Consider the following 57,671-nt stretch of genomic DNA (forward strand, 5'->3'; position numbering starts at 1 on the left):
AATAAGCCCACATAATTAACGATAAACCGCATAAGCAAACCGCGAGCAGCGTAAACATAAACGCTGTTTGCCCATGATGTTGGTATACCACACCGGGTAATAACGACCCTAATGCCCCACCACTGTAATAAAACGATACATATCCGCCATTGGTTACGCTTGGCGGGGCTTTACTTATTTTATTAACGAGCGGTGCGGCAGTTGAATGAATCACAAACATAGCACCACAAAACAAAGTAAATGCGATTAAAAATAAGCTAAGCTGGTGGCTCATTAATAAAATAATACTCACACTATAAAAACTAAATACCGCAGTTAATAAATGCCAAGGCGAAGGGACTTTTTTAAGTAACCAAGGTGCAGCAATAGAGGCGAGGGCACCAACTAAATAACCACTGTAAACTAAACCTATGTCACGAGTATTGGTAATTAAAAACGTGTTTTGTAATATAAACGGTAAGTAATTAAGTAATGCAGCAAAACAAAAAAACATACAAAAGACGGCACCGTACACTTTAAGGATAGCGCCTTCTTTAAGTTGTTTAATGTAATCCAGAGGGGAGAGCTGCGACGGTGTAGCTGGGTTTGTAAAGCGAGAATGCTTAATTGTCAAAGCTAAGCAAATAAGCATAAAAGCAATTACGTAATAAAAGCTCTGCCAATTCCATAAGTCGCTAAACAAAGCTGCGAGCACACGACCAAAGTAACCACCAACTATACTGCTACCAATATATAGGGTCATATTTTTTTGAAGTGTATCAGCGCTATAGCTCATACCTATATAGCTAGTCATTGCTGTTAAAGCTGCAGGGAGTGTTAAACCTTGTAAAAATCTGACTAATAATAAAAGCTCAAAGCTAGGTACATAAATAAAAAGTAAGCAGCTAAGGCCTAAAAGCACCATTGCAATACGTAATATAAGTAGTGGATTTATTTTTGCTAAAAATAAACCATAAACGAGCGGGGCAATGGCTAAGGGCAGCATAGTTGCAGTCATTAAGCTGCCAGCTACCGCAGGTGCTACATTAAATTCGCTCGCAAAAAGGCTAAGTAGGGGTTGCGGTGCATAAAGCACAAAAAATATAAATACCGAGCAAACGAGTAGATGAGGTAAACGCATTATATGGCTTGTGCATTTGCTGATTGGTTGCGTGGTATTGTATTAAAAATTGCTTTTAATTCATAATTAAAACCATAGTCATTGCGCTATATCATGGTTTGTTTTAACTAGTTTGCTAGATTAATGTCGATAGCGCTGTTATTTGAACTCGTTGGTGATTAAAATAGCGATAATATTAGTTTTTAGTGGAACAAAGCCATGGGTTCATTACAAGACCAATTGCTTCAAGCAGGATTAACAACATCGCATAATGCTAAAGTTGCTAAATCAGAAAAGCGTAAGCAACAAAAAAAGCAAAAGAAAGGGGCTACTAGCAACCCAAGTGATCTGCAAAAGCATATTCAACAAACCAAGCTAGAGCAGCAAAAAAAAGCTGAAGAGCTTAACCAAACACGCCAAGTGAGCTTAAAGCAGCGCGAACAAGAAGCGCGTGTTAAACAAATTTTAGAGCACCACAACCAAGACGCTATTCGTGGTGAGCGCACATTTAATTTTACTTATCAAAACAAAGTAAAAAATATCGATGTGAACGAGAAAACGCAAAAAGCGTTATCGGGCGGTCGTTTAGCTATTTGTGTACTAGAAGGGCAATTTTACGTATTAGACGACGAACCAGCACGCAAAGTGGCCGAAGTTGACGAAAAGTATATTGTTTTTCATGTAGAGCCAGAAAACAAACCAAAAGATGAAGATGACCCGTACGCAGACTTTGAAGTACCAGATGATATAGTGTGGTAATAGTCCATTAAGGGTAAGCTCATTTTTATTTGATAAAGTATATAAAAGTGAGACAGAAACGAGTTAGCGGTTTTTGGTTAAGTTGATCGTCTAGCGTCGTTTCGTACGTATGCTTTTTATTTGATTGTTTACTACAATCAATAGAACAGTTTTTCTAACCGTCAAAAAAGAAGAGTAAATACAATGAGCAAGATGAAAACACTACTATTAGGCGCGGGCATTACTTTAGCCGCAAGCTTCTCGTTTAATGCAGCTGCTGCCGATGGCGCTGCACTTTATACCGCTAAAAATTGTCAAACTTGTCATGGCGCTGAAGGTAAAGCACCAATTATGGGTATGTACCCTAAACTAAACGGTCAAAACAAAGACTATTTAGTAGCGCAAATGAAAGATATTAAGTCAGGTGCACGTAATAACGGTATGACCATGGCTATGAAAGCAATGGTTGCAACGGTAACTGATGAAGAGTTTGAAGCAATTGCAGATTACCTAGCTAACGTAAAATAATTTACGCAGTTATACCATTTTAATGCAATTGGTATTTTAGTTTTATAAACAGCCACACAATAGTGTGGCTGTTTTGTTTGGTGTTTGCTATAAAATAGAGACTGCTTTAGACTTCTAAACATCTGTTCGTACAGGTTAATAATGTACGTTTTTATAAGGCTTATTATGTTTGATTTACCCAAACTCGATTTAAAAAATAAAGTATCGGCACAAGAGTGGCAACTGCGTATTGATTTAGCTGCGTGTTACAGACTGGTAGAGCACTTTCGTTGGGGGGATTTGATCTATACGCATTTATCAGCACGTTTGCCTGGCACTGACCACTACTTAGTGAATGCCTTTGGTTTAACCTTTGATGAAGTAACTGCCTCTAATTTAGTAAAGGTCGACTTAAACGGCAATATTATTGACGATACGCCATTTAGTATTAACCCAGCTGGTTTTACTATTCACAGTGCGATTCATGAGGTACGCGAAGACGCTCATTGTGTTATTCACCTTCATACTAAAGAAACAATCGCAGTCGCTACACAAAAAAATGGTTTATTACCGCTTAGCCAGTATTCAATGTTTTCACTGCCATCGCTTTCTTATCATGGCTACGAAGGGCTTGCAGTAAACGACGACGAGCGAAAAGTGCTGCAAGATGATTTGGGCAGCACTAACCATATGTTATTGGTAAATCATGGTGGCTTAACAGTAGGCCCAACGGTAGGCGATGCGTTTATGCGCTTTTATGATTTACAGCGAGCGTGTGAAATTCAATTAGCACTACAATCAAGCTCGCAAGAGGTGATTGAAGTACCGCAACCTATAATTGACAATATTTATAATCAAGCAAACGTAGTACACAGTGGCAGCACTGGCGGGCAACTTGCGTGGCCTGCGATGTTACGTAAAGCGTATCGACTTGACCCTAGTTTTGCAAAATAACCCATAGCGGTTAATAAGGAATTTTAATGAAAGTAAATCGCGTTGAAGTATTTGATATTCACTGTCCTGATAGACCTTCTTGGACACCTGTGTTTGTACGTATTCATACTGACGAAGGTATTAGTGGTGTTGGCGAAGCGGGCCTTGCATACGATTTAGGTCACAGTGCTGCAGCGGCTATGATTAAAGAAATGGCCGACGCCTTTTTAATCGGCCACGACCCTTTTCAAACAGAAAAACTATGGTCACGTATGTTACGTGAGAGCTTTTGGGGCTTAGGCGGCGGACCTGTTGTATATGCTGCAATGAGCGCAATTGATACCGCGCTTTGGGATATTAAAGGTAAAGCGCTTGGTTTACCTGTATATCAATTATTAGGCGGTAAAGTTAACGACAAACTACGTACGTACGCATCGCAATTACAGTTTGACTGGGATAGCGAATTTAAAGCGCTAGTACAGCCGCAAGAATACGCAGAAGCTGCTTTAAAAGCGATAGCTGAAGGTTACGACGCAGTAAAAGTAGACCCAATTCAGTACGATAAAGACGGCAATACTTATTACGACCGTACAAAAATAATTTCACGCACTGAAATGAAGCTATACCGTGCACGCATGCAAGCTATTCGCGAAGCGGTAGGCGACGAAGTAGATATTATTTTTGAATGCCACAGTTTACCGGGTGTTACAACAGCCATTCAGTTGGGTGAAATTGCAGAAGAATTTGACTGTATGTACTTTGAAGAGCCAGTTAACTATTTAAACCATTCATTACATGCAAAAGTAGCAGATAAAGTTAATGTGCCAATTGCTGGTGGTGAACGTTTGTATAATCGCTGGGGTGTGCGCCCGTACTTAGAAGATCAAAGTATTGATGTTCTACAACCTGATATTGGTTTATGTGGTGGTTTTACCGAAACCAAAAAAGTGTGTGATTACGCTGATATTTTTGATGTGCGTATTCAAGCTCACGTATGTGGCGGGCCTGTTGCAACGGCAGCATCACTGCACTTAGAAACGGCTATCCCTAACTTTTTGATTCATGAGCACCACACTTATGCGATTAAAAAGTGGAACCGCGAGTTATGTTTACAAGACCCACAACCTAAAAATGGTTTCTTTGAAGTGTCAGAAGAGCCTGGATTGGGTATTGAATTAAACGATGAGATTGTTATGCGTTCTCAACGCGTAGAAATAAAATAATAGCCTTTTAACCTAACTTTAGGTCATACATTAAAAAGCCGGTAAGTGATTAGTCACTTACCGGCTTTTACTCGTTTTGGGGGAGGTAAAGCTTGTTATAACTCGTTGATTTTACATTCCACGTCTTTAAGTTCAATAGTTGCTTTACTATCAAGGTGGCGTATATAGCATTGCTTGCCTTTAATCATCAATTCAAACTGATCGGGTGTATTGCGACTTTGCGTGTCGATAATATTATTACCATCTACATTGCTAAGGGTTACTGTGCTGCTGGTAGTAAATACATCATCAGCTAATTGAGTCTCTTGCATATGTACAAGTGTTTTAATTGCTTTGCTAACCGCTGTTTTATTTGGCTTTGCCAGTAGAGCATGTTGCAGCTTAGGTGTCGGGTCTGGATTTTGAGATATGCAGCCATTGAGAAGAAGCGCTGAAAATACAACGATTAGTAAAAAGTACATTTTCATAAATTGGCCGTATTATCATAAAAAGAGAGTTTAATATAACTAGTTTTACTTACACTTGGTAGTAGTGCTTAGCGTTTGTATAGCTAAGGTCATGCCATGTTTTATCGTTTGAGCATAACGCCTTATGGCAGTGCCATAGATTGTTGTAGCTTGTATTTATTTGGCACACAGGGAAGTTGCTAGCAAACATAATACGCTGCTGGCCAAAGTGATTAAAAAGAAAACTAAAACACGCTGCTTGTTGCTCGCTGGTGAGTTGTAGTAATTCAAAACCAGAGAATTTAATTGCTATGTTGTCATGCTGAGCAAGTAACTCAACACCTTGTCGCCAATCATTTAAATTACTTGGCAGTCCTGCATGATTAATTATAATTTGAAGCTGCGGTAGCTGCTTAGCGTAGTAAGCTATTTGTTTGGTTATTTCGCTATTTTCAATATCAAACTGAGCTTCAAAATGCAGTTGGGTATCTGATAACGTTGTTAGGTTTTTAAAGCTATTAGCATCTAATAAACGCTTTGCGTCAGTGCCTTCGGTTATATCCCTAATTCCACATAAATTTGAATGAGCTAAAGCTTCCAACGAGTTTATAAACTGATCAGCCGATGAGTCAATTTGGGTGTAACTAATAGCCTTAAATGAAAGGCTTTTTAAATGCGAGCTTAGCCAGTTTAGCTCGTTAATAGGGGAGGTGTTATCAAACCCTGCTTCTATATGAACAAGCCCTACTAGCTCAAAGTCAGTACTTTTAACAAGTTGCTGTGCACTTACTGGCTGTTTTATTTTTTCTAAATTTGGCCACGCTGGTGGGTTAGCGCCTTGTAGCCATGAGTATTGACCTTCTACTAAATTAAAAAAGTGTACGTGTGGGTCAATAATTTTTAGGCTCATTGCACATTACTCATTGGGCAGTGTAGCCACCGTCAATGCTTTGTAGGCTGCCAGTAATAAAGCTGGCATCGTCGCTTACTAAAAAGCTCACAAGGGCAGCAACCTCATCGGCTTGACCTAATCGGTTAAGCGGTTGAAGACTTGCTTCCTCGGCAACTATTTCAGCTTTGTTTACGCCACTTTTTGCGCAGTACGCATCTATCGCGTTATGAAATAGCGGGGTTTCTATTGTGCCAGGGCATACCGCATTTGCTCTAATATTAAAACCCGCGTAATCAAGCGCTGTTGTTTTAGCCATTGAGGCAAGGGCATGTTTTGTTAGGTTATACGCAAAAGAGTTTTGCTTACCTATAATTGCCTGATCGGAAGCGACTAATATAATAGCGCCGCCATTTTGCGCTTTCATGCTTGGCAATACGCTTTGTATTGCGGCATAAGCGCCTTTAACATTAAGCGCAAAAAGTGCATCGAGAGTTTGCTCGTCGGTGCTTTCTATATTTGCGCTTAAGTGTTTTCCAGCATTAGAAACAAGTACATCAATACGTTTGCTTTGTTCACAGATAGCGTTGATACAGCTTTTTACCGCCGATACATCACTTACATCACACTGATGAAATATACCGATTTCGCTCAGCTCTATATCAAGGTTATGTACTTCATAGCCATTGTTTAGCAAACGCTTTACTACGGCTAAGCCAATACCTTTTGTACCACCTGTAACGACTGCAACTTTAGACATACTTACTTCCTTTATTGCTAACTAGTGAGAGTGACCACAGCCGCCTTCAGCGTGCACATGTCCGTGAGAAACTTCTTCACTTGTTGCTTCACGTACCGATATAACTTCAACGTCAAACGTTAGCGTTTTACCAGCAAATGGGTGGTTTAAATCACAATCTGCGTTAAAACGACCAACCTTAACAATAGTAACCTGATGACGACCTTGGTTAGAGCTAACCATTGCTGTCATACCAGGTTTCCATACTTTAACATCGCCTTGTAGATGCTTAAGCGGAATACGCTGAATTAAGTCATCAACACGCTCGCCGTATGATTCACTTGGCTCTAGAGTTACACTAAATTTTTCGCCAGCTTCTTTGCCTTCAAGTGCTTTTTCTAAACCAGGAAGCATGCCTTCGCTGCCATGAATGTAAGTAAGTGGCGCTTCGTTTGTGCTACTTTCAATTTGCTCGCCCGCTTCGCTAAGGGTGTAATGAAATTCAACTGCTGAATTTTTGCTAATTTGCATGCTTGTCTCTTAAAATAATAACTATGTTAGGGCGCAATTTTACGCGAAATATACTTGTTTATAAACTTAACGTGGCTGATTTAGCGTTTTTTGTAAATTTAGCAGAAAATCTTTTTTTGTTGGGGCTGCTTTTTGCTTTTCAGCCTGTGGTATAAACAGTACTAATTGAGTACCAGGCTTTAAAATGCTCGATGCAGAGAGTTTGTTCCATTTTGCCAAGTCGCTATGGGGTACATCGTAAAGCTGACTTATACTCCAAAGGCTATCGCCCGACTTAACTTCGTAATCTATTTCAATGGTGGGAATCGCAATCTCTTGGTGTTCTAAATAAGGGCTAATTTTGTAATCAACTGTTAATGTGCTTGGCAGGGTTTTAGGTTGTCCAACTAATAACTTTTCTCCAACGCCTATTAAATTATTATTTTTGTTATTAAGTTGTTTTAAAGCTTTTACCGACATACTAAAACGTCTAGCAATACCGTAAAGCGTGTCGTTTTGTTTAACGATGTACTCTCCAGCAAAGTTTGATTTAAAAAACTGACTTTTTAATAAGGCCTCTTGCCCTATAGGCAGCAGTAAAGTATGCGGCCCGTTAGGTGAGCTTTGATTTTTTAAATATCCCTGATTAATCGCGTGTAACTGCTTTGAACCTATACCAGAGAGCTTAGCGATGACTGAAAAGTCGAACTGCTGGCCTATATTCATCTGTGTTGTAAATGGCTTATATGCAAGCTTTGGGCGTTTAATGCCCTTTTGTGGGTGCTTAACTAAATAGCTTAAAGCGAGTAACTTGGGTACGTAGTCGGCGGTTTCTTTTGGCAGACTGAGTGACCAGTAATCGGTGCTTTTACCGCGCTTTTTGTTTTTTTCGATTGCGCGTTTAACGCGGCCCTCACCACTGTTATAAGCAGCCAAAGCATGTAGCCAATTACCATCAAAGCGTTTATGTAAGTAGCTTAAGTAATCAAGCGCTGCATCGGTTGAAGCAAGTACGTCTTGGCGACCGTCGTACCATTGGTCTGACTTAACTCCAAAGTGATGCGCTGTTGCGCCAACTAATTGCCAAACACCAACAGCTTGCTGTGATGAGGCTATCGTTGGTCTAAAATCGCTTTCTACAAATGGTAGTAAAGCGAGCTCCATAGGTAATTGCTTTTGCTCAATTTTTTTTACGATATGATACAGGTAAGGCGCTGCGCGCTTACTCACAGTTTGTAAGTAGTTAGGTTGCTTTGCGTACCAGCTGATACGCTTTTTTAACGCGCGATTTTGATAAACCGTAAAGTGTAGATTGTTGGCTATATGAACCCACAAATCGGTGGTTTTTGGTGGGCGCTTTTTTACGATTGTTTTTTTGAATTGAAGTGGCGTAACGTGCTCACTAACTTGGGGCGTTTGAGCTACTTCATCATCAATATCATAAGTATAGTCAGGCTCAAAATGAGTAAATATTTGTGGAGCTTCTTGTGGTTCTTGCTCCGTTGATTGACAACCAAATAACAAAATAACCAAACAACATAAAACCAAACTGCGCATAGTGATCACTTTTGTAAATTCCTTTTATTATTTTAACACAATCCGTTGTGTTGAGTTATTCTGCGCTTTTTGCGCGATTTAGGCCAGCTTGTAAAAAGAAGTTGCTCGATTTTATATTAAGCGTTTCTTGTTTATAAGGCTCAATAACTGATTCAGGAAACGATAGCATTAACTGCTCAATACTTTGATCTTTATTATTTTTAACGTGCTCTGTTATAGCTGTTAAAAATGATAGTGGCTGTTTCAGCTGCTCTTTTGTTAATGTGCCGCCGTGCCCAGGTAAAATAATAGTGAGCTTTTCGTCGTTAATATATTGCTTAAGCAACGCTTGCCAACTTTTAAGTTCACCGTGTCCAGGGTAAGGAAGCCAGTCAACGATATCGCCACCAATAAGCACACTGCCATTATTAGTAGTAATAGTTAAATCGCCGTTAGTATGGGCTTGTTGCGGCTCAAGCGTTACCTCAAAATCACCAAGGTCGATAACTCTACGACTATCAATTACTATTTCGGGTTTGCTAAGCTGATACTCCTGCCAGCGAAAAAGTCGTTTTTTTGCAAGCTCTAACTTATTTCGCCATTTAGCTTGCTCTTCTTTGGGCACATTCGCTAATCGTTGGTAGCTCAGCTCAATGCTCTTTTCATACGTGTCTAGTTTGTCGGTATATGCTGTTTGATAAAGGTTAAAATTTTTATTTACCTGCTGATGAACAATGAGCTTAGCATCAGGGTAAAAATTTTGCATAACCGCCATACCTAGCAAGTGATCGTCATGGTAGTGGGTAGCCACTAAATAGCATAAAGGTGTTTTAAGGCGTTTCTTTAAATCTTCAGCAAGTTGTTCAACTGCAGCGAAATTGGCGCTCGTATCAACAAGTAAGGTACATTTCTCGCCTTCAATTAATACTTGGTTAGAGTCGTAAAAGCGAAGCTTGTCTTGTTGCTTTAAAAACTGAATATGAGGGTTTATTGTATTCCAAGTGACGGCAGCATAGGTGCTAGGTACTATTGATAATAAAGTGCATGCTAATAGTAAGTGCTTACATGAAGAGGCTATGTTTGAAAGTTTTAACTTCATTTATTATCTCTACGCTGATGTTTAATTACTTTAATAATAAACAAAAAGCGCAGTATGCGCTTTTTATTTTTGGTGTTTGGGGTCATTTGCCAAATGCTGACTGAGTTTATCAATCAATTGGTCTTGATGCTGTTGTTCAACTGTAGCCTGTGTTTTTGCTTCTAGCAATTCGTGGCTTAAGTTTAATGCTGCCATTAGTAGGGCTTTTTGATCGTTTCTAACGGTTGAGCGTTGCTTCATTTGCTCAACTAAGTCATTTAGATTTTTAGCTGCTGCTATTAATGCATCTTCCTGCCCTTCAGGGCAAGCAAATTGCTGCTCTTTACCTAGCAACTCAACAGTGACCCGCTGGTTTTGCAGCTCAGACATTAGCTAGCCTGTTGTGCGCTTTGTAACTTATCAAGAAGACCAGATAAAGTAGTGCTGGCATCTTTTTGCTTTTCTTCATTTTCTAAAGCTTCAAGTTGTAGCAATTCGTTGTCATCGCTTAGTTTAGTGTTCTGTTCTTTTAAAGTAACAACATCTGTTTGTAATTGGTTATTACGTTCGATTAAAGAATCGATCAGTTGTTCGAGTTGTTGAAGAGTAGTGTTATTCATAAAGGCGCTCATATAACTGTAATTAATGTCATGCAAATGTAAAGCAAAGTGTGTTGATTTGCCAGCATTTACGGTGGTTTTAGCTGATTTTTCTTTTGCGTTAAGGGATAATTCAGCATATGGGCTTTTTCATTCAGAAATGGTTCACTTAAACACTCTCTTATCTTGGTGTAAGTTGCCAAAGCCTAGTGCTTATGGTTCACTTACGATATTAAATTGCGTATGGCGAAAATAAATAATGCTTAGTTACAGACACTCATTTCATGCGGGTAATCCTGCCGATGTACTTAAACACTTAGTACTGGCACAAGTGCTAAATTATCAAACAATTAAAGATAAACCGCTTGATTATATAGACACACATTCAGGTGCTGGCTTTTTTGAACTTGCAGCTGCCGATGCGCAAAAAACGCAAGAGTATCAAGATGGTATTGAAAAACTTTGGCATCATAAAAGTGAGCATGCTGAGCTTAATGAATACATTGAATTAATTAAGTCATTTAACGACACTGACGAACTTGCGTTTTATCCAGGTTCACCAAAAATTGCAGAGCACTACTTACGCCGCCAAGATAAGGGTTGGTTTTTTGAACTGCACCCGCGCGATTTATTATTACTTGAAGAAAACATGCAAGGTAAGCGATCTATTCGTGTACGTGGAGAGGATGGTTTTGCAGGTTTAGTTGGTTTGTTACCACCAGCATCTCGCAGAGCGTGTGTGTTAATTGATCCTCCATACGAAATTAAAGATGACTACGAAACGGTTGTAAAAACCTTAGTTAAAGCTCATCAGCGTTTTGCTACAGGTACTTACATGATTTGGTATCCGGTTGTAGATAGAGAGCGCATTGATAATATGGAGCAGGGCTTAATTGATTCAGGAATGCGCAACATTCAGTTATTTGAATTAGGCACTGAAGCCGATACTGACGTACACGGTATGACAGCATCGGGCATGATTGTAATTAATCCTCCATGGAAGCTAAAGCAAACAATAGATGCAATAATGCCTGAACTTGTTAGTTTGTTAAGTGAGCCAAGTGGTTTTTACAGAAGTGAACAACTCGTTGATGAGTAACTTTAAATAGCGCTTATAACGAATAATAAAATGCCCAGCTTTGCTGGGCATTTTATTTAAAATCAATACGAATGTGTTAGGTAATATATATAAGGGAGCTAAATATTAATTAAAATAAACCGCACTAAAAGTAGCAAGCGTATTACCGCGACTGTTTTTAAGTTTTAGTGATTCACCTGTTATTTCCCACTTTGAAGTTTTGCTAAGTACGTCAGACATAGCCGCTTCTTGGCTCATATTATCCGAGCACATCTTTTTTGTACTTGCTAGCTGACTAAGTGTAATTGTTTGCTGCTCGGTGCTATAGCTTCCGCTAAAATTATTACAGCCTAAAAAGCCATTAACGCGGTGGTCTTTATTGAACTGAATGAATGGTTCTTTAGTTGTAACATTCACAGTTTGAGCATTTATTGTTATTGCTTTCCAGTAAGTATTTGTGAGTGTTACATCGGGTTTTTGAGTCGACACTTTTGAAAGCTCAATTTTATAGGGGGTAGTTAACTGTGATTCTGCAAACGGGTCATGATTTGTTGTACTTGTGTAAAGCACTTTGTCTTTATTTATAATTCTGGCGCTTAGGCTATAGCGATGTTTATCGCTAATTTTGCTGGCATCATAAATTAGCTCAACGGTAAATGGCGGGGCTTGGGTTACATCAATCACTTCTTGTGTGATTATATCGGCTTTTACATCCATTTTAGATACATTGGAAAGCGTAACTATTAATTGCGAGCCAGGGCGAAGCATACTGCGATCTTTGTAGCTAGCTTGGATAGTTAGGCTGGTTATTGCTTCTGCAATTTCTGTGTTTTCAGTCGATTTAGTTTGCTCACCGCAGCCAGTTACTGCAAAAGCGCTAAGCGCCAATAAGCCAATCCCTGCAACTGCCTTTTTACGCGAAGATACTGCTTGATGCTTTTCCATGTTGGTTATCCTTACTCAATATTATGTCCTTAGTGTATTACCTAGTTACTTAATCATTCCTTAACTTATTTTAAACATAAAAAAAGGCGCATTAGCGCCTTTAATAATTAAAAACAAACGATTATTTTTTAACAAACTTAGTTAAAATAACAATGCGCTGGCCGTCAACTCGCCCTTCAATATGTTCAGGGTTGCTGGTTAGGCCAATATTACGAACAGCTGTTCCACGTTTAGCGGTAAGGCTACTGCCTTTAACGTCTAAGTCTTTAATTAGGGTAACAGTATCGCCTGCTTGAAGTACTACACCGTTACTATCTACATGCTTTAAATCGTCATCTTCGGCAAGTGCTTTTTTAGCCCAGGTTAGCGTGTCTTCTTCAAGGTAAATCATGTCTAGCGCATCTTGTGCCCAGCCATTATCAGGCGCTAAACGCGAAAGCATTCTGTAAGCTACAACTTGTACTGCAGGAGTTTGGCTCCACATGCTATCGTTTAAACAGTGCCAATGTGTAGGCATTATTTCGCTGTTATTCTCGATTTGATTTTTACATGTTTGACACGTGTAAATACATTTATCTGAGTGGGTTTCAGTTACCGGTGGTACTTCATAAACAGATAAGTTCTCGGTGGCTGCACACAATTCACATTGATTATTACTACGTTCGATTAAGGCTTTTTCAATACTCATGGGGCTCTTTCTGATTCTGGTCGAGTTAACATTTGCTGCTATTATACTCCAAAACACGAGCTCTGCGCCATTAGTCCCTTAATTTTGTGTGGGTATATTACTCATACACTTATCTTTAATACTTTTTATATAGCCTTGAGTGCTTTTTTGATTATTCCGGGGGGAATGCCTGGTTTGGCTGAATCGTTTGTATAAAATGGATAATGGTTGCCAGATGCACCCACATTATATTTTAAGGGCGTGGTGTTAGGCTTTGCTAAAGTTGAAAATATAAATAGCAAAAGACAAACTTTTAATATCTGAAAAAAGTTGGTCAAAGCTCCACCTTTTATATTAAAGTTATTATATGAGTATTGTGTAGTTTTAGCTGTTTTGTAATGGTTACTATGTTTATCTTATGCGAGTTGCATTAAAGTACACGTATTATTGGCTGTTTTGCCATCTCTTATTTATAGGTTTAGAGCCAAGTGAAATTAAATAACATACCTGATGAGGTACAAAAAATAACTCAGTTTGTCGCCCGGCAACCTATTTTTGATATAGATCAGAATGTTTTCTCATACGAACTACTCTATCGAGATTCAGCCAATAATGCGTTTCCTGTGGGCACTTCTGATGTGCATGCGACAAGCCGCCTGTTTTTTAATGCATTAATGTTGGTAGGTTTAGATAGACTTACCGCGCATCATTTAGCTTTTATAAACTTGTCATCAGAAACTATTCTCGATAACTTTCCCAAACTTTTATTGCCAGAAAATAGTGTTATTGAAATAGTAGAGCGCACGGGTAATATTCCTGCGGTTGCTGAGCGTGTGCAAGAACTTAAAAAAGAAGGGTATGTTTTTGCACTTGATGATTACGATGGCGATCCAAAATGGGAGCCACTATTAGCACATGTTGATTACATAAAAATTGAGATAGATGATCCGGTTATTAAAACCAATATGCGCATTAAAAAAATAAAACGCGCAAATCCACATGCAAAAATAATTGTTGAACGAATAGAGACGCATGAACAATTTAATATATTAAAATTGGCAGGCTGTGATTTATTTCAGGGGTTCTTTTTTTCTCGCCCAGAAATGATTACGTATAAAGGTGTAGAGCCTTCAAAGTTAACTGTTTTTGATCTATTGCGTTTTACAGCAAAACAAACACTTTGCTTTAAAGAAGTTCATCAACGAGTGGCCAGAGATGTAGCCATAACAGCCAGGGTTTTAAAGCTAGCTAACGCGCGTTCAGGCAAAGCAAATTTAGTTATTACTTCTATTTCACAAGCGGTTATTTATTTAGGTGAAGATACAATAAGGCAATTTGTTCGTGTATTAGCAATTAGTGAGTTGGGGGTCGAAAAACCAACTGAGTTAACTAAGCTTGCTTTAACTCGGGCACAATTTATGTCGCTTATTTTAGAGCAAAATAATAAAGAACTGACTGAGCAAGGCTATCTAGTGGGTTTGTTTTCTGTGCTTGATGCCATTTTAGATGGCGATTTAAAAGACATAGTTAAAGAGTTTACTTTAGATGCTGCAATATCTGATGCGTTACTACTTGAAAAAGGCACTTTAGGTGAGTGTTTATCGCTAATAAAAGAGTTTGAAGTAGATAATATTGATAAGGCGATGGTTCAACTAGCTAAAATAAATCCCGAACAACATGTTGGGCATATATTTAATTTTTTACTGGATGCTGTTTTATACAGTGACGACATTATTGAGGCAATAGCAGAATAAATATGCGTAATTGGTTGTCGGTTATAAGTGTAGTGGTTGCTCTTTGTTTATTGTTTCCTGGTATTACAAAACCAGTATTAACAATAGAGGGCAACATAGATAAATCAAAACTAGCGCAAGCGGGTATTGAAATGCTGGCTGAAGAGGGCGATGGTCGAACTCGCAGTATGCTAATGATGTTCTCGAACATGCTAGGGCTTGATAAGTTAGAAGGTGAGATTAGCGCCTATAACAAAACACAAAGTATTTTAGGTACAGTTAAAGAGCTTGCTAGCAATAATAATTTATTTGTAGCCGCTTTAGTGGGGTTGTTTTCTATTGTTATTCCAAGCTTAAAGCTATTATTACAGTTGCTTTATTGTTGCCTACCTTTGAATGGGTTTAAGCAAAAGCTCGGTCTGGTTATTTGTGCATTAAGTAAGTGGAGCATGGTTGATGTATTTGTTATTGCATTAATAGTGACTTACTTAGCAGGTAACGCCCATGGTAAAAGTGGCGAGCTACTTGTTATGAATGCACAATTTGGTGAAGGGTTTTGGTATTTTAGCGCATATTGTATATTTGCAATTATCGCGAGTAACTTAATTAAAACACCTGCTAAACCGCAGTCTACATAATTAAAGTATTTGTGGTTGCCGTTAGGTTACCTTACAATCATTTTAAAGTTTATTAAAAGGCATAATGTTGCAACGTTTTTACTCTAGTTTACTCATGATAACTTTACTGCTCACTTTTGTGGGTCAGGCAGTTGCGTCTGTCGCTATGGTATGCGAAATGCCACATATGCCAACTAAGACAGCAACGCATGCCCAAATGCCAATGACACAAAGTAGTGATGCAACAGCTGTCGTTAGCATGTCTGAAAATATGATGCAGATGGATTGTTGCGACGACGAAAGTACGCCACAAAATGACTGTAAATGCCCTATGAGTGGCTGCGCTGCTAACTCAATGCTTAATGTTGATACTTTATTTAGCGTTACTTTACTTGAATCTGAAAAAGTAAATGTACGTGTATTTACTACACAAATTAATATACCTCGTTCACTCTACCGCCCTCCTATGTCTGCTTAATAGCAGGATAGGTGTATGTAAAAATTGCGGTAACCCCGTTTATTGGTAACTCCTAAACACCTTTTTTGCTTCCTAATTTAAGATTTTCTTTTATTTTTTAGATGGAGCCGGTGATGAACCACGCTGTAAGTATTAAAGTCGTATTATGTAGTGTTGTGTTATTTAGCACAGCTGTTAATGCGCAAAACAATCAAAATAACCTAAATACCGAAACACTAAAGCAAACTAGTAATGAGCAAACGCTTAGCTTAACGCAAGCGCTTAATTATGCGCTAACGCATGAGCCATGGCTAAAAGCGAGTGGCTACCAAGAAGATGCAGCAATAGCGCAAAGCATTGCCGCTGGCACCTTACCCGATCCTGTTTTAACGGTTGGCTTACTCAACTTACCTACTAACGGTTATGCGTTTGATCAAGAAGGGATGACGCAGCTTAAAGTTGATTTGAGCCAAAAGTTTAGCCGAGGGAATAGTTTAGCGCTTAGACAAAAAGCATTAGCACAGTCTGCTCAACAATACCCTTGGCAGCGCGCCGATCGCTTAGCACAAGTAAAAGCAATTGTGATTGAGTCGTGGTTAAACGCGTATCGTGCTCAGCGAAGTATTGCTTTAATTGAGCTAGATAAAGGGCTATTTACTCAACTTATTGACATTACCGAAGCAAGCTACGCAAGCACCTTAGGTAAAACACGTCAGCAAGATATTATTCGTGCGCAATTAGAACTCACCCGTCTTGAAGATAAGCTAGTTATGCTTGAGCAGCAATTTGAAAGTGCTAAAAACCGTTTAGCACAGTGGTTACCTATGAATATGCTTATGCAGCCTTTAAATACTGAGTTTACTAAAACCGCAGGGCTGGTTGATTTTGCGAGCCTTGAATTTGATGAGCTAATACAGTTGCTTATGACGCATCCCGCAATTATTGCGATAGATAAAACCGTAACGGCAAAGCAAACCGAAGTTGCACTCGCTAAGCAAAGCTACAAACCTCAGATGGGCGTTAATGTGGGTTATGGTTACCGAGATGATACCCCGATGGGTGAGTCGCGAGCTGATTTACTCTCTGTAGGGTTTAGTATTGATTTGCCATTGTTTACTGATAACAGACAAGATCAACAGGTTAAATCGGCTATTGCGAGTGCAGAAGCTACTAAAACACAAAAGCTGGTGGCGCTTCAAAAACTCAAAGGCATGTACTTTAAGGAGTTTAGCCAACTCGCTCGTTTGCAAAAACGCGATGCGCTTTATCAAAATACGTTATTACCGCAAATGTCAGAGCAATCTCAGGCAACACTTAATGCTTATACACGCGACGACGGGGATTTTTCTGACGTGATGCGCGCGCGCATTAGTGAACTTAACGCCAAAATTGATGCACTGAATATTCAAGTAGATCAACATATTATTACCGCCCGCCTTAATTATTATGCAAGTAGCTTAGACCCCCAAGTAATGAGCGAGCAAACTGGAGAATTACACAATGAATACTAATTTAAAGTTACTTGTTGCCGCCTTAGTTGGCGCAGGCGCCTTTGGGTTAATAGGCGGCTTAGTAATGCAATTTTTACCTAGCAACTCGGCAATGAATGAACAACAAAACACTGACAAACAGCCCTTATATTGGGTAGCCCCTATGGATAGTAATTACAGGCGTGACACGCCAGGGCTTTCTCCAATGGGAATGGATTTAGTCCCTGTGTATGAAAACGCTAGCAACGCTCAGGATGGACCTGGCGCTGTAACTATTTCGCCTGCAGTCGTTAATAACTTTGGCGTAAGAACCGCCAAAGTAGAGCTTAAAACACTTCACAGCGATATAAATACTGTGGGTTATGTGCAATATAACCAAGACCAACTTATTCACATTCATCCGCGTGTAGAAGGCTGGATTGAAAGTTTATATGTTAAAGCACAAGGCGCAGAAGTTAAAGCCGGTGAGCCTTTATATACATTGTATTCACCACAATTGGTGAACGCACAGGAAGAGCTTTTATTGGCGGTTAATCGTAATAATACCGTGTTAATTCGCGCTGCAAAGGCGCGTTTAGAGTCGTTAAATGTGTCTGATGGATTTATCGAGCGCTTACAAAAAAATAAAAAGATAATGCAAAATATTACTTTTTACGCAAAGCAAAGTGGTGTGGTAGATGAGCTAACAGTACGAGAAGGCTTTTACGTTAAACCAGGCACATCAATGATGAGTATTGCCCAGCTTGATGAAATTTGGGTAGAGGCGGAAGTGTTCGAGCGCCAATCAGAACAAGTGAGTGTTGGGTTGCCCGTTACAATGACGCTTGATTACTTAAAAGGTCAAAAGTGGGAAGGTAAGGTTGATTACATTTACCCCGCGCTTGATGCTAAAAACCGGACTCTGCGTGTAAGGCTTAGGTTTGAAAATGCAGATCATCGGTTAAAACCAAATATGTTTGCACAAGTGAGCATTCACGCTAAAGCGAGTAAGGCGCAATTTACAGTCCCTAAAGAAGCGGTAATCCGCACGCAGCATCAAAACCGCGTGGTTATTGCATTAGGTGAGGGTCGTTTTAAATCAATAGAAGTTGAAGTTGGGCAAATTAATAGTAATGAAGCGGTCATTTTGTCAGGTGTAATGACAGGTGACACGGTAGTGACTTCAGCGCAATTTTTAATAGACTCTGAATCGAGTAAAAGCTCCGACTTTAAACGAATGGAAATGCCTAGTTCTAGTATTAGCTCAGGTATGAGTTCGGATTCTGGTTCAGACTCAAATATGAACATGGATATGCAGCCACAAAACGCCACGGTTAACGGCACTATTAATGCCATAGATATACAAAATCGCATTATTAATATTAGCCGAGAAGCCATTGAAAAATGGAATCGAGAACCCGCCACAATGGACTTTGTATTAGCGCCAGATATTGATGTTACTAAGTTTGAAAATGCCCAGTATATTAATTTTACTTTTAGCATTATTAACGATGAATTTGTAATTACTAAAGCGCAAAACGCAGAGCCGATTGATCATTCTACTATGCAACATAGTTCTCACTAGGAGCCATTATGATAACTGCCATTATTCGCTGGTCTGTTAGCAATCGCTTTTTTGTGTTGTTGCTTACATTAATTTTACTGGGTGGAGGGTTGTTTGCTGTAAAAAATACTCCAGTGGATGCCTTGCCTGACTTATCTGATGTTCAGGTCATTATAAAAACCACTTACCCGGGGCAAGCGCCGCAAGTAGTGCAAGACCAAGTTACATTTCCGCTCACCACAGCAATGCTTTCTGTGCCGGGTGCACAAACTGTAAGGGGTTTTTCGTTTTTTGGAGACTCGTACGTTTACGTTATTTTTGATGAAAAAACTGATTTGTATTGGGCGCGTAGCCGAGTACAAGAATACCTAAGCCAAGTAGCGAGTAGATTACCCGATAGCGCTACGCCAGAGCTTGGCCCTGATGCAACAGGCGTAGGTTGGATTTACTTATACGCACTAATTGATAAAACAAATAAACACGATATTAGTCAGTTACGAAGCTTACAAGATTGGTTTTTAAAGTTTGAGCTACAAACTGTGCCCGGTGTATCTGAAGTGGCTGCTGTTGGTGGCATGGTTAAGCAATACCAAGTCAATGTAGAGCCCGATAAATTACGCGCATATGGTATTCCGCTTAGCCTCATTCAAACCGCTATTCAACAAGGCAACCAAGAGATGGGTGCCTCAGTAGTTGAAATGGCTGAAGCAGAATACATGGTAACAAGCACAGGCTACATTAAGAGTGTTGCCGACTTGGAAGCTATTCCGCTTGGTGTAAACGCCAACGGTACTGCGCTGCAATTGCGTGATGTAGCCGATATTAGAGTCGGACCGCAAATGCGCCGTGGTATTGCAGAACTGAATGGTGAAGGCGAGGTAACCGGCGGCATTGTTATTATGCGCTATGGCGAAAATGCACAAAAAACCATTGAGCTTGTAAAAGCAAAATTAGAATCGCTTAAAAAGGGATTGCCAGAGGGCGTTGAAATAGTCCCTGTGTACGATCGCTCCAACTTAATAAATAACGCGGTAGATAATTTAACAAGTAAGCTAATTGAAGAGCTTATTGTAGTTGCCTTAGTGTGTGTAGTGTTTTTGTTTCATGTGCGCTCATCGCTGGTGGCGATTATTACATTACCGCTTGGAATTTTAACGGCATTTATAATTATGTATTGGCAGGGGATTAACGCCAATATTATGTCTTTAGGAGGAATTGCAATAGCGATAGGCGCAATGACTGACGGTGCTATCGTCATGATTGAAAATATGCATAAACATATGGAAAAAACCCCTCTTACCAACGAAAACCGCTGGGAAGTTGTGGCTAAATCGGCGAGTGAAGTAGGACCTGCATTATTTTTTAGTTTATTAATTATTACCGTCAGCTTTATGCCGGTATTTATTTTAGAAGCGCAAGAAGGACGTATGTTTGCGCCACTGGCTTACACTAAAACTTATGCTATGGCTGCGTCTGCAGGGCTTGCGATTACCTTAGTGCCGGTATTGATGGGTTACTTTATTAGAGGTAAAGTTATTTCGGAGCAAAAAAATCCAGTTAACCGATTACTCGTCGCAGCGTATCGTCCACTACTTAACTGGGTGCTTAAATTTCCAAAAATGACATTGGTACTCGCGGTGGTTGTTTCTGTTATTGGCTTTTACCCGGTAAATAAAATAGGCAGTGAATTTATTCCGCCACTCGATGAGGGCGATTTAATGTATATGCCCACAACGTATCCTGGTTTATCGGTAGGTAAAGCGCGCGAAATACTACAGCAAACCGACAAGTTAATTGCCACAGTACCCGAGGTTAAAACAGTATTTGGTAAAGTTGGGCGAGCAGAAACTGCAACAGATCCTGCGCCGCTTACAATGATAGAGACGTTTATTCAGTTAAAACCAAAAGACGAGTGGCGCGAGGGTATGACGCTTGAAAAACTTAAAAAAGAACTCGACGGTTTGGTTAAGTTTCCGGGGCTAACTAATGCGTGGGTGATGCCAATTAAAACACGTATTGATATGCTCGCAACCGGTATTAAAACTCCCGTGGGCATTAAAGTTGCGGGACCAAAGTTGAGTGAAATTCAAAAAATTGGTCAACAAATAGAAGTGCTTTTAAAAGATGTGCAAGGCACTGCATCGGTTTATTCAGAGCGAGTAGCCGGTGGACGTTATATAAAAGTAGATATAAATCGTGAAAAAGCCGCGCGTTATAGCTTAAACATTAGCGACGTACAGCAAGTTGTATCTACTGCAATAGGTGGTACAAACGTAACACAAACGGTAGAAGGGCAAGAGCGTTACCCTGTTAATTTACGTTATCCGCAAGCATACAGAGACTCGCCAGAAGAGTTAATGTTGTTACCTATTGTAACGCCTACAGGGCAGCGTATAGCACTTGGTGATGTAGCCGATGTATTTATTGAAGATGGACCGCCTGGTATAAAAAGCGAAAATGCACGTTTAAACGGTTGGAGTTTTATTGATATAGATGGCGTTGATATTGGTACTTACGTTGAGCACGCTCAGCAAGTGCTCGATAAAGACCTAATACTACCTGCTGGCTACTCAATTACGTGGGCTGGGCAGTATGAATACATGCAGCGCGCTAAAGACAAACTGACTTATGTATTACCTCTTACATTAGCGATTATTATTGTATTGCTTTACCTTAATTTTAGAAGCTTTGCTGAGGTCACTATTATTATGGCTACGTTGCCACTGGCAATGATTGGTGGCGTATGGCTGATGTATTTAGAGGGCTTTAACTTTTCAGTTGCAGTAGGTGTAGGCTTTATTGCCTTAGCCGGTGTTGCGGTAGAAATAGGGGTCATTATGTTGGTGTATTTAAACCAAGCCTATCAAGAAAAATGCCTCGAAGCAGAGCAAGCCGGAAAACCGCTTAGCTTAGTGCAATTACAGCAAGCCATTATTGAAGGTGCAGGGCTTCGAGTACGCCCGGTTATGATGACTGTCGCGACAATTATTATCGGTTTATTACCTGTACTTTATGGTACAGGCACCGGAAGCGAAGTAATGAGCCGAATAGCAGCGCCTATGGTTGGCGGTATGGGCAGTGCAATTGTACTCACCTTACTTGTTATTCCTGCTGTTTACTTGCTGTGGCGCAAACAAGGACTTAAATAATATAAAACAACAAGACGATAGAGCAATGCTGTTACTACCCGCGCATTGCTCTATAAAAATTACCTATAATTTGTAAGTTGTTCTATTAAATAGCGAGTTATTACTCATATTTAAATTAACCAACTGTTTTTAAATAGCTTTTTAATTGGCACGCTTTACGCAGTGTATTACCTATACAGTCAACTAAGTAAGGAATGCACATGCAAGTTAAAACAATTAAAGAGGTATACGATTGGACCGTTTTGTTTCATACGCAAATGGCGGCTAATTTCTATAGCGTAAAGGATTTACTCGATGAACATAATGCAATGCTGGTGGACTACTACCTAAATTACGAAAAAAAACTCGCCGAAGATTTAGTCGGGTTTAAAGCGATAACTGAAATAAATACTCTCGATACATACAGTTATGAATATTTTGCTAAAAATCCTGAGCTAATTACTTTTGAAGACATTAGTAAAGATCAGCAATTCGATGAAGAAGTCATTCAAGGCTATTTAGCACAGCAACATCAAAAAGTGATTGAGTTATATGAATACTTACTTGAACGCGCCGAAACCGAAAGTGGGCAAGAAAAGCTTCAACAAATACTAGAGCTTGAAAAGCAAGGTATAAAGCAAATGATGCAAAGCACTAATCGTCATATGGATATGTAGCTTTATAAAAGAGCGGGATTACTGAGTTTATCTCGCTCTTATTAGCTTTAAGGTGATTATTTAAAATAAGCCGATGCAAGCATCAGCTATTTTATGTCTGCTTTAAATAACCCGCAGAGCATTTTGATGGACTAAAATGGTATGCGTGTCAGTTGTATGGCACGCATAAATAGAGGTTAAACTTCTTCTGTATCTACAATTAAATCACTTGTAATTGATTCTAACGCTTCAATAACTTCGTCTTTATCCATACCATTTGGCAAAGTAACGGTAGCTACGGCACTGAAAATGGGCACACCCCAATTAGGCGCACTCTGCTGTCTTGAATTTAAGTGAGTAATATTAGCGCCTTTATGGCGTATTACACTTGCCAATTCTTGAACAATACCAGGACGGTCGTTACCTGTTATGACTAGATTAATTTGCTCTAGTGTTGATGGTTCAATCTCTGTGTTTCCGGTTTCAATACGAACGTCTAACTTAGGTAACTTATTTAAAGCACTTTGTAATGATTGAAAATGCTCCTCAGCAACTTCAAGTTGAATAATACCTGCAAAATGACCTAATAAATGGCTTAAGTTACTGCTTAGCCAGTTGCCATGATTCTGTAATACGACTGATGAGATGCTCTCTACTAAACCAGGGCGATCTTTCCCTAAAATAGTTATAACCAACTGCTTCATAAATAATTCTCTTTTTAAGCCCAAAGAAAGTAAATGCATAGGCATTAAGTATGTTGTCTAATTTAAATTGTGTGTTGTTGCACTTTTTTATAAATCTTTGATTATAAATTAAAAAAATGAATATAGTTGTGTTGACTATACGCAGTATTAATAGTCATTATTATTTACTAAGTACTCTTTTAGTATTGACCTCGATAAATACTTTGTCCAATTATTTTATAATTTAGTTCACTTATAAATCACCTATTTGAAGCTAATTTAGACTTTTCCCTCGTTAGTTTTATTTAAAGCTGTTTTAGAGTGCTTATTATTACTGCTGTAACATTACTGTCATCTTGATGAAATATAATTTATGCAACGTTAAGATTTAAGGGTGTTTTGATGACTTCAAATCCGAATAAGCCGACTTTTAATACGGATCGAAGCCGTCTATTTAAAGATCGGTTTGCCAAGTTTGGCATAACCGCAGGTGGGATAATGGTATTGGTAGCACTGCTATTAATATTCTTTTACCTTCTTTATGTAGTACAGCCAATTTTTGAATCAGCAAAAGTAGAAAAACGCGATAGCTTTCATGTTGCTAATTCACAGCAAATAGCAGGCTTAGGTGTAGAAGAGCAAACTGAAGTTGCTTATTTACTAAGTCAGCAAGGTCAGGTTGATTTTTACAGTGTTGAGTCAGGTAGTTTTGGTAAAAAACTCAAAACACTTAATGCAGATTTACCAAGTGATGCAACAAGCTTTGCAACAAGCGCGCCTTTTCAAGGGCATTATGCGTTTGGTTTAGAAGATGGCACCGTAATGGTTGTTGCACCTAAATTTTTAGTTACCTTTCCAAACAACGAGCGTAAATTAACACCTCGCTTAGGTTTTCCTCTAGGGGAAATGGCTTTAGAAGTAGATGAACAAGGTGCAGCTATTAAACGCTTTGCATTTAGTCACTATGAAGACAAAACAGCGGTTGTAGCTCTTACAGAAGATAAGCGTGTATTATTTAGTAGCTTTATTGCTGAAGAGAATATGTTTACCGGTGAAGTAGAATGGGTTGTTGAGCGTACAGAACTTGATGTTAATGGACGTGTAGACGAGTTATTAATGTCGCCAGATACAACACGTACTTTTGTACGTTCTGCTAATCAAGTGTATGTATACGATACGCGTGACCCAAGTGATGTAGAGCAAATTCAGTTGCTTTCGGCTAACGAAGAAAATGCAAATATTGTATCTGCACAACTGCTAGCGGGCGCAAATTCACTCATGCTTGCTAATGATAACGGTGAGGTTTCGCAGTGGTTTGAAGTAAACACTGACACAGGCCGTGAATATCAAAAGATTCGCTCATTTGAAACAACTAAGCAAAGTAAATTAAATGTATTTACTGAGTTTTACCGTCGTACTTTTTTTACTACCGGCAATAATGGTGAGCTAGGCGTGTACTACACAACCAGCGAAGCAAAACTTTGGCAGGGGAAAGTAAGTGAAGGCGCAATAGAAAACTTTGCAATTGCACCACGTTCAAATGCTGCGTTAATTTTAGCGGATAATAAGCTAACAGTATTAGACATTCATAACGAGCACCCAGAAGTTACTTGGTCAGCACTTTGGCAAGAAGTGTGGTACGAAGGTTACCCAGAGCCAGGTTATATTTGGCAGTCAACATCAGCCAGTGACGACTTTGAATCTAAGTTTTCACTTGTGCCAATTTCGTTCGGTACATTAAAAGCAGCACTTTATGCGATGTTGTTTGCTGTACCAATCGCGCTTTCGGCGGCTATTTACACGGCATACTTTATGTCGAGCAAATTACGTAAAGTGGTTAAGCCTACCGTTGAAATAATGGAAGCATTACCAACCGTTATTTTAGGTTTTTTAGCGGGTCTTTGGTTAGCCCCATTAATAGAAGAGCACTTACCTGCCATTGTTGGGTTACTCATATTATTACCTTTAGGTATGTTAGCGACAGGTTTAGCCTGGACTAAATTACCAACAAAAATACGCCATAGAATTCCTGATGGTTCGCATTCAATCATCCTTATTCCGGTCGTTTTACTTATTGGTTGGTTTTCGTTTGCTATGAGCGAATTTGTTGAACTTTGGATGTTTGACGGCAATGTACGTCAGTATTTAACAAATGAGCTAGGTATGACATTCGATCAACGTAACTCGCTTGTTGTAGGTATTGCGATGGGTTTTGCGGTTATTCCTACTATATTCTCAATTGCAGAAGACGCGGTATTTAGTGTTCCAAAGCATTTATCAAATGGCTCATTAGCATTAGGTGCGACGCAGTGGCAAACACTAATACGTGTTGTATTACTAACAGCAAGTCCAGGTATTTTCTCTGCGGTAATGATGGGACTTGGCCGAGCAGTTGGTGAAACCATGATTGTACTTATGGCAACCGGTAATACACCGATTATGGATTGGAGCATTTTCCAAGGTATGCGTACGCTTGCAGCAAATATTGCAGTTGAAATGCCAGAGTCAGAAGTAGGTAGTTCGCACTATAGAATATTATTCTTAGCAGCCTTTGTATTATTCATATTCACATTCATTTTTAACACAGTCGCTGAGTTTGTTCGCCAGCAACTGCGTGAAAAATACAGCTCAATGTAAGCGGAGAGACATGACATGGTAAAGCAGTGGTTTAAGTCTGGTTCTCCTTGGATTTGGATGACCGGTGGTGCAGTGAGCATCAGTTTGATTTCAGTTTTAGGCTTATTAGCAATGATAGCCTGGAAAGGGTTAAGCTTTTTCTGGCCTTCAGAAGTTGTACAGTTTGAACTTGAAGGGTCGATTGCAAAGCAAACCGTTATTGGCGAAGTTTACGATCGTGAATTAGTACCAAAAACGCGTTTAGCCGCGACAGGTATTGATGTTAGCGGGTTTGAAAAAGAAGAAATAGAGCGCTTACTTATTAAAACAGGTAACCGCGAATATGTAGATTTAGATTTTCGTTGGATATTAGAAACCGACATAACAAATAAAACAGCACCAGCGGCGCTTGCAGTATTTGAGCGTAGTAAAAACGGTAACTTTTATGGTTATGTGCAAAACGTTATTAAAGACGGTCAACCGGTTAATGGCGACAAAATAGAAGCACTACATGAGCTTGTTGAGCGTGCGGTTGATTTAAATGACGAAGCACTTGATTTGCAAAATGGTGACATTGGGCATATTAACTACGCACTTGAACGCTTACGTTTAAAAGAAAAAGGCTACTTACTTGATAACGCTCTCACTGATGAGCGTGTTGCTGAGCTTGCTCAAGCACGTGCTGAATTACGTGCAGAGTATGGTGTACTTGAAAAAGATTTATTTGCACTACGCAAACAAGCTAAACGTGACCACGTCACTGTAAAAGATATGCGCGGTGAAGTTGTTACAATTCCTATGTATCAAGTACTTGATGTTTGGTTTCCAAACGATATGGGCTTTTTTGCAAAGCTAGGCCACTACTTTGTGCAACTAGGTAAGTTTGTATCCGATGATCCACGTGAAGCAAATACAGAAGGCGGTGTTTTCCCTGCTATATTTGGTACTGTATTTATGGTTATGCTGATGGCTGTAATTGTGACGCCGTTTGGCGTTGTTGCTGCAATTTACTTACACGAGTACGCCGCAAAAAATGCAATCACTAAAATGATTCGTATCGCAGTGATTAACTTGGCTGGTGTTCCTTCAATTGTATACGGTGTATTTGGCCTCGGCTTTTTTGTATACATGTTAGGTGGTAGCTTAGACCAATTATTTTATCCAGAATCGTCGCCAACGCCAGTATTTGGTACGCCAGGTGTAATGTGGTCGGCATTAACGCTCGCTATACTAACGCTGCCAGTTGTTATTGTATCGACTGAAGAAGGTTTATCTCGTATTCCAAGTACCGTACGTGATGGTTCGCTAGCGCTTGGCGCAACAAAAGTTGAAACGTTATGGCGCATAATTATTCCAATGGCAAGCCCTGCAATTATGACAGGTTTAATACTGGCAGTTGCGCGTGCTGCAGGTGAAGTTGCACCGTTAATGCTAGTAGGCGTTGTAAAAATGGCTCCTACATTACCACTTGATGGCAACTTCCCGTATTTTCACTTAGATAGAAAGTTCATGCACTTAGGCTTTCATATATACGATGTTGGCTTCCAAAGCCCTAATGTTGAAGCGGCACGCCCGCTGGTATACGCAACGGCCTTTTTATTGGTGTCGGTGATTATTACCCTAAACATAACGGCCATTGGTATACGTAACCATTTACGTGAAAAGTACAGATCGCTTGAACACTAATTAGTAAAGATTTTATAGGTAACAAAAATGATTACAGTCGCTCCAAAAGTAAACCAAGCTAATATAGGCCAGAAGTTAGACCTAGAAAATTTAACGGATGACCAAAAAGCGCTAGAGATTAAAGATCTCGATCTTTACTACGGTGATAAGCAAGCGCTTAATAAAGTAAATATGAACATTCCAAAAGGCCAAGTAACTGCGTTTATAGGACCATCGGGCTGTGGTAAATCAACTCTATTACGTTGTATTAATCGCATGAACGATTTGGTTGATATTTGTCGTATTGAAGGTGAAATATTACTTCACGGTCAAAATATTTACGATAAGAGCGTAGATGTAGCAGCACTTCGTCGTAATGTAGGTATGGTGTTTCAGCGTCCTAACCCATTTCCTAAATCAATTTATGAAAATGTGGTTTATGGCCTACGCTTACAAGGCATTAAAGAGAAGCGTAAGTTAGACGAAGTGGTAGAGCAATCACTTCGTGGTGCTGCTTTATGGGATGAAGTAAAAGATAGATTACACGATAGCGCGTTTGGCTTGTCGGGTGGTCAGCAACAGCGTTTAGTTATTGCTCGTTCAATTGCAATTGAGCCAGAAGTTCTTTTATTAGATGAACCTACATCAGCACTTGACCCTATTTCTACTTTAGTAATCGAAGAGCTAATAAACGATTTAAAAAACCAATTTACCGTTGTTATTGTTACACATAACATGCAACAAGCAGCACGTGTATCTGATCAAACAGCCTTTATGTATATGGGCGAATTGATTGAGTACTCAGACACAAATACCTTATTTACTACACCAACGAAGAAAAAGACCGAAGATTATATTACCGGTCGTTACGGTTAATTAGCCCGTTGTAGCGTGTTGTGCAAGATTAAGAGAGAAGGTAACTATGGAACATAATATTAATAAACATATTTCTGGGCGTTTTAACCAAGAACTAGAAAATGTACGTAATCATGTATTAAGTATGGGTGGCTTAGTTGAGCAGCAGTTAAATAGTGCGCTTGATGCGGTGAGTCGTAACGATGCAGAGCTTGCTCAAAAGGTACGTCAGAACGATTATAAAGTGAATGCAATGGAAGTAAGCATTGATGAAGAGTGTACGCGTATTATTGCTCGTCGTCAGCCTGCAGCAAGTGACCTGCGTTTAGTGATTGCAATTGCTAAAACAATTGCTGATTTAGAGCGTATTGGCGATGAAGCTGAGCGAATTGCTAAAGTTGCACTAGACTCATTTACCAAAGATCAGCAAGATTTATTAGTAAATATTGAAAACATGGGCCGCCAGGTTTTAAAAATGCTACACGACGTACTAGATGCATTTGCGCGTATGGATGTGCAACGTGCATTTCAAGTACATAAAGAAGATGCAAAAGTTGACCGCGAATATGAAGCCATCACACGTCAAATAATGACTTACATGATGGAAGATCCACGCTCAATACCTAAAATCATGGACTTAGTCTGGTCTGTTCGCTCATTAGAGCGTATTGGTGATCGCTGTCAGAACATTGCTGAATACATTATTTATTTTGTTAATGGCAAAGATATTCGCCATACATCTCAAGAAGATATAGAAAAATCACTATGATTTTTTACCCATCATGCTTTTCTATTAAAGCGGCTTAGTGTCGCTTTGTGTATTGCAAGCTTTAGTGAAGTAATAAAAAGCGTTCACAATCTTGGTTAATACTGTAAAATTCATGCTGCAAAGCATATCAATTTGATTAAAGGGTCAGTTATGCCTACAAACGCGTTTTTAGGAGTATTTGCAAAATCTCCTATCAAACCAATGGAAGAACACATCAAGAAGGTTCATCAAGCAAGTAAAGCTTTGATACCTTTTTTTAATCACGTATTTAAAGAAGAGTGGGTACAAGCAGAAGAGCTTCGCATCACTATTCGCAATTTAGAACGTGAAGCTGATGATATGAAAAGAGATATACGTTTACAGTTACCGCGTGGTTTATTCATGCCGGTAGAGCGTACAGATCTTCTCGAACTAGTAACTCAACAAGATAAAATTGCCAATAAAGCAAAAGATATTGCAGGGCGAGTGATTGGTCGTGAAATGACCATTCCAAAAGTTATGCAAGCTGATTTCTTAGCTTACTTAACCCGTTGTGTAGATGCGACTAAACAAGCATCTAAAGCAATTAACGAATTAGAAGAATTGCTAGAAACGGGTTTTAAAGGTCGAGAAGTCACCTTAGTAGAAAAAATGTTAGTTGAATTGGATGCCATAGAACAAGACACGGACGAAATGCAGATAAAAGTACGCCGCCAGCTACGTGATGTAGAGGGTGAGTTAAATCCAATTGATGTTATGTTTTTGTACAAAATCATTGAATGGGTTGGCGAGCTTGCAGATATTGCAGAGCGCGTAGGATCACGTCTTGAGCTGATGTTAGCTCGTTAATTTAAAATCAGTTCAAACACGAAAGATTAAGGTTTTACAATGGATATCATTGCATCTTACGGCACGGTATTAATTTTAATTGCCGCAGCAGTCGGCTTTTTTATGGCTTATGGTATTGGCGCGAACGACGTAGCGAACGCCATGGGCACATCTGTAGGTTCAAAAGCGCTAACAATCAAACAAGCTATTTTTATAGCGATGATTTTTGAATTTGCAGGCGCTTACTTAGCAGGTGGTGAGGTTACATCAACAATTCGTAAAGGAATTATCGATGCCGCACCATTTGCAGACATTCCTGAACTTATGGTTCTGGGTATGATTTCGTCTTTATTTGCAGCGGGTGCTTGGTTATTAATGGCCTCGTTCTTGGGTTGGCCAGTATCAACGACTCACTCAATCATTGGTGCAATCATTGGTTTTGCGTTAGTTGCTGTTGGTACTGAGGCGATTCAATGGGATAAAGTAGGTGGTATTGTTGGTAGTTGGATTATAACGCCCGCCATATCAGGCTTTATTGCATACTTAATATTTATGAGTGCACAAAAACTTATTTTTAATACAGATGCACCACTAAAAAATGCTAAACGCTATGTACCACTTTATATGGGTTTAGCAGGTTTTATAATGGCCTTGGTTACAATTAAAAAAGGCTTAAAGCATGTTGGTGTTGATTTAGGTGCAGCCGAAGGGTACGCCTTAGCAATAGCTGTAGCAGTTGTCGTTGCTATAATTGGTAAAATTGCTATTTCTCGTTTAAATATCGATCCAAAAGCAGATAAACAAATGCAATTCAACAATGTTGAAAAAGTGTTTGCTGTTCTTATGGTATTAACAGCATGTTGTATGGCCTTTGCACATGGTTCTAACGATGTTGCTAATGCAATCGGTCCACTAGCTGCTGTTGTAAACATTGTTGAAAACAATGGTGAAATTGCTAAAAAAGCGGCTATTGCTTGGTGGATTCTACCTCTAGGTGGTTTTGGTATTGTTGCGGGTCTTGCTATTTTGGGCAAAAAAGTAATTAAAACGATTGGTGAAGGCATTACACATTTAACGCCTAGCCGTGGTTTTGCTGCTGAACTAGCCGCTGCTTCTACCGTTGTTATTGCATCAGGTACTGGTATGCCAATCTCTACTACTCAAACCTTAGTGGGTGCGGTATTAGGTGTAGGTATGGCACGTGGAATTGGTGCACTTAACATGGGTGTTATCAGAAACATTGTAGTTTCTTGGGTAATTACATTGCCAGTTGGCGCTGCCCTTGCTATTGTTATTTTCTACGTACTAAGAACCGCATTTGGGGTTTAACAAAAAAGTACTCAAAGACTTTTAGCTTGAAAAGATCTCAATGCCCTAGGTGTTGGGGTCTTTTTATTTGTGGAAAGAAAAAATGACCAATCTTCCAAGTATCAAACAGCTACAGTATTTATTAGCTGTTCATCAACATCAGCACTTTGGCAGAGCTGCCAGTGCCTGTTTTATAGGGCAATCTACTTTAAGCAGTGCTATTCAAAATCTTGAAGAAACGTTGGGTTGCCAGCTTATTGAACGCGAAAATCGCAGCCTTATGTTTACCAGTATTGGTGAAGAAGTTGTTGAGCGCTCTCGTAAAATAATTAACGATACAATTAGTTTAAAAGAGCTCACTAAAAGCTTTTTAACACCGCTGAGTGGTAAATTAACAGTGGGTTTTATACCTACAATTGCTAGCTTTATAGCGGCTCCTCTGTATCACTTTTGTAAAGAAACCTTTTGTGATTTAGAGCTGGTATTAATAGAAGATACGAGTGATAAGCTACTGGATAAACTTGAGCATGGGCATATTGATTTAGCGCTACTTGCACTGCCATACGAAACCGATAAATTTCATACACAAGTATTGGCAAAAGATCAGTTTAGTTTAGTGCACCATAAGGACTACAGCGCTGCAAAGGGCGTAGTCGACTTTAATCTATTACCAGAGGCTAGCGTATTCTTACTCGAGCGTGAGCACTGTATGACAGGCCATGCGCTTAGTGCATGTCATTTAAACCGTGCTAGTTGTATTAACCCATTTGAAGCAGCAAGCTTGCATACATTATTGAGTATGGTTGAGCATCAGCTCGGGGTGACTTTTTTACCACAAATGGCGATTAACGCCGGAATTTTAGATAATAAAAATATGGTGGCAACACCATCACAAAGCGATGCATATAGAGATATTGGCATATTGTGGCGGAAAACTACGGGGCGGATCCGCGACTTTAAGTTATTTAGTCAACAGCTTGAGATATTTTTAAAGCGCCAATGTAGTTTAGATTTTTCTAAATAAGAATAGGAAATGAATGAAAGCAGCTTATAAAGGCTGCTTTTGATTTTTAAGATGGCTTTCAAAAGGCTCAAGTTCGGGTAAAAATAGTAAATAAATCCATACCACTAAGTTAAAGTAAGGCACGCAGCCTAATACAGTAAAAACCTTAACTGGGTAGCCTTTAATATTTGCGTAACGATAACACTGATACGCGATTGCAAAATGTATAATCAGTAATAACATAACTAGCTGTGTCATACCTTTCTCCTTAAAAGCTTAAATAGCTTTGAAACCCACTATAAATATCAGTACTATGCCGCCAAAAGGTAATGTCATGTTTTTAAAGTGAAATGCATTAAAATGCACGACATTTCTTATTTGATACTGAAAGTATAGGCAAGAAAGGTAATATTGGTAGTAACAAATTGTTTAATTTTGTTTATTTTGGGCTAGCTTGTTGTTGGTAAAACGTTTTATTTTTTGAAATTTTTTCAAGTTCATCTTTTACTTTTTCAACAGGTACTGGGCGTGCAATAAAGTAGCCTTGTCCATAATCAACACCTATCTCTTTTAGTGCAAAAAATATCTCTTCGTTTTCGACGTACTCAGCTACAGAGCGCTTATCGAGAGACCGACTAATATCATTTATTGCTTTTACTAACGCTAAGTCTATAGGGTCATTAAGCATGTCGCTTACAAATGAGCCATCAATTTTTACATGCTGTGCTGGAAGCTGCTTTAAATAGTTAAATGTACTAAAGCCAGTTCCAAAATCGTCAATAGAAAAATGACAGCCTAAGCTATTAAGCTTCTCAATCATTTTACGAGTCGCTTTTAAGTTGTTAATACTTGCTGATTCAGTTATTTCAAAAATTATCCGCGAAGGGGGCACGTTATACTTTTCAAGGTTTGATTCAATTAATGGCAATAAACGTTCATCTAAGAATGATTGTGCTGACAAATTAATAGCAACTTGGTTTAACTCTGGGTGCTTAGACACGCAAGCAACGGCATTACGTATAACGCATTGATCCATCAAAAATGTGTCGTTAAGCATCTCTAAAGAGGGAATAAATTGATTTGGGTACACAAGTTCACCTTTGAGTTTTAAGCGTAAGAGCGCTTCAAAATAAGCAACTTTACACTCTTTAAAATCCCAAATAGGTTGGTAATGTAGTTCAATATTATCTTGCTGCAATGCTTGGCGAATTTCGTGACCCCATTCAAGCCCAGTTTGAAGCGTATTGTTTTGAGCGTCCTCTTTTGAGTAGCAATGTACTAAGTTACGCCCTAAATTTTTGGCAATATACAGAGCAATATCGGCTTGTTTTAAACATTCATTAGGATCATTGTTTTGTGTCGTAATTTGAGTTAAACCAATAGAGCAGCTAATTGTGTATATCTGATCTTCTGATTTAAAAGCATGTTTTTCTATTGCGCTGCACACACCTTCAGCAATAAGGTGTGCATCTAGTAAATTCATATCGGTAAGTATTACTGCAAACTCATCGCCGCCTATTCGGCACACTAAATGGTCTTCGCCAATATTTGCTTTAAATAATTGCGCGACTTCTTTTAATACTATGTCACCTTGGTGGTGACCTTTGCTGTCGTTTATTATTTTAAAGTGATCGAGGTCAATATAAATAACAGCATGCTCTATGCCATCATACGTGTATTTATCTTGGCATATTTTATTAAGCTGTTGATCAAAGTAATAACGGTTATGTAAACCAGTTAATGGGTCATGGTGTGCTAAATGACGTAGTTGGATCTCTGCTTGTTTACGTTCGTGTATGTTGTCGATAGTGGCGGTTATGGTCGCGTTATTACGACTATTTTTGATTAGCTGTAATCTGCATTCGACCCAAATTAAATTGCCATTTTTATGGGTGAGCTTTACTTCTATTTGTTGCTGTTGCTCGCCACCATGTAAAATGTCATTAATAGTATAATTTAGTCTTCCTTTATCTTCGTTATTACAATAAGCGCTTAGTGGGGTTTGTAGTGATGATTTAACACCAAAACCGCTTAATGTCTCCCATGCAGGGTTAATAAAACGAATATGCCCTTGCTGATCAAGCTCTAAAACAACCGTATTCAAATGCAATAAAATACGCTGATGAGCCGAAAATAACTCTTTGTAACGCACTTCGCTCACGCTTAGCTGCTCTACTTTGTAAGCAAACTCAGCATAACTCACCATAAAATCTTCACGTCGTGCGGCGTGGTCACACACTTTATTTAAAAATGAAGGGTCGTATGGGGCTCTAATAAAATCGGTAACACCGGACAGCAAAAGCTGCTCAGCGTAATCAGCATCATCACTTTCTATAATCGTAACAATAGCTTGTTTAGAATTGTGCTGTAGGATTTCTTCAACGAGTACACTTGAGCTCTCTGCACTTGATGTAGTGGCATCGAGTAGCACAATTGAAAACTGCTGTTGGTTGTAAGCGTTTAGTGCTGCTTTGGCTGAGGTAACGTGAGTAATAGCAAAGTTTAACTTTAACTGTTCACTTATTTTGTCGGCCGTATTTTTAAGTGGCTCTAATAATAATAAGTTTAGCCGACTACTTTTTTCTAAGTGAGTAGATAAAACATTCGCAAGTACTTGAGGGAGCATGTCTTTATGTTCAAACGGCAGTACAGCATCTATCCCGTAGCTTCGGGCTGTTGTTTCTGCAATACGCTCACAGTAAATTGGCGGAATAAGTAAAATTGGGGTGTTTTTTGGTGTTTTTAATAATCCTGAGCGGATCATCCTCGAAAAGCGCCAGCCGTCAATTTTTCCAACATTAATGCCCGTTATTATAATATCAACAGGGTGTTGTTTTAAAAGCTTTAAAGCTTGTTGGCTATCTTGCGCATCAATAAAGGTAAATACATTTAAGCTATCTAAAGTGCCTTTAATCGCGCGACGTTCAGCACTACTTGCGTTTAATATTAGCAATTTAAGCTGGTTTGGCACGTGTTGAACACCCCTAATGTAACTTATAATAATTTAGCCGAACAAGAATAGTGACATTTAACCATAAGAACAAGAAAATTTAATGAGAAACACGCAAACAAGATATTATAAGTTTGGCTGATTTCTTGAGCTTAATACCCGATACATATACACTTGGCGCGATTTTAAATGATGTGGATTACTAATTATGCGCGTGGCTGACTTTAGCTTTGACTTACCTGATGAATTAATAGCTCGTTTTCCTAAAGCGGACAGAACTAGCAGCCGTTTACTTACTTTAGATGGCCCAAGCGGAACTCTAGAACATAAAGTGTTTAGCGACATACTTGATTTAGTAAACGAAGGCGATTTGTTAGTCTTTAACAATACACGCGTAATTCCAGCACGTATGTTTGGTCAAAAAGCCTCTGGCGGCAAAGTTGAAGTGCTTGTAGAGCGAGTGCTAGATGAACATCGCGTACTTGCGCACGTACGCGCGAGCAAGTCGCTTAAGGTTGGTAACGAAGTTATTTTAGAGGGCAAAGCCAAGGCAATAATGGTTGCACGCCACGATACATTATTTGAGCTTGAGTTTGATCATAGCCAAAACGTGCTAGATATACTTAATGATATTGGTCATATGCCACTGCCTCCTTATATTGACCGACCTGATACCGAAGCTGATCGCGAGCGTTACCAAACTGTTTATGGAGAAAAGCCAGGTGCAGTTGCTGCGCCAACAGCGGGCTTACATTTTGACGATAAGTTAATGACGGCACTAAAAGATAAAGGTGTAAACATGGCTTTTGTTACTTTGCACGTTGGCGCCGGTACTTTTCAGCCAGTACGAGTGGATAGTGTTGATGAGCATGTAATGCATTCCGAGTACATTGAAGTACCCGATGATGTAGTTGCTGCCGTTGCACAAACCAAAGCAAGTGGCGGGCGCGTAATTGCGGTTGGCACAACATCAGTACGCTCATTAGAGTCGGCAGCTAAAGTTCACGGCGGCAAATTAGATACGTATTTTGGTGATACCGATATATTTATTTTTCCGGGTTACCAATTTAATGTTGTTGACGCCATGGTCACTAATTTTCACTTACCAGAATCAACGCTTATAATGTTAGTCAGCGCTTTTAGCGGACAAGACAATATTATGGGTGCATACAATACGGCAATTGAACAAAAGTACCGATTTTTTAGTTACGGTGATGCGATGTTTTTAACACGTAAGTAACCATTTATTATTTAATACTCATTAAAAAACACTAAAAACCCCAGCAACGAAGCTGGGGTTTTTGTTTAGCATAATAAGCAAACCTGAATTTATCGCAGCTAATAGTATTAATGAGGCAAAAAGGGTAGAATCGAGCGGTTAAATTATAGCTTGTTGGACTGTTTTTCTGACATTGAGGATGATATGAAATTTGAATTAGATTGTACTGACGGAAAAGCGCGCCGCGGCCGCTTAATTTTTGACCGTGGTGTAATAGAAACACCTGCATTTATGCCTGTTGGTACTTACGGTACTGTAAAAGGTATGACGCCAGATGAAGTAAAAGCCACTGGTGCGCAAATATGTTTAGGTAATACCTTTCATTTAATGCTTCGTCCAGGTACTGAAATCATTAAGCAACATGGTGATTTACACGACTTTATGAATTGGGATTTCCCAATTTTAACTGACTCAGGCGGTTTTCAAGTATTTAGCTTAGGCGCAATGCGTAAAATCACTGAAGAAGGCGTGTTATTTCAATCTCCAGTAAATGGTGATGAAATTATGATGTCGCCTGAAAAGTCGATGGAAGTACAGCGCGACTTAGGCTCAGATATTGTTATGATTTTTGACGAGTGTACGCCATATCCAGCAACTGAAAAAGAAGCTAAAGATTCTATGGAGTTATCTCTTCGTTGGGCTAAGCGCTCAAAAGAAGGGCATGGCGACAATCCATCTGCTTTGTTTGGTATTATTCAAGGTGGTATGTACCCAGAATTACGTGCACAATCGCAAGCAGGCTTAGAAGAAATTGGCTTTGATGGCTATGCATTAGGTGGTCTATCAGTAGGCGAGCCTAAAAACGAAATGATGAATATTCTTGATCATTGTGCGTTTAAAATGCCAGAAGACAAACCACGCTACCTTATGGGTGTAGGCAAGCCAGAGGATTTAGTTGAGTCTGTTCGCCGTGGTATTGATATGTTTGATTGTGTTATGCCTACGCGTAATGCACGAAATGGACATTTATTTATTACCACTGGCGTAGTTAAAATCCGTAACGCTGTGCATAAAACAGACACAGGGCCACTTGACCCTGAGTGTGATTGCCATACGTGTGGAAACTACTCACGAGCTTATTTGCATCACCTTGATAAATGTAATGAAATTTTAGGTGCACGACTAAACACAATTCATAACTTACGTTACTATCAACGTGTTATGGAAGGTTTACGTAACGCGATTAGCGAAGGTAAATTAGAAGAGTTTGTACAAGATTTTTATGCTCGCCGAGGCCAAGATGTGCCAGAGCTAGTAGATATAAAAAATTAAATATTAAAATTAAAGAGGAAGTACTATGAGTTTATTTATTTCAAATGCACACGCGGCAGCTGGTCAACCTGCGGCAAGTGGTGGTTGGGAAATGCTAATTATGTTAGCTATTTTCGGTTTGGTTTTTTACTTTTTGATCTACCGTCCACAAGCTAAGCGCGTTAAAGAACACAAAAGCTTAATGAGTATGATGGCCAAAGGCGATGAAGTACTTACCCAAGGCGGTTTAGTGGGTAAAATTGTGAAAATTTCTGAAGAGAAAGATTTCATCGTTATCTCTTTAAACGAGCAAGCAGAAGTAACAGTACAAAAATCTGCAGTATCTGCAGTATTGCCAAAAGGCACAATGAAGTCGCTATAAAAATAATAAGGACGACCCCGTGTTAAACAAGTTTCCAGTTTGGAAGTATTTACTTGTTTTAGCTGTGGTAGCCATTGGCCTTTTATATGCCTCTCCAAACTTGTATGGCCGCGATCCGGCTATACAAGTTTCAGGTGCTAAAGGCGCTGATGTCGATCTCAGTGTTGTAGACAAAGTAAACGCAATCCTTAAAAAAAATAATGTAACCGCTAAATCGACAATACTTGAAGATGGGCAAATTTTAGTTCGTTTAAAAAATGTTGAAGAACAGCTTAAAGCGCATGACTTACTGCGTGATTCGCTGAGCGACGATTACATTTCTGCCATTAATATGGCACCAGCTCAACCAGCTTGGTTAAAAGCGGTTGGTGGTAACCCTATGAAGCTAGGTCTTGATTTAAGTGGTGGCGTACATTTCACCATGGAAATCGACATGGCAACAGCGGTTGATAACCAGCTTGAGCAAATGGAGCAAGATTTTCGTAGTGACCTGCGCGAAGAAAAACTACGTTACCGTAGTGTTCGCCGCGTAGCAGGCTCCGATCGTATGCGTGTAGAAATGCGTACCGAAGAAGACAAAAATGCAGCAGAGAGCTTCTTAGAAACTCGCTACCCGCTAAATGTCTACATTGATGACAGCAGTAACGATAAAGCATTTTTTGCGACAATGAGTGAGCAAAAACTCAAAGAAATTCGTGACTACGCTATCAAGCAAAATGAAACGATTATTCGTAACCGTATCAACCAAATTGGTGTTGCAGAACCTAACGTACAACGCCAAGGCGCTGAGCGTATTATTGTTCAACTACCTGGTATTCAAGACACAGCACGCGCTAAAGAAATTTTAGGCGCGACAGCAACACTTGAATTTCGTGAAGTAGACGAAAATGCTGATATTAGCGCTGCTGCTCAAGGTCGTATCCCTGCGGGTACTGAAATGATCATGAGCCGCGACGGTTACCCTGTTGTACTTAAAAAGCGTATTATTCTAGAAGGCAGCCATATAACTGGCGCGCAATCTGGCGCTGATGAATACCAACGCCCGCAAGTGAGTATTACGCTAGATAGCAAAGGTGGGGCAAAAATGAATGCCTTTACCAAACGTGCTATTGGTAAGCGTATGGCAACGGTATTTATTGAGTACAAGCCATCAGGTAAAAAAGATGCAGACGGTAAGGCGCTTCCGCCTATTAAGGTTGAAGAAGTTATTAACGTAGCAACAATTCAAGCACGTCTTGATCGCTCGTTCCGTATTACAGGTATCGATAACCCAGCTGAAGCACATAACTTAAGTTTGCTACTTCGTGCAGGTGCGCTTGTAGCACCAATTCAAATTGTTGAAGAGCGCACTGTAGGTCCAAGTTTAGGTCAAGAAAATATTGAAGCGGGTATGACTGCGGTTGCACTTGGTTTTGCGTTTGTACTTGTGTTTATGCTTGTGTACTACAAAGGCTTTGGTATGGTTGCAAACCTTGCGCTTGCGGCTAACTTAGTACTGATTGTTGGTGTTATGTCTTTAATTCCAGGCGCGACACTTACGCTACCTGGTATTGCAGGTATTGTATTAACCGTAGGTATGGCAGTTGATGCTAACGTACTTATTTTTGAACGTATTCGTGAAGAGCTGGCCGATGGCCGCAGCCCTCAACAAGCGATTCATTTCGGTTACGATAGCGCATTTAGCACTATATTTGATGCTAACATCACCACGTTAATCGCTGCCATTATACTGTTTGCAGTAGGCACAGGTCCGATTGCGGGCTTTGCAGTGACACTTGCGATTGGTATTTTAACTTCAATGTTTACAGCCATTGTTGGTACCCGTGCGGTAATCAACTTATTTGTTGGTGGTAAACGTATTGATAAACTTTCGATTTAAGGAGCTGACATGCAAATTTTAAGTTTGGGTAGTAGAACCCTTCGTTTCATGTCTCTTCGTAAAGTGGCTATGGGTTTTTCGACGTTATTAATTTTAGCGTCGTTTGCATCAGTTTTTGTTAAAGGTCTAAATTTTGGTTTAGATTTTACCGGCGGTACTGCGGTAGAAGTTGGTTTTTCACAGCCAGCAGACCTTAAAAAAGTACGTGCTGCGCTAGCTGATAATGGTTTTGCTGATGCATCAGTACAACTATTTGGTTCAAGCCAAGAGATTTTAGTTCGTTTAGCACCGCGCGGTAGTGATGTTAAAGCTGAAGTAATTGGTAACCAAGTAATCGATGCGCTTAAAAAAGCTGATGACAGCGTAGTAATGCGCCGTATTGAGTTTGTGGGCCCAAGTGTAGGTGAAGACTTAAAAGAGCAGGGTGGCCTTGCCATGTTAACTGCACTTATTTGTATCTTAATCTACGTTGCATTTCGTTTTGAATGGCGCTTTGCTGTGGGTGCGGTAGGTGCACTACTACACGATGTTATTATTACTGTGGGTTTATTTTCGATATTAGGTTTAGAGTTTGATTTAACTATATTAGCGGCAATTCTTGCGGTAATAGGTTATTCACTTAACGATACGATTGTTGTATCTGACCGTATTCGTGAAAACTTCCGTAAAGTGCGCATTGACGATACTGTAGAAATTATTGATATTTCACTTACGCAAACACTTAACCGTACACTTGTAACTTCAATCACCACTATTTTAGTATTGATTGCTTTGTTTGCATGGGGCGGACAAACCATTCATGGCTTTGCAACTGCATTGCTGTTTGGTGTGTTTATTGGTACTTATTCTTCGATTTATGTTGCGAGCTCTGTTGCTATAGCAATGGGCGTAAGCAAAGAAGACTTAATACCAGAAGTAATTGAAAAAGAAGGTGCAGACCTAGACGCAATGCCGTAGTAGAGTCTCATTAAATAAAAACCGCTCCTATGAGCGGTTTTTTTATACCTGCAATTTATTAATTATTCAGGCGTCTAAGTTTTCATTAGCGGATGTAACAGTGCAAGCTTACGAAAACAGTGCTAACTTTGTAGTGTGAATCGGTAGGACCTTTTTGCAATAATGTATAAATCGCCACAGGTTAAGGCACCGGCCACTGAGGCTAAAATAAGCCAAGTGTTATCGCTCTAGTTATCTATTTATTCATGTGCTCAAGGGGTGCTTTAGAAGTGTTTAGCCTTTCAGCCAATAATAGGTAATTTAAACAAAGCAGGTAATTATTATGTTACCAATAAAAGTTTCTATCAGTGTATTTAGTTTGTTTGTAAGTTTTTCACTCATGGCGCAAGAGCAAATAATTAATGTTGCTCAAAAGCAAGATACCCAAAACGCACGAGAAGAGTACCTCAATGAGTTATTAGTACGTGCACTTGAAAGTGTTAACTACCCCGGTGTTATCCGAATGACCCCCATATCAGAACTGCAAAAGCGTAAGTTAATAAACCTAGATGATAACGAATTAGATATGTATTGGAGTATGAGTAGTCCAGAGCGAGAGGCGCTTGCTTTGGCGATAAAAATACCACTATTTAAAGGCTATATAGGTAAGCGAGCTTTATTAACTAATAAGCAAAACTTGGCGCGCTTTAAAAAGGTAAAAAATATTGAGCAGCTAGCTACGTTTTCGGCTGTACAAGGGCACAACTGGCCAGATACAAGAATAATGTCCTATAACGGATTACATGTAAGGCCGCTTACTAACTACCAAGCCATGTTCACTTTAACGAGCCGTGGTCGAATAGATTACTTTCCTCGTTCGTTTATTGAGGTTAACTCTGAGCTTATTGAAAACAAACAAAGTAATTTAGTAATCGTGCCTAATTTATACATAAGTTATCCAACCGGTATTTATTACTTTGTGACTAAGAGTAAACCTGAATTAGCAAAGGCTGTTGAAGAGGGATTAATAGTGATGCAGGAAAGCGGTGAATTTGACGCATTATTTAATGAATACTTCGCAAAGGATTTAAATACACTACCTTATACAAAAGGCAAAACGATAGAGATTAAGCTCGATAACCCTTATTTTTAGGCACAAAAAAAGGAGCCTGAGCTCCTTTTTAGCATGCTATTAATAGCATCAAATTAGCGAAGTAACGACTCAGTTAATACTGGACGAATTTCACGAATAATTGCTTGAGTCAATTTTGGTGAACCACAGATAATATTGCCGCTGTGGTTATAGTTATTACCACCAGCGAAATCTACAACCATACCGCCCGCTTCTTTAACCATAAGTTCGCCTGCAGCAGAGTTCCAAGGTTTTAAACCAATTTCAAAAAATCCATCAACACGACCAGCTGCAACGTATGCCATATCTAAAGCAGAACAACCTGCACGGCGAATGTCTGCAGTGTGTACAAACAATGCTTTAAACGCTTCAGTGTATGCATCCATGTGGTTTTTGTTTTTGAAAGGGAAACCAGTAGCAAGTACAGTGCCTGCAAGAACCGTAGTTTTGCTAACACGTAGACGTTTGCTGTTTAACTGAGTGCCTTGACCGCGAGATGCAGTGAAAAGCTCACCACGAATTGGATCATAAATAACAGCTTGGTCTAAACGACCTTTAACTTTAAGTGCGATAGAAACCGCGTAATGAGGGATACCTTTGATGAAGTTAGTTGTTCCATCGATAGGATCTACAATCCATTGGTAATCATCATCCTTGCCTTTATGCTCACCTAATTCTTCACCAACAATAGAGTGAGTAGGGTAAGACTGTAAAATAGTGTCACGAATTACGGCTTCGGCTTCTTTATCAATGTTAGTTACTAAGTCGTTAGCGCCTTTTTGTTGCACTTCAACTTTTGATAAATCTTCACTTGCGCGAAGTAAAATTTTGCCTGCGTTGCGCGCAGCGCGAACCGCAATGTTTAACATTGGATGCATGGTATTACCTTTGGGTTGTAAAAGAACGTTTATATATTTCAGCCGGCGTATTTTAGCGACTTTTGACATAAAGTAAACAATAAACCCCAAATACTTATGTTTGTTTTTTATACAAGATTGAAAAGTGTCTATATTTTTAAAAAATAATAATGAGCAATTAATAAGTCACTATGTTCCTTTGTGTGTTAATTAAATTGAATTAATTTTAAATAACGCTTTACCTAAAGTTAGCTTGAGGTTTTATCGTGCCCCTAACTTAATTGATAGGACAACATTATGTATTTAGAGCACGTAAACTTAGTCGCGAGTGATATAGGCAGCATGCTTAAATTTTATCGCGCTGTATTTCCACATTGGTCGATTAGAAGTGAGGGCAGAGGCGATTGGCATGGAAAACCAAGACGCTGGGTACACTTTGGAGATGACACGCATTACATTGCGATAAGCAGTCATGGGGAGGGTGAAAACAGAAACTTATCGGGCTATCAAATTGGTTTTGCACACTTTGCTTATGTAACTAATAATTTAAGCGCAGTAGTAATGCGCTTAAATAAAGTGGGTTTTACTCTAAGCAAGCAAGGTAGCGAGAATCCTTTCAGAAAGAATGTCTACTTTATTGATCCCGCCGGGTTTGAGGTGGAATTTGTAGAGTATTTAAGTGATGTACCAAGCGAGCGAAATAACGATTTATAATAAAATACCAAGCAGCACGCTAAAGTGCTGCTACTCAATTATAGTGAGCGGTTATTATTACCGGTGCCAAACTGGGTTTTTAGCTCATTTGCAAAGCTCATAAATTTTTCTTTAATTGTGCGCTTTATTTTTACTTCAACCGATCCCATAACTGCCTTTCCTTCAATATGAATAGTAGGACCTTGGCGTTTGTTAAGCGACACCGATTTATTTTCAAGACTACTTAAAATACAAAACATTTTAGACACTACATTTACATGCTCTGGTACATAAATCTCATCGCTACCAAAAATACAGTTAACGTGAATAGTTACATTTTGATGCGCAAAAATGGCATCAGTAAAATCAAGTACCACCGATCCCATAAAGTTACTTAAATATATATTTTTTGGCACGACCCACTGACCGCTTCGTTCGTTAGAGCCTAAAATACTACGTAATGTAAAATCATCATCACTGTTTTGCTGTGCACTATAATGTGGTTTAAATTGCGATTGTTTTTCTGCTTTATATTGCTGATCGGTATTAAGTGTTAAGTCTTCTACTAAGGCTAAAAGAGCGTCGTTATTAGGTGCATCCATCGCGCTATCGAGTCGTCTCTCAAATGCATCAACAGAAATAACCCCATGACTGTAATTATAAATTAATTGGTCAATTACTTGTTCGCGTACTTGCTCTATTGGGCGGTCTTCAACTTTTACAGACATGGGGCATTCCTTATTATATTTACTATTGATACTGCTCTTGATGTTTATATGCAAAGCACGCACCAAATATAATCACCCTAATTATCAGTAGGTTAATTTATAATGATGTTTTTTATTTTGTTATATTAACGATAGATTAACCAAAAATGCAATTATCTAGCTATTTTCACTATTTGAGAAAGTTTTACCGAGTAGCCTGTAAATAGTTACACAACTATAGATAATGCCTCACTCCAAAATAAACTCAACCTATTGAAATGTAAGTATAAATAAAGTTGGCCCAAAGCTCGCATTAGTTAAAGTGTCTTTAATCAAAAGGAGAAAGATTATGAAAACATTTAACAAGTCTATTATCGCAGCTCTAGTTCTTGGTACTACGGCTATGGGTGCCCAAGCAAACAGCTGGGAAAACGAAAGTAAAGATGCTTGGATTGATGGTAAGGCAGAAACAGTTCTACTTATGAACACTAATCTAAACAACTTTGACATTAACACTGATGTAAAAAATGGCAAAGTAGTACTTACAGGTAAAGTTAATAGCGAGCTTGATAAAGAGCTAGCAGAAGAACTTGTACTTAGCCTAGATGGTGTATCTGATGTTGATAACAGCCTTACTGTTGTTAAAAGCATGGATACCAAAGATAAAAGCAACGACATGATGGACGATGATGATAACGACCTAACGGACGCTAAAATCACCACTGTAATCACAACTCGCTTCCTGTTTGACTCAGAAGTTGGTGGTACAGACATCGATGTTGATACCGACAATGGTATTGTAACTCTGAACGGTTCAGTAGAGTCTGAAGCTGAAAAACAACTAGCAGTTAAAATTGCTAAAAATGCTGAAGATGTTCGTGACGTAGTTGATAAACTAGCTATTGTTGCTGAATAATATAGTATAGTTAAGGCCCACTAACACTGGGCTTTACGTCTTTTTAATGCTTAATTTAAATGGAGTTTAGTCATGGATATTATTCGTATAATACTTTCGGTTTTATTACCGCCATTAGGTGTGTTTTTGCAAGTTGGCTTAGGTATGCATTTTTGGTTAAATATTTTATTAACACTGCTAGGTTATTTCCCAGGGTTAATACATGCAATCTACATTATTGCGAAAAAATAATGACAGATTATATATTGTGTAAGCCGACTACTGAGGCCTAATGATACAAGTGCCCCAGTACTGTTCGGCTCACAATATTAGTTTTTAAAGTAAATATTTTTTATCAAAATCTAATTTTTAATTTACTCAAACTAAGTGATTTATTTCTTGTAACTCACTCCCAAAATTCCCTCAGCCAAAGTATTGTTTACTTCAATTAAGCTTTCTAACTAACCGCAGTGTTCTGATTCTGTATTGATGCCAGTTAGGAAATCTTTAACATTAGTTTGTTTATATATCTACAATACGCGATTAATTACTCTATTATTTAGTGACAATATTACCATCACTTCTAGTGTTATCATTACACCAAGCTTTTACGCATATTGAGGTAGCTAATTGAATATTCGACTTATACTGTCAGGCGTTGTGTCATTCGTTTTTTATTTTAGCTGGGCCTACTGGGCGAACAGTTCGGCAGATATTGCTAAATCGGTCACGCTTCAAGCTGCATTAGTACAAGGTTTGTATAGTGGATTTGTAACGCTGTTTTTTACTTTTATTTTAGAAAAGGTCGTCAACAAGTATAAGTCTAGTTATGTAACGCTTGCGTTCGTAACTCCAATTATTTGTATGTTTCATTCTAAAACACCACAAAACGTAGCAATACGACAAAGCTTCAATAATGCAATTAACTCTAGCGCCTCGTATTTAGGTAACAAAAAAATAGCAGGTGTACTTTTTGCGCCTATTATTCCGATTACTGTTCAATCGAGCTTAGTGATTATGGTGAATGTAATTAATCAGACACCTAATTTGGCACTTACAGTAGCCCCAAGCATATTTTTTACAGCCTTGTATGCCTACACATATATGTTAGCTTTACTTAAAAAAGTAGAGCGTTAAATATAAAAGACTACATGTGGGAGGAGGGTTTTATAATTTAATGCAGAGAATATCATGGGAAATATCTTGTATTTTATGCTTATACCCACCCAAAAGATTACTATTTAAGCAGTTAGCTTACTGATTGTTAAAATAAAGGTGTTTGGTAGTGACAAGCACCTAAAAAGTTTTTATACTGCAACCCGCTTTAGTCGCTCTGTGACTGAACGCTTCAAAAATTAACTGCCTAGCAGTTATATAAAAGTTGGCCCCTTAGCTCAGTTGGTTAGAGCACACGACTCATAATCGTTAGGTCCCCAGTTCGAGTCTGGGAGGGGCCACCACTTTTACAAACTTTCCAAAAAAATACCTACTCAAATTATTTAATGCTACATGAATTTAATATCGTGTAATTTATTATTCTTTATCTACCCCTAATAATAAATATAATTTAAATAAAGTTAATCCATAGATTAAGCTAAGCTTTCTTAAATTTGAAAGAGTGCGAATGCACTATTAAATTCCAGCATTAGATCGGACGCTATTCATGCTCTGTCTTGTAAATAATAATGAGCTGCATCTGATTTCAGAATACAAAAAAAGCCCCTATTGGGGCTTTTTACTTACTAGTGTTTACTTCTATTGCTCAAAACTACAAGAGTTAACTAATTTTTACGGTATATCTCATGCTCAATATCGTAAATATTTACGCTTAAACTGTCTGATGCTCTGCAGTATGTTTTTAAGCATGAAAGTAGCAGTTCGCTTAACATTTGTTTTTGCTCAATTGAGCGTCCCGCTAAAATATGTACCGCGATATGTATAAACCCTGATTTTCCTGCGCCAAGTTGATATTGCTGATAAGCAATAGCGCGTGTTTTGATGGTTTCTAATTCAAATAAGTTACTTTCGAAAGCGGTAGTGTGAATTTTTTCTACCAGTACTTGTGGTAAAATAGGGAGGTCTTCTGAGTGTTCAATAATAATGTGCGGCATTTAGGCGTTTCCTATTATGAGTTACTGCATGAGCGAGAGTTAATTGTATCAAATACAACAGGGTTCACTAAACCCTGAGCTATCTAAAATCTTTACTTTAAACTAATTTAGTCGTATTTATTTTTGATGTTAGTATAAAAACAAACAGGTGAACCTTCGCTTAGTAACGTAGGTGCTAAGTTACTTATATATTAATTGAGGATAAGTATGAAATTACCACAAAAATTTAAACGTTTAGCTTTACTTACAGGTGCAGTTGTTACATTAAGTGCTTGCTCTGACGATGTTGCATCGGTAAGTCTGGGATTATTTACAACTAAAGATGTTGTGGTTAATTCGCAGCAAGATCCAATCCTTGAAGGCGTTACTTGTCATATTAGTCATATAGAGGCTAATTTGGACTTTTCTGATCCCTCTGATATGTCTATAGCATGTCGTCAAACGGGTCCTATTACAGCGCAGCAGCTACAAAAAATAGACCGCAGTAAATCAGGTGAAGTGATATTCAAATCATCTAAAAGTATATTATTTAAATCACTAAAAGTGCGCCGTATTTACGATGCTGAGAATCGTACTTTATTGTACTTATCGTATTCAACTAAAGAATCCAGTGGTAGCCACCACCATGCACTATCAACAGTGCCGCTATACAATACTCAAGCGTGGGATTGGGCGCTTACACAAAAAAACTAAACTAGCACTAAAACTTATAAGAGCACCTTATGTTAGCTTTATTTAAATCGGCACCTTTATTGGAAGATCAAGAGCAGCAATGGCTTATTGATACATTTATTTGGGCTGTAGAAAATTTTGATGCTGAGTTTTTTACAAAGCACACTCAAATAATACTGCCAACGGCCACTTTTTTCCCCGATTCGGTATCGAGCATTGAGGAAATGGCAACCAATGTCTTTACCCGCGTTACTAATTACGCGGGTATGAATGCATGGCCTATTCAATTAGTCGCACCTCAGCAGTTACAACCGCAAGTTTTTCCGCACTTTGAATTTAGTGATGAAATACGTGGCGAAGGCAGCCATTTAATTGTGCCGCCAAGCCATAAGGTCAGTATCTCTTTTAATCCTAATCAGATTAATCAGCCACAAGATTTAGTGGCAAGTTATGCGGGTACTCTGGCCACCATACTTATTCATCACGTTGGGGTTCTACCGCCAGGCGGTAGGGAGTATTTACCACAAGCTGCCGATGCGCTTGCTTGTTTTTTAGGATTTGGTGTGATGATGAGTAACACGGTGTATCAGTTTAAAGGCGGTTGTGGCTCTTGTTATAATCCATACGCTAACCGTGAAGCTAAGTTAAGTGAAACACATACGGTATTTATGCATGCCCTGATTAGCTACTTTAAAAACGATAAAGTGTCTAAAAAGCATTTAAAGCCGCATTTACGTGGTCAGTTTAAAAAAGCACAAAAAGAAATTAAAGCATTGGTAAATAACTCGGCCAACCCGCTGTTATTAGCTTATTCGCCAAACTAGCAAGGACCTGCGTGGAATACTTAGATGAATTTTTACTGATTGTTATTGCTCATTTTTTTGCAGTAGCAAGCCCCGGGCCTGACTTTGCCGTAGTACTTAAGCAAAGCGTGCAGCAAGGTAGGCGCAATGCATTGTGGACAAGCGCCGGTGTTGGCGCTGCTATTTTACTGCACGTTGCCTATTGCGTTTTAGGTGTTGCGCTTATTTTAACGCAATCGCCTAGTTTATTTATGGCACTTAAGTATCTTGCCGGTGCATATTTAGCTTATTTAGGCGTACAAGCACTCAGAGCTGCAAAACCTCCAGCAAGTAATGAAGGCGAGGCTGCAAAAGATGTTGAAAACAAAACCGTCCAAGAAGAATCCGTTTGGCTTGCTTTTAGGCGCGGCTTTTTCACAAATGCATTAAACCCAAAAGCCACGTTATTTTTTATGTCGTTATTTACACTCGTGATTAGCCCAACAACACCGACTAGCGTACAGGTCGGTTACGGTGTGTACATGGCATTGGCTACTTGGGCGTGGTTTTCAATGCTTTCAATAATACTTTCCAGAAATAATGTAAGGGGTTTTTTCCAACAACGCGGTTATTGGTTTGACCGTGGAATTGGCGTTATTTTAATTGCCCTTGCAGTACGTGTTGTTATTTAACTTATTTAAAAAGTACAGGAGATAAAATGCCGTTATATAATTTTTCGTTTGGCTCTAATATGTCATCTAATCGTTTGTTAGCGCGCTTACCTAATGTAAAGCGTGTAGGAACAGCGGTACTTAAAGGTTACGAGCTAACTTTTGATATGCTATTTAAAGATGGCTCTGGCAAATGCAGTATTTGCCCAAGCGATAAAGAAGGCGCGCTGGTTTACGGCATTATTTATGAGCTTAATGAAGATGAAAAAGTTATTTTAGATGGTATTGAGGGCGTAGGTTACGACTGCGTAGATATAGCCCCAACGCTTCTAACGGGTGAGACTGTAACTGCACATTGTTATATAGCTAATACCCATGACAGCGATGTACTCCCATACGATTGGTACATAAAACACGTTCATCGCGGATCACTTGAAGCGGGCGTACCAAAAGAATACAGTGATGCGATATTAAATCGCGCACAAAAAAGCGATACCAATCAAGAGCGCGCAGCAATTGAATTTGCAGTTCATCAAAAATAATAAAATAGGATTGATATGAAATTAACCAAACTTGCCGCAATTGCACTACTAGCAGGCACTACGTTTAGTAGCTGGGCACAAGTTGATACCAACAAAATTGATGACATTATTAAAGCGTCAATGGCACGTTTTGACGTACCCGGTATGGCAGTCGCCATTGTTGAAAACGATAAAGTAATATTTGCTAAAGGCTTTGGTGTAACTAATCTCGATACCAACAAAAAAGTAAACAAAGACACCTTGTTTGGTATTGCTTCAAACACGAAAGCGTTTACAACAGCAGCGCTAGCCAAGTTGGTTGATGAGGGGAAGTTAAGCTGGGATGACCGCGTAATTGATCATTTACCAGAGTTTAGATTATACGACTCATACGTAACACGCGAAATGCGTATTCGTGATTTATTAAGTCACCGCAGTGGGCTGGGGCTAGGGCAGGGCGATTTAATGATTTGGCCAAGTACCGATAAGTCAGTTGATGAAATTTTAGCGGGATTACAGTATTTAAAACCAGCGAGCAGTTTTCGTAGTAAATACGCTTATAACAACTTGATGTTTGTTACCGCTGGTGAGGTGGTTGCACGTGTGTCGGGTATCAGCTGGAACGATTACATCGAAAAAAATATATTACAGCCGCTGCACATGGATAACTCACGCGCGGGATTTTCACGTATTCCAAAAAGTAATAAAAACTGGGCGACAGGTCATATTCCTATGGATGGCACGCTTCATCCATTTTTTGTGAATTACTTAGAAGATTTTAGAGGTGCAGGTGCCATTGCTTCAAGTGTAAGCGATATGAGCCAATGGCTTCGTACGCAATTAGCAGGCGGTAAAATGCCAAGTGGCGAGCAGCTGTTTAGCGAAAAGCAACAAGCGCAAATGTGGCACCCACATATTACGTCTATGGCGTCTAAAAGTGCGTTTGAATCGTATCATCAGCAGTTTAGGGGTTATGGGTTAGGTTGGAGTATTGAAGACTACCACGGCTTTAAAAAGCTAGGTCATGGCGGTGGTATTTTAGGGATGGTATCGCAAGTTACTTTATTGCCTGAGAAAAAACTCGGTATTGTTATTTTATCTAATCAACAAGCTTTCGGTGCACTTTCGGCAGTAACCCATGAAGTACTTGAAGATGCACTTGAGCTCGAAGATAAAGACTGGGTAGAGGATTTAGCTAAAAGTCATTTTGAAGGTAAACAACAGGCGTACGCTAATGCAAAACCAGAAGCCCCCGCTGACTACCAACCACAATTACCAAACATTAATTACACCGGTACATTACACGATGATTGGTATGGCGATGTAATTATTGAACAACTTGATAGTAAATTGCATATTGATTTTACGCATACTAAGCGCTTAAAGGGGACACTTGAGCATTACACTGGAAATACATTTATAGTTAAGTGGGATGAAAAGCTACTTGAGGCGGATGCGTTTATTCGTTTTGAAATGAGCTCACAAAACCGTGTAAACAGCGCTAAAATGCGTGCAGTATCAACACAAGTTACCGACTTTAGCTTTGATTTTAGAAACCTACATTTAAAAGCAAAATAGCTAATAACATTGATATTCAAGGTATCGATATTTAAAGTGTCGATATTTAAAGTGTCGATATACACCAAAGTCGCAAAGCCACCATTAGGTGGCTTTGTTATATTAAACACTCAATTTACTTTGGCTAGGAGCATTTTATGCGTACTGCAGTTATTTCACACCCTCATTGCCGTAAACATAAAATGATAGACGACCATCCTGAGTGCCCAGAGCGCTTAGATGCAATTACCGACAGGTTATTAGCCAGCGGTGTAGATGTTGGCTTAACACACCTGCAGGCACCTAAGGCCGAGCGTGAGCATTATTTACTTGCTCACGATGAGGCTTTAGTTAAACACGTAGAAACTACACTACCAACCGAAGGACTCGCTAATTTAGATGGCGATACGTGGTTGTGCCCCGATTCGTTTAAAGCGATTGAGCGGGCAGTAGGTGCCGGGTTGTTAGCTGTTGATGAAATACTTGCCGATAAACTCGATGCTGCTTTTTGCTCAGTACGCCCGCCAGGGCATCATGCTAATAAAGATTCATCATCTGGGTTTTGTGTGTTTAATAACTTAGCTATTGCCGTTAAGTACGCACAAAGCAAAGGGATTAAGCGGATTGCGATTGCTGACTTTGATGTACACCATGGTAATGGCACACAAGACATTTTTATTGATGACGAAAACGTACTGCTTTGTTCGTTATTTCAGTATCCGTTTTACCCAAATACAGCGGTTAAAAATAATAGCCATATAGTTAATTCTCCTTTGCCAATTGCCAGCAATGGCGATGACCTAAAAGAGGTATTTACTGGGCAATGGTTACCAAAATTAAAAGCGTTTAAGCCTGAATTACTTTTTATAAGCGCAGGGTTTGATGCACACCTAGAAGATGATATGGCGAGCTTAAAGTTTGTAGAGGATGACTACATTTGGCTTACCGAGCAACTATGTGGTGTTGCTAAAGAGGGCGGCTGCAAAGGTGTTATTTCGTATTTAGAAGGTGGCTATGCGCTATCAGCTTTAGGTCGCAGTGCTGTAGCGCATATAAAAGTGCTTACTGATATCTAAATAAAGAGAGTGCTTATAGCCCTAATAAATCAAACGCCTGGGCTGTGCTTAGGGTTTTGATTTTACCAAGGCAGCATTGTCCTTCATTTAATAAGTAAGCTGTAACAAGCTGTGCTAGTTGCTCGCCATTCAATTCAGGGCAAGCAGTGCCTTGTAAATTAAGGTAGTCACCTTGCTTATTAAGTACTCGCACATCGCTTAGTTCACTTTGCATAACGCTGTGTAAGCACTCTTGTTGCTCTTGTTGGTTATGGGCTATCTCAAGCTCATTATAAATAACCAATAACTGTGGATAGCTGTTTAACATAGCCCGTTAACCTACGGTTACTTCATAAGACGTAAATTTACGAATATTAATAACGCCTTTTTCAAAAATTAAGTACTGGCCTTTAATACCTTGTAAAACACCACTTACAACAGGGTCTTTATCAAAGTTAAATGAGCTGATTTTTGTTGGGTATTCGGTTACTGGAAAGTTTAAATCAACTACATCTTCATCAAGTTGTTCTATTGCTGTTGCGCCAAATAATTCACTGAGCTCGTTTAGCTTTTCACTAATTTGTGGGATCAGCTCGGCTGCAGCTGCTTTTAAGTCAATTGCTTCGTTTTGACCTTTTAGCATATTGCGCCAATTCGTTTTATCGGCAATAAATTCAGCCAATGCAACTTCCACTAAACCTGATTGCAGGCGAGTTTGCACTTTAAAAATAGGTAATGCCTGAGTCGCGCCTTGATCAACCCAACGAGTCGGTATTTGTGTGTGGCGGGTAATACCTACTTTTAACCCAGAGGTGTTAGCGAGATATACATAGTGCGGAATCATGCAGTTTTCTTCACCCCACTGTGGCTCTCGGCACGTGCCTTGGTCGTAGTGGCAGGTTTCTGGTTTCATAATACACATATCGCAACTAGCGAGCTTGCGCATGCATACAAAACAGTGACCTTGAGAATAGCTTTTTTTGGTTTTTTTACCGCAGTTAGAACATAAAATAGTGCCACTAAAGGTAAGCGTAAGCTCCTTACCTATAAATGCATTTAAGTCTACTAGGTGTTCACCTACAGGTAAGTGATATTGTACTGGTTCGGTTAAGCTCGATTTTAATTTACGCAGTGTGCCTTGCATCTTTACTTGGCCCCTAAAGATGTTAAAAAGAGGAGTCTAACATTTTTAAGCTATATTGGCTTTTTAAGAAGTGTAAATAGTCGGTGTAAGGCAGTGCTTTTGCGTATAAATAACCTTGGGCGTAGTCAGCGTTCATATCTTTGAGTAAGTGATGGATTTCCTGGGTTTCTACCCCCTCAATTGTTATTGATAAATTGAGGTTATGCGCCATATCAATGGCTGTTTGTACAATAACCTGGTGAGTAGGGTTATTAGGTAAATCAAAAACAAATGACTTATCTATTTTAAGTTCACTAAAGTGATAATTGACTAAGTAGCTAAGTGACGCATAGCCTGTCCCAAAGTCATCCAGTACTACTTTAATACCTAATGCGGTTAGCTCATCAACTAACTTTATAAGTGCATCTTGGCTATCTACGAAGGCTGATTCGGTTAGTTCAAATTTAAGTAACTGTGCCGGCACTTGGTATTTAATTAAAATATTTTCTACTTTTTCGGCTAAGTTATTTATAGTTAAGTTTTTAGCGCTTAAATTTACGCTAATTGTGTGCTCGTTATAGCCATTTTTTGTAAGCTTGACTATGTCTTTACAGGCTTGCTCTATTACCCACAGTGTTAGCTCGTTAATAATGCCTGTGTGCTCAGCAAGTATTATTAGTTCTTCAATTGATAAGTTGCTGTAAGTTGGGTCGGGCCAACGTAATAAAGCTTCAGCACCACTTACGTGGTTACTTAATAAGTTTATTTGAGGTTGGTAATAAAGTGCCAGTTGATTTGTTTTGATGGCTTGTTGCAGCTTAGCGGCTAGAGCAACGTCCATCATTAGATTATTACCGTTTGACGATGACCCAACTTGATTAACGCTACCTTTTGCTTTTTTAAGCGCTAAATATCCACGCTTTAACCAATATTCAAAGTCGTTACTCTTACCTGCACTACTAATACCTATACTGTAACTAAGCTGCAGGTTTAGCCCTTTAATTTCATATTGTTTTGGTAGGCTGCTAATTATTTTAGTCAGTAGTGCTTCTAGCATTTCTTGGTTTTGTGTTTTAGTAGAAATACAGGCAAATACGCCACTGCTTAAATCGGCTAAGCGTGGGCTGGTGTTTAAATCTGTTTCGAGGTTTGTAAATTCGCGTTCATGGCTGAGTTCTAATTCAAGCTCTTTGGCTACATGCTTTATAAGTGTGTAGCCCTGAGAAGAGGTAATAATTGTATTGAGCGAATTAAAGTGACGTATTTTTATTAAACATAAAGTTGTTGAGCGGTTTTGGCTTTGTAGCGCCATAAATGCTTGTTTTAGCTTGGAGCTATTAAGTAACTTTGTTTGTTGTGTGTGCGTGGCATGGTAAAGCGCACGTTCGCGCTGATACCTTACTCGGTCAGCTAACGCCATTGCCATTAAAATAACTTCGCACAAAATAGCCATTAAAAAGGCATGGCGGGAGGTAAAGCTATAAGCCAAAAAGCCGGTGAGCTCCATAGGCTGTATTACCGCACCAAATATCAGCGGTATCCACGAGAGTACATAAAACTTAGCCCACCTAAAGCCGCTACGTAGCTTGTTATAAATTAAAATAATACAAACAACGTATAAAAGTGCCATTACACAAAAAAACAACGGGGCTGCAATGTACTCAGGAATAAATAAACTAGCTATAGCCATTACTGACATAAACAAAAGCAGTTTTACGCTCATTTTGTATCGCCAGCAATTGTCCTTGTGATAGCGTAAAAACATAGTACAAAAGGCGAGAGTGAAAAATGATATTGCGTAGTTAAAAAATATGACTTTTTCGTGAATATATAACTGCCATTGCACTGGCCATAAATAAAATCCAAAACCAAGCACTGCACCCAATAAGGTTAACGCACTAATGATATAGCCAATATAAATTAAATAAACACGGTCTTTTATGCCAAAATAAAGCACCAAGTTATAAAGCGCAGCCATCAATAGCACGCCTACAAAAATACCCCAGATCCCAGTTTGAGAGCGCACTAAGTCAATAAACTCTTTATCACGATATAAGTTTACTGGTGTTTTACTTATGCCGACTGTGTCTATTTTCATTACTAGGCGCTGTGACGATTTTCTTTCTACTAAAAAACGAATATGCGGTACGCTGTATTCAAACAAAGAGAGGGCTTCTTCTTTATCGCCGAGTTTGTATGTTTCAATTAGTTTGTTGTTTTTATCGAGGCGATAAACCGTAAGGTGATCGACCATAGGGTTGTCAAAATGTGCCACAACATTTTGCTTGTTAAGGCTTTTATTTTCTAAATCAAGAAACAACCAATAGTTTTGCTGGCTAAAACTCCATGGAACATCTGAAAATGGTTGATGAGTAAGTAATTCAGGTTGGTTAATGATGGTATCGAATGTTTTAGTTTTGGTTTCGTCAATATAGTAGGCGTAATCGAGGTACATTGGAGCCGTTTTATCAATTGTATATCGTGTAGGCACGACAAGGTTTGATGCCAATGTACTGATTATAAAAAATATAAATATCAGTATGGCAACAGCAATTGCATGGTAACGTAAAGTTCTTAGTTCCAACGTTAATTTACTTTTAAAAAACCTTTTAATTAGTGTAGCACTAAAAAAGCGCAGATAAACTGCGCTTTTGTAGTTAAATTAACTGGTTATACCAATGAATAGGTATTACAGGCTATTGCTCACGTGCAATAGCACGGTAAGCTATATCAGTACGATATTCCATACCATCCCAGCTAATTTGTTTAACAAGCTCATAGGCGCGCTGCTGCGCTTCTGTAACAGTGTTACCAAGTGCTGTTGCGCATAATACGCGACCGCCTGCGGTTACAACGTCATTGCCACTTTGCTTAGTACCCGCATGAAACACTTTTTCACCCGCAGGGTAATCAACTTTTAGCCCCGAAATTACATCACCTTTAGGGTAATCACCAGGGTAACCTTTAGCTGCAAGTACAATACCAACGGCTGCGCGTGGGTCAAACTTAATCGTTGTTTTATCAAGTTCTACACGGTTAGCAGCTTCAATCAATTCAACTAGGTCTGATTGTAAACGTAGCATCATTGGTTGAGTTTCAGGGTCGCCAAAGCGACAGTTGTACTCAATTACTTTAGGGGTACCTGTTTCGTCAATCATCAAACCTGCGTATAAAAAGCCGGTGTACGGATGGCCTTCGCTTGCCATGCCTTCTACCGTAGGGTAGATCACTTCGTTCATAATACGCTGGTGGATTTCATCCGTAACAACTGGCGCTGGTGAATATGCACCCATGCCGCCAGTATTAGGACCTGCATCACCATTATATGCACGTTTATGATCTTGGCTTGTTGCAAAAGGTAATACGTTTTTGCCATCAACCATTACAATGAAAGACGCTTCTTCACCCTCTAAAAATTCTTCAATAACAACACGGCTTCCCGCATCGCCAAAAGCATTACCCGCAAGCATATCGCGAATAGCATCTTCGGCATCGGCTTCCGTCATTGCTACAATTACGCCTTTACCTGCAGCTAAACCATCTGCTTTTACAACAATTGGCGCGCCTTTTTCTTTTAAATAAGCTAGGGCTGGGTCAATTTGTTCAAACGTTTGATAATCGCCTGATGGGATATTGTGGCGCGCTAAAAAATCTTTAGTAAACGATTTAGAGCCTTCAAGCTGGGCTGCGCCTGCCGTTGGGCCAAAAATAGCCATGTTATGTTCACGAAACTTATCAACAACACCCAGTACTAACGGTATTTCTGGACCTACAATAGTAAGCTCTACCTTGTTTTGCTGTGCAAAACTAAGTAAACCCTCTAAGTCGTCAACGTTTATTGCTACGTTTTCAAGTTTTGGTTCAAGTGCAGTACCTGCATTACCAGGGGCTACAAATACAG

Annotated in this window: 57 protein-coding genes and 1 tRNA gene (3 of these 58 running past the window's edge); 37 read left to right on the plus strand and 21 right to left on the minus strand. The window is 39.2% G+C overall.

Features of this window, described 5'->3' with window-relative positions:
* Positions 1 to 5 carry the 3' portion of a prolyl-tRNA synthetase associated domain-containing protein gene (locus tag I6F42_RS06700; protein ID WP_010554360.1) on the plus strand. It extends 496 nt beyond the left edge of the window, so the window shows 5 of its 501 coding nt (coding positions 497-501); its start codon lies beyond the left edge, outside the window; its stop codon occupies positions 3 to 5.
* Here I6F42_RS06700 and I6F42_RS06705 read toward each other — a convergent pair.
* Positions 1 to 1,120, minus strand: partial view of an MFS transporter gene (locus I6F42_RS06705; RefSeq protein ID WP_010554361.1) — the 5' portion only. 29 nt of this gene lie to the left of the window's left edge; 1,120 of the gene's 1,149 nt are visible here — the first part of the coding sequence; its start codon is at positions 1,118 to 1,120; its stop codon lies off the left edge, out of view. The genes I6F42_RS06700 and I6F42_RS06705 overlap by 34 nt on opposite strands.
* A gap of 198 nt (positions 1,121 to 1,318) precedes the next feature.
* On the opposite strand from I6F42_RS06705, the gene I6F42_RS06710 reads away from it, so the two are divergent.
* The 4 genes from I6F42_RS06710 to I6F42_RS06725 all read left to right on the plus strand — a co-directional run bounded on the left by I6F42_RS06710 (position 1,319) and on the right by I6F42_RS06725 (position 4,500).
* Entirely contained in the window at positions 1,319 to 1,858 is a 540-nt protein-coding gene (locus tag I6F42_RS06710; RefSeq protein ID WP_002957867.1) for a DUF2058 domain-containing protein, read from the plus strand.
* Between the two features lie 183 nt (positions 1,859 to 2,041).
* Positions 2,042 to 2,365 carry a c-type cytochrome gene (locus I6F42_RS06715; RefSeq protein WP_002957866.1) on the plus strand — a complete coding sequence of 108 codons (324 nt, stop codon included), beginning with the start codon at positions 2,042 to 2,044 and terminating at the stop codon, positions 2,363 to 2,365.
* Between the two features lie 165 nt (positions 2,366 to 2,530).
* Positions 2,531 to 3,298, plus strand: coding sequence for a class II aldolase/adducin family protein (locus I6F42_RS06720; protein WP_197151564.1), 768 nt, complete (start codon positions 2,531 to 2,533; stop codon positions 3,296 to 3,298).
* 26 nt (positions 3,299 to 3,324) lie between these two features.
* Positions 3,325 to 4,500 (plus strand): mandelate racemase/muconate lactonizing enzyme family protein, encoded by a 1,176-nt coding sequence (locus I6F42_RS06725; protein ID WP_007586432.1) that lies wholly within the window; start codon positions 3,325 to 3,327, stop codon positions 4,498 to 4,500.
* 95 nt (positions 4,501 to 4,595) lie between these two features.
* Here I6F42_RS06725 and I6F42_RS06730 read toward each other — a convergent pair whose 3' ends face one another.
* The 8 genes from I6F42_RS06730 to I6F42_RS06765 form a co-directional block, all read right to left on the minus strand.
* On the minus strand, positions 4,596 to 4,967 hold the full coding sequence (locus I6F42_RS06730; protein WP_165722404.1) for a hypothetical protein: 372 nt from the start codon (positions 4,965 to 4,967) through the stop codon (positions 4,596 to 4,598).
* A gap of 49 nt (positions 4,968 to 5,016) precedes the next feature.
* Positions 5,017 to 5,856 (minus strand): amidohydrolase, encoded by an 840-nt coding sequence (locus I6F42_RS06735; RefSeq protein ID WP_197151566.1) that lies wholly within the window; start codon positions 5,854 to 5,856, stop codon positions 5,017 to 5,019.
* A 10-nt stretch (positions 5,857 to 5,866) separates the two neighbouring features.
* Positions 5,867 to 6,595 (minus strand): SDR family NAD(P)-dependent oxidoreductase, encoded by a 729-nt coding sequence (locus I6F42_RS06740; protein WP_197151568.1) that lies wholly within the window; start codon positions 6,593 to 6,595, stop codon positions 5,867 to 5,869.
* 21 nt (positions 6,596 to 6,616) lie between these two features.
* On the minus strand, positions 6,617 to 7,105 hold the full coding sequence (locus I6F42_RS06745) for a peptidylprolyl isomerase (RefSeq protein WP_007586440.1): 489 nt from the start codon (positions 7,103 to 7,105) through the stop codon (positions 6,617 to 6,619).
* A gap of 66 nt (positions 7,106 to 7,171) precedes the next feature.
* Positions 7,172 to 8,641 carry a LysM peptidoglycan-binding domain-containing protein gene (locus I6F42_RS06750; RefSeq protein ID WP_197151571.1) on the minus strand — a complete coding sequence of 490 codons (1,470 nt, stop codon included), beginning with the start codon at positions 8,639 to 8,641 and terminating at the stop codon, positions 7,172 to 7,174.
* 55 nt (positions 8,642 to 8,696) lie between these two features.
* Positions 8,697 to 9,719, minus strand: a complete 1,023-nt coding sequence (locus tag I6F42_RS06755; protein ID WP_197151574.1) for an MBL fold metallo-hydrolase — start codon at positions 9,717 to 9,719, stop codon at positions 8,697 to 8,699.
* A gap of 63 nt (positions 9,720 to 9,782) precedes the next feature.
* Positions 9,783 to 10,088: a cell division protein ZapA gene (locus I6F42_RS06760; protein WP_002957856.1), complete on the minus strand. Its 306-nt coding sequence runs from the start codon at positions 10,086 to 10,088 to the stop codon at positions 9,783 to 9,785.
* Complete coding sequence (locus I6F42_RS06765; protein ID WP_007586448.1) at positions 10,088 to 10,318, minus strand: hypothetical protein; 231 nt, start codon at positions 10,316 to 10,318, stop codon at positions 10,088 to 10,090. The genes I6F42_RS06760 and I6F42_RS06765 overlap by 1 nt, the downstream gene beginning before the upstream one ends.
* Before the next feature lie 238 nt (positions 10,319 to 10,556).
* Here I6F42_RS06765 and I6F42_RS06770 point away from each other — a divergent pair, with 238 nt between their 5' ends.
* Positions 10,557 to 11,396, plus strand: coding sequence for a 23S rRNA (adenine(2030)-N(6))-methyltransferase RlmJ (locus tag I6F42_RS06770; protein WP_197151576.1), 840 nt, complete (start codon positions 10,557 to 10,559; stop codon positions 11,394 to 11,396).
* 105 nt (positions 11,397 to 11,501) lie between these two features.
* Here the strand turns inward: I6F42_RS06770 and I6F42_RS06775 are convergent, their stop codons facing one another.
* Together I6F42_RS06775 and I6F42_RS06780 are read right to left on the minus strand one after the other, a co-directional pair.
* Positions 11,502 to 12,320, minus strand: coding sequence for an META domain-containing protein (locus I6F42_RS06775; protein ID WP_101164326.1), 819 nt, complete (start codon positions 12,318 to 12,320; stop codon positions 11,502 to 11,504).
* A gap of 121 nt (positions 12,321 to 12,441) precedes the next feature.
* Positions 12,442 to 13,008: an alkylphosphonate utilization protein gene (locus I6F42_RS06780; RefSeq protein ID WP_197151578.1), complete on the minus strand. Its 567-nt coding sequence runs from the start codon at positions 13,006 to 13,008 to the stop codon at positions 12,442 to 12,444.
* Between the two features lie 467 nt (positions 13,009 to 13,475).
* Here I6F42_RS06780 and I6F42_RS06785 point away from each other — a divergent pair, with 467 nt between their 5' ends.
* The 7 genes from I6F42_RS06785 (at position 13,476) to I6F42_RS06815 (ending at position 22,632) form a co-directional block, all read left to right on the plus strand.
* Positions 13,476 to 14,741: an EAL and HDOD domain-containing protein gene (locus I6F42_RS06785; protein ID WP_182194439.1), complete on the plus strand. Its 1,266-nt coding sequence runs from the start codon at positions 13,476 to 13,478 to the stop codon at positions 14,739 to 14,741.
* Between the two features lie 2 nt (positions 14,742 to 14,743).
* Positions 14,744 to 15,358, plus strand: coding sequence for a paraquat-inducible protein A (locus I6F42_RS06790; protein ID WP_007586454.1), 615 nt, complete (start codon positions 14,744 to 14,746; stop codon positions 15,356 to 15,358).
* Between the two features lie 94 nt (positions 15,359 to 15,452).
* The gene (locus tag I6F42_RS06795; protein ID WP_225913250.1) at positions 15,453 to 15,815 is read left to right on the plus strand and encodes a hypothetical protein; all 363 of its coding nucleotides are present in this window, start codon (positions 15,453 to 15,455) and stop codon (positions 15,813 to 15,815) included.
* 113 nt (positions 15,816 to 15,928) lie between these two features.
* Complete coding sequence (locus I6F42_RS06800; RefSeq protein WP_007586456.1) at positions 15,929 to 17,305, plus strand: TolC family protein; 1,377 nt, start codon at positions 15,929 to 15,931, stop codon at positions 17,303 to 17,305.
* Positions 17,295 to 18,848 (plus strand): efflux RND transporter periplasmic adaptor subunit, encoded by a 1,554-nt coding sequence (locus I6F42_RS06805; protein ID WP_197151580.1) that lies wholly within the window; start codon positions 17,295 to 17,297, stop codon positions 18,846 to 18,848. The genes I6F42_RS06800 and I6F42_RS06805 overlap by 11 nt, the downstream gene beginning before the upstream one ends.
* A gap of 8 nt (positions 18,849 to 18,856) precedes the next feature.
* Entirely contained in the window at positions 18,857 to 21,976 is a 3,120-nt protein-coding gene (locus I6F42_RS06810) for an efflux RND transporter permease subunit (protein WP_007586458.1), read from the plus strand.
* A 200-nt stretch (positions 21,977 to 22,176) separates the two neighbouring features.
* The gene (locus I6F42_RS06815; protein ID WP_007586459.1) at positions 22,177 to 22,632 is read left to right on the plus strand and encodes a hypothetical protein; all 456 of its coding nucleotides are present in this window, start codon (positions 22,177 to 22,179) and stop codon (positions 22,630 to 22,632) included.
* 176 nt (positions 22,633 to 22,808) lie between these two features.
* Here the strand turns inward: I6F42_RS06815 and I6F42_RS06820 are convergent, their stop codons facing one another.
* Positions 22,809 to 23,315 (minus strand): glycine cleavage system protein R, encoded by a 507-nt coding sequence (locus I6F42_RS06820; RefSeq protein WP_007586460.1) that lies wholly within the window; start codon positions 23,313 to 23,315, stop codon positions 22,809 to 22,811.
* Between the two features lie 381 nt (positions 23,316 to 23,696).
* Here I6F42_RS06820 and I6F42_RS06825 point away from each other — a divergent pair, with 381 nt between their 5' ends.
* The 7 genes from I6F42_RS06825 (at position 23,697) to I6F42_RS06855 (ending at position 32,338) form a co-directional block, all read left to right on the plus strand.
* The gene (locus I6F42_RS06825; protein WP_024592495.1) at positions 23,697 to 25,931 is read left to right on the plus strand and encodes an ABC transporter permease subunit; all 2,235 of its coding nucleotides are present in this window, start codon (positions 23,697 to 23,699) and stop codon (positions 25,929 to 25,931) included.
* A 15-nt stretch (positions 25,932 to 25,946) separates the two neighbouring features.
* The gene (pstA, locus tag I6F42_RS06830; protein WP_007586463.1) at positions 25,947 to 27,596 is read left to right on the plus strand and encodes a phosphate ABC transporter permease PstA; all 1,650 of its coding nucleotides are present in this window, start codon (positions 25,947 to 25,949) and stop codon (positions 27,594 to 27,596) included.
* A gap of 27 nt (positions 27,597 to 27,623) precedes the next feature.
* Entirely contained in the window at positions 27,624 to 28,451 is an 828-nt protein-coding gene (gene pstB / locus I6F42_RS06835; RefSeq protein ID WP_007586464.1) for a phosphate ABC transporter ATP-binding protein PstB, read from the plus strand.
* 46 nt (positions 28,452 to 28,497) lie between these two features.
* The gene (gene phoU / locus I6F42_RS06840) at positions 28,498 to 29,199 is read left to right on the plus strand and encodes a phosphate signaling complex protein PhoU (protein ID WP_007586465.1); all 702 of its coding nucleotides are present in this window, start codon (positions 28,498 to 28,500) and stop codon (positions 29,197 to 29,199) included.
* 150 nt (positions 29,200 to 29,349) lie between these two features.
* Positions 29,350 to 30,027: a TIGR00153 family protein gene (locus tag I6F42_RS06845; protein ID WP_002957838.1), complete on the plus strand. Its 678-nt coding sequence runs from the start codon at positions 29,350 to 29,352 to the stop codon at positions 30,025 to 30,027.
* A 39-nt stretch (positions 30,028 to 30,066) separates the two neighbouring features.
* Positions 30,067 to 31,335: an inorganic phosphate transporter gene (locus I6F42_RS06850; RefSeq protein ID WP_007586466.1), complete on the plus strand. Its 1,269-nt coding sequence runs from the start codon at positions 30,067 to 30,069 to the stop codon at positions 31,333 to 31,335.
* A gap of 82 nt (positions 31,336 to 31,417) precedes the next feature.
* Positions 31,418 to 32,338, plus strand: a complete 921-nt coding sequence (locus I6F42_RS06855) for a hydrogen peroxide-inducible genes activator (protein WP_197151582.1) — start codon at positions 31,418 to 31,420, stop codon at positions 32,336 to 32,338.
* A 24-nt stretch (positions 32,339 to 32,362) separates the two neighbouring features.
* Here the strand turns inward: I6F42_RS06855 and I6F42_RS06860 are convergent, their stop codons facing one another.
* Both I6F42_RS06860 and I6F42_RS06865 read right to left on the minus strand, forming a co-directional pair.
* A complete protein-coding gene (locus tag I6F42_RS06860) occupies positions 32,363 to 32,575 on the minus strand; it encodes a hypothetical protein (protein WP_024592496.1) in 213 nt (70 codons plus the stop codon).
* A 181-nt stretch (positions 32,576 to 32,756) separates the two neighbouring features.
* Positions 32,757 to 35,288 carry a GGDEF domain-containing protein gene (locus tag I6F42_RS06865; protein ID WP_197151585.1) on the minus strand — a complete coding sequence of 844 codons (2,532 nt, stop codon included), beginning with the start codon at positions 35,286 to 35,288 and terminating at the stop codon, positions 32,757 to 32,759.
* A gap of 187 nt (positions 35,289 to 35,475) precedes the next feature.
* On the opposite strand from I6F42_RS06865, the gene queA reads away from it, so the two are divergent.
* From queA to I6F42_RS06895, 6 genes are all read left to right on the plus strand, one after another.
* Positions 35,476 to 36,507: a tRNA preQ1(34) S-adenosylmethionine ribosyltransferase-isomerase QueA gene (queA, locus tag I6F42_RS06870; protein WP_010554380.1), complete on the plus strand. Its 1,032-nt coding sequence runs from the start codon at positions 35,476 to 35,478 to the stop codon at positions 36,505 to 36,507.
* 183 nt (positions 36,508 to 36,690) lie between these two features.
* Positions 36,691 to 37,818, plus strand: coding sequence for a tRNA guanosine(34) transglycosylase Tgt (gene tgt / locus I6F42_RS06875; protein ID WP_007586471.1), 1,128 nt, complete (start codon positions 36,691 to 36,693; stop codon positions 37,816 to 37,818).
* A 25-nt stretch (positions 37,819 to 37,843) separates the two neighbouring features.
* A complete protein-coding gene (gene yajC / locus I6F42_RS06880) occupies positions 37,844 to 38,179 on the plus strand; it encodes a preprotein translocase subunit YajC (protein ID WP_007586472.1) in 336 nt (111 codons plus the stop codon).
* 19 nt (positions 38,180 to 38,198) lie between these two features.
* Positions 38,199 to 40,058: a protein translocase subunit SecD gene (secD, locus tag I6F42_RS06885; protein WP_182675640.1), complete on the plus strand. Its 1,860-nt coding sequence runs from the start codon at positions 38,199 to 38,201 to the stop codon at positions 40,056 to 40,058.
* 9 nt (positions 40,059 to 40,067) lie between these two features.
* Positions 40,068 to 41,015 carry a protein translocase subunit SecF gene (secF, locus tag I6F42_RS06890; RefSeq protein ID WP_007586474.1) on the plus strand — a complete coding sequence of 316 codons (948 nt, stop codon included), beginning with the start codon at positions 40,068 to 40,070 and terminating at the stop codon, positions 41,013 to 41,015.
* A 322-nt stretch (positions 41,016 to 41,337) separates the two neighbouring features.
* Complete coding sequence (locus I6F42_RS06895) at positions 41,338 to 42,147, plus strand: ABC transporter substrate-binding protein (protein ID WP_169060677.1); 810 nt, start codon at positions 41,338 to 41,340, stop codon at positions 42,145 to 42,147.
* 53 nt (positions 42,148 to 42,200) lie between these two features.
* Here I6F42_RS06895 and suhB read toward each other — a convergent pair whose 3' ends face one another.
* Positions 42,201 to 43,004 (minus strand): inositol-1-monophosphatase, encoded by an 804-nt coding sequence (gene suhB, locus I6F42_RS06900; protein ID WP_002957826.1) that lies wholly within the window; start codon positions 43,002 to 43,004, stop codon positions 42,201 to 42,203.
* Between the two features lie 276 nt (positions 43,005 to 43,280).
* Here suhB and I6F42_RS06905 point away from each other — a divergent pair, with 276 nt between their 5' ends.
* Entirely contained in the window at positions 43,281 to 43,697 is a 417-nt protein-coding gene (locus tag I6F42_RS06905; RefSeq protein WP_197151587.1) for a VOC family protein, read from the plus strand.
* A gap of 38 nt (positions 43,698 to 43,735) precedes the next feature.
* On the opposite strand, the gene I6F42_RS06910 is transcribed toward I6F42_RS06905, so the two are convergent.
* Positions 43,736 to 44,404 (minus strand): LiaF domain-containing protein, encoded by a 669-nt coding sequence (locus I6F42_RS06910; protein ID WP_007586484.1) that lies wholly within the window; start codon positions 44,402 to 44,404, stop codon positions 43,736 to 43,738.
* Positions 44,405 to 44,732: 328 nt separating this feature from the next.
* On the opposite strand from I6F42_RS06910, the gene I6F42_RS06915 reads away from it, so the two are divergent.
* From I6F42_RS06915 to I6F42_RS06930, 4 genes are all read left to right on the plus strand, one after another.
* The gene (locus I6F42_RS06915) at positions 44,733 to 45,299 is read left to right on the plus strand and encodes a BON domain-containing protein (RefSeq protein WP_007586486.1); all 567 of its coding nucleotides are present in this window, start codon (positions 44,733 to 44,735) and stop codon (positions 45,297 to 45,299) included.
* Positions 45,300 to 45,371: 72 nt separating this feature from the next.
* A complete protein-coding gene (locus tag I6F42_RS06920; RefSeq protein WP_002957822.1) occupies positions 45,372 to 45,530 on the plus strand; it encodes a YqaE/Pmp3 family membrane protein in 159 nt (52 codons plus the stop codon).
* 378 nt (positions 45,531 to 45,908) lie between these two features.
* The gene (locus I6F42_RS06925; RefSeq protein WP_010553379.1) at positions 45,909 to 46,415 is read left to right on the plus strand and encodes a hypothetical protein; all 507 of its coding nucleotides are present in this window, start codon (positions 45,909 to 45,911) and stop codon (positions 46,413 to 46,415) included.
* 246 nt (positions 46,416 to 46,661) lie between these two features.
* A tRNA-Ile gene (locus I6F42_RS06930) sits at positions 46,662 to 46,738 on the plus strand.
* 321 nt (positions 46,739 to 47,059) lie between these two features.
* Here the strand turns inward: I6F42_RS06930 and I6F42_RS06935 are convergent.
* Positions 47,060 to 47,389, minus strand: a complete 330-nt coding sequence (locus I6F42_RS06935) for a 5-carboxymethyl-2-hydroxymuconate Delta-isomerase (protein ID WP_197151589.1) — start codon at positions 47,387 to 47,389, stop codon at positions 47,060 to 47,062.
* Between the two features lie 207 nt (positions 47,390 to 47,596).
* Between I6F42_RS06935 and I6F42_RS06940 the strand changes: the two genes are divergently transcribed.
* The 6 genes from I6F42_RS06940 (at position 47,597) to I6F42_RS06965 (ending at position 52,668) form a co-directional block, all read left to right on the plus strand.
* Positions 47,597 to 48,082, plus strand: coding sequence for a CreA family protein (locus tag I6F42_RS06940; protein ID WP_010553378.1), 486 nt, complete (start codon positions 47,597 to 47,599; stop codon positions 48,080 to 48,082).
* A gap of 29 nt (positions 48,083 to 48,111) precedes the next feature.
* Entirely contained in the window at positions 48,112 to 48,885 is a 774-nt protein-coding gene (locus I6F42_RS06945; RefSeq protein WP_010553377.1) for a hypothetical protein, read from the plus strand.
* Between the two features lie 11 nt (positions 48,886 to 48,896).
* Positions 48,897 to 49,535 carry a LysE family translocator gene (locus I6F42_RS06950; RefSeq protein ID WP_007586498.1) on the plus strand — a complete coding sequence of 213 codons (639 nt, stop codon included), beginning with the start codon at positions 48,897 to 48,899 and terminating at the stop codon, positions 49,533 to 49,535.
* A gap of 26 nt (positions 49,536 to 49,561) precedes the next feature.
* A complete protein-coding gene (locus tag I6F42_RS06955; protein ID WP_010553376.1) occupies positions 49,562 to 50,056 on the plus strand; it encodes a gamma-glutamylcyclotransferase family protein in 495 nt (164 codons plus the stop codon).
* Positions 50,057 to 50,071: 15 nt separating this feature from the next.
* Positions 50,072 to 51,613 carry a serine hydrolase gene (locus I6F42_RS06960; RefSeq protein ID WP_010553375.1) on the plus strand — a complete coding sequence of 514 codons (1,542 nt, stop codon included), beginning with the start codon at positions 50,072 to 50,074 and terminating at the stop codon, positions 51,611 to 51,613.
* 137 nt (positions 51,614 to 51,750) lie between these two features.
* Positions 51,751 to 52,668, plus strand: a complete 918-nt coding sequence (locus I6F42_RS06965) for a histone deacetylase family protein (RefSeq protein ID WP_010553374.1) — start codon at positions 51,751 to 51,753, stop codon at positions 52,666 to 52,668.
* A gap of 13 nt (positions 52,669 to 52,681) precedes the next feature.
* Here the strand turns inward: I6F42_RS06965 and I6F42_RS06970 are convergent, their stop codons facing one another.
* From I6F42_RS06970 to purD, 4 genes are all read right to left on the minus strand, one after another.
* A complete protein-coding gene (locus I6F42_RS06970) occupies positions 52,682 to 52,975 on the minus strand; it encodes a hypothetical protein (RefSeq protein ID WP_010553373.1) in 294 nt (97 codons plus the stop codon).
* Positions 52,976 to 52,981: 6 nt separating this feature from the next.
* Positions 52,982 to 53,791: a DUF2797 domain-containing protein gene (locus I6F42_RS06975; RefSeq protein WP_010553372.1), complete on the minus strand. Its 810-nt coding sequence runs from the start codon at positions 53,789 to 53,791 to the stop codon at positions 52,982 to 52,984.
* A gap of 22 nt (positions 53,792 to 53,813) precedes the next feature.
* Complete coding sequence (locus tag I6F42_RS06980) at positions 53,814 to 56,354, minus strand: EAL domain-containing protein (protein WP_010553371.1); 2,541 nt, start codon at positions 56,352 to 56,354, stop codon at positions 53,814 to 53,816.
* Between the two features lie 112 nt (positions 56,355 to 56,466).
* Positions 56,467 to 57,671, minus strand: partial view of a phosphoribosylamine--glycine ligase gene (purD, locus tag I6F42_RS06985; RefSeq protein WP_197151590.1) — the 3' portion only. The gene runs 79 nt beyond the window's last position; only the last 1,205 of its 1,284 coding nucleotides appear in the window; its start codon lies off the right edge, out of view — the gene reads right to left on this strand; its stop codon occupies positions 56,467 to 56,469.

Origin of the sequence: Pseudoalteromonas sp. SWYJZ12, assembly GCF_015864395.1 — a bacterium.
In the GTDB taxonomy this organism is placed as follows: Bacteria; Pseudomonadota; Gammaproteobacteria; order Enterobacterales; family Alteromonadaceae; genus Pseudoalteromonas; species Pseudoalteromonas arctica.

What these genes read in the sequence shown, in the direction of transcription:
- I6F42_RS06710 (WP_002957867.1), top strand. Translation starts at nt 1,319, where the DNA reads ATGGGTTCATTACAAGACCAATTGCTTCAAGCAGGATTAACAACATCG.
- I6F42_RS06715 (WP_002957866.1), top strand. Translation starts at nt 2,042, where the DNA reads ATGAGCAAGATGAAAACACTACTATTAGGCGCGGGCATTACTTTAGCC.
- I6F42_RS06720 (WP_197151564.1), top strand. Translation starts at nt 2,531, where the DNA reads ATGTTTGATTTACCCAAACTCGATTTAAAAAATAAAGTATCGGCACAA.
- I6F42_RS06725 (WP_007586432.1), top strand. Translation starts at nt 3,325, where the DNA reads ATGAAAGTAAATCGCGTTGAAGTATTTGATATTCACTGTCCTGATAGA.
- I6F42_RS06730 (WP_165722404.1), bottom strand. Translation starts at nt 4,967, where the DNA reads ATGAAAATGTACTTTTTACTAATCGTTGTATTTTCAGCGCTTCTTCTC.
- I6F42_RS06735 (WP_197151566.1), bottom strand. Translation starts at nt 5,856, where the DNA reads ATGAGCCTAAAAATTATTGACCCACACGTACACTTTTTTAATTTAGTA.
- I6F42_RS06740 (WP_197151568.1), bottom strand. Translation starts at nt 6,595, where the DNA reads ATGTCTAAAGTTGCAGTCGTTACAGGTGGTACAAAAGGTATTGGCTTA.
- I6F42_RS06745 (WP_007586440.1), bottom strand. Translation starts at nt 7,105, where the DNA reads ATGCAAATTAGCAAAAATTCAGCAGTTGAATTTCATTACACCCTTAGC.
- I6F42_RS06750 (WP_197151571.1), bottom strand. Translation starts at nt 8,641, where the DNA reads ATGCGCAGTTTGGTTTTATGTTGTTTGGTTATTTTGTTATTTGGTTGT.
- I6F42_RS06755 (WP_197151574.1), bottom strand. Translation starts at nt 9,719, where the DNA reads ATGAAGTTAAAACTTTCAAACATAGCCTCTTCATGTAAGCACTTACTA.
- I6F42_RS06760 (WP_002957856.1), bottom strand. Translation starts at nt 10,088, where the DNA reads ATGTCTGAGCTGCAAAACCAGCGGGTCACTGTTGAGTTGCTAGGTAAA.
- I6F42_RS06765 (WP_007586448.1), bottom strand. Translation starts at nt 10,318, where the DNA reads ATGAATAACACTACTCTTCAACAACTCGAACAACTGATCGATTCTTTA.
- I6F42_RS06770 (WP_197151576.1), top strand. Translation starts at nt 10,557, where the DNA reads ATGCTTAGTTACAGACACTCATTTCATGCGGGTAATCCTGCCGATGTA.
- I6F42_RS06775 (WP_101164326.1), bottom strand. Translation starts at nt 12,320, where the DNA reads ATGGAAAAGCATCAAGCAGTATCTTCGCGTAAAAAGGCAGTTGCAGGG.
- I6F42_RS06780 (WP_197151578.1), bottom strand. Translation starts at nt 13,008, where the DNA reads ATGAGTATTGAAAAAGCCTTAATCGAACGTAGTAATAATCAATGTGAA.
- I6F42_RS06790 (WP_007586454.1), top strand. Translation starts at nt 14,744, where the DNA reads ATGCGTAATTGGTTGTCGGTTATAAGTGTAGTGGTTGCTCTTTGTTTA.
- I6F42_RS06795 (WP_225913250.1), top strand. Translation starts at nt 15,453, where the DNA reads ATGATAACTTTACTGCTCACTTTTGTGGGTCAGGCAGTTGCGTCTGTC.
- I6F42_RS06800 (WP_007586456.1), top strand. Translation starts at nt 15,929, where the DNA reads ATGAACCACGCTGTAAGTATTAAAGTCGTATTATGTAGTGTTGTGTTA.
- I6F42_RS06805 (WP_197151580.1), top strand. Translation starts at nt 17,295, where the DNA reads ATGAATACTAATTTAAAGTTACTTGTTGCCGCCTTAGTTGGCGCAGGC.
- I6F42_RS06810 (WP_007586458.1), top strand. Translation starts at nt 18,857, where the DNA reads ATGATAACTGCCATTATTCGCTGGTCTGTTAGCAATCGCTTTTTTGTG.
- I6F42_RS06815 (WP_007586459.1), top strand. Translation starts at nt 22,177, where the DNA reads ATGCAAGTTAAAACAATTAAAGAGGTATACGATTGGACCGTTTTGTTT.
- I6F42_RS06820 (WP_007586460.1), bottom strand. Translation starts at nt 23,315, where the DNA reads ATGAAGCAGTTGGTTATAACTATTTTAGGGAAAGATCGCCCTGGTTTA.
- I6F42_RS06825 (WP_024592495.1), top strand. Translation starts at nt 23,697, where the DNA reads ATGACTTCAAATCCGAATAAGCCGACTTTTAATACGGATCGAAGCCGT.
- pstA (WP_007586463.1), top strand. Translation starts at nt 25,947, where the DNA reads ATGGTAAAGCAGTGGTTTAAGTCTGGTTCTCCTTGGATTTGGATGACC.
- pstB (WP_007586464.1), top strand. Translation starts at nt 27,624, where the DNA reads ATGATTACAGTCGCTCCAAAAGTAAACCAAGCTAATATAGGCCAGAAG.
- phoU (WP_007586465.1), top strand. Translation starts at nt 28,498, where the DNA reads ATGGAACATAATATTAATAAACATATTTCTGGGCGTTTTAACCAAGAA.
- I6F42_RS06845 (WP_002957838.1), top strand. Translation starts at nt 29,350, where the DNA reads ATGCCTACAAACGCGTTTTTAGGAGTATTTGCAAAATCTCCTATCAAA.
- I6F42_RS06850 (WP_007586466.1), top strand. Translation starts at nt 30,067, where the DNA reads ATGGATATCATTGCATCTTACGGCACGGTATTAATTTTAATTGCCGCA.
- I6F42_RS06855 (WP_197151582.1), top strand. Translation starts at nt 31,418, where the DNA reads ATGACCAATCTTCCAAGTATCAAACAGCTACAGTATTTATTAGCTGTT.
- I6F42_RS06860 (WP_024592496.1), bottom strand. Translation starts at nt 32,575, where the DNA reads ATGACACAGCTAGTTATGTTATTACTGATTATACATTTTGCAATCGCG.
- queA (WP_010554380.1), top strand. Translation starts at nt 35,476, where the DNA reads ATGCGCGTGGCTGACTTTAGCTTTGACTTACCTGATGAATTAATAGCT.
- tgt (WP_007586471.1), top strand. Translation starts at nt 36,691, where the DNA reads ATGAAATTTGAATTAGATTGTACTGACGGAAAAGCGCGCCGCGGCCGC.
- yajC (WP_007586472.1), top strand. Translation starts at nt 37,844, where the DNA reads ATGAGTTTATTTATTTCAAATGCACACGCGGCAGCTGGTCAACCTGCG.
- secF (WP_007586474.1), top strand. Translation starts at nt 40,068, where the DNA reads ATGCAAATTTTAAGTTTGGGTAGTAGAACCCTTCGTTTCATGTCTCTT.
- I6F42_RS06895 (WP_169060677.1), top strand. Translation starts at nt 41,338, where the DNA reads ATGTTACCAATAAAAGTTTCTATCAGTGTATTTAGTTTGTTTGTAAGT.
- suhB (WP_002957826.1), bottom strand. Translation starts at nt 43,004, where the DNA reads ATGCATCCAATGTTAAACATTGCGGTTCGCGCTGCGCGCAACGCAGGC.
- I6F42_RS06905 (WP_197151587.1), top strand. Translation starts at nt 43,281, where the DNA reads ATGTATTTAGAGCACGTAAACTTAGTCGCGAGTGATATAGGCAGCATG.
- I6F42_RS06910 (WP_007586484.1), bottom strand. Translation starts at nt 44,404, where the DNA reads ATGTCTGTAAAAGTTGAAGACCGCCCAATAGAGCAAGTACGCGAACAA.
- I6F42_RS06915 (WP_007586486.1), top strand. Translation starts at nt 44,733, where the DNA reads ATGAAAACATTTAACAAGTCTATTATCGCAGCTCTAGTTCTTGGTACT.
- I6F42_RS06920 (WP_002957822.1), top strand. Translation starts at nt 45,372, where the DNA reads ATGGATATTATTCGTATAATACTTTCGGTTTTATTACCGCCATTAGGT.
- I6F42_RS06935 (WP_197151589.1), bottom strand. Translation starts at nt 47,389, where the DNA reads ATGCCGCACATTATTATTGAACACTCAGAAGACCTCCCTATTTTACCA.
- I6F42_RS06940 (WP_010553378.1), top strand. Translation starts at nt 47,597, where the DNA reads ATGAAATTACCACAAAAATTTAAACGTTTAGCTTTACTTACAGGTGCA.
- I6F42_RS06945 (WP_010553377.1), top strand. Translation starts at nt 48,112, where the DNA reads ATGTTAGCTTTATTTAAATCGGCACCTTTATTGGAAGATCAAGAGCAG.
- I6F42_RS06955 (WP_010553376.1), top strand. Translation starts at nt 49,562, where the DNA reads ATGCCGTTATATAATTTTTCGTTTGGCTCTAATATGTCATCTAATCGT.
- I6F42_RS06960 (WP_010553375.1), top strand. Translation starts at nt 50,072, where the DNA reads ATGAAATTAACCAAACTTGCCGCAATTGCACTACTAGCAGGCACTACG.
- I6F42_RS06965 (WP_010553374.1), top strand. Translation starts at nt 51,751, where the DNA reads ATGCGTACTGCAGTTATTTCACACCCTCATTGCCGTAAACATAAAATG.
- I6F42_RS06970 (WP_010553373.1), bottom strand. Translation starts at nt 52,975, where the DNA reads ATGTTAAACAGCTATCCACAGTTATTGGTTATTTATAATGAGCTTGAG.
- I6F42_RS06975 (WP_010553372.1), bottom strand. Translation starts at nt 53,791, where the DNA reads ATGCAAGGCACACTGCGTAAATTAAAATCGAGCTTAACCGAACCAGTA.